Below are 45,209 nucleotides of genomic sequence, written 5' to 3' on the forward strand. Positions count from 1 at the left end.
GTCTCTGGATCAGCGCATCGCGGTACTGGAGGCCTTCGCTGCACGGCTCAAACATCACGCCGACGCGCTGGCGCACTGCATCGGTGAAGAGACCGGCAAACCGTTGTGGGAATCAGCGACCGAAGTGACCAGCATGGTCAACAAGATTGCCATCTCGGTGCAGAGCTATCGCGAACGAACCGGCGAAAAGAGCGGGCCACTGGGCGACGCCACTGCGGTACTGCGCCACAAGCCGCACGGCGTGGTCGCCGTGTTCGGCCCGTACAACTTTCCCGGGCATCTGCCCAACGGCCATATCGTCCCGGCCTTGCTGGCGGGCAACGTGGTGCTGTTCAAACCCAGCGAACTGACACCGAAAGTCGCTGAGCTGACCGTCAAGTGCTGGATCGAAGCCGGGCTGCCTGCCGGGGTCCTGAACCTGCTGCAGGGCGGTCGTGAAACCGGTATCGCGCTGGCAGCCAATCCGGGTATCGACGGCCTGTTCTTCACCGGCTCGAGCCGGACCGGCAATGCGCTGCATCAGCAGTTCGCCGGTCGGCCGGACAAGATCCTTGCGCTGGAAATGGGCGGTAACAACCCGTTGATCGTCGATCAGGTTCAGGACATCGATGCAGCGGTGTACACCATCATTCAGTCCGCTTTCATTTCTGCCGGCCAGCGCTGCACCTGTGCGCGTCGTCTGCTGGTGCCCGAAGGCGACTGGGGTGATGCCTTGCTGGCACGACTGGTGGGCGTCAGCGCAACTATCGAAGCCGGCGCGTTCGATCAACAGCCTGCGCCGTTCATGGGCTCGGTGATTTCGCTGGAGGCTGCACGCGCCTTGCTCGACGCGCAGCGCAATCTGCTCGCCAACGGCGCGCTGACCCTGCTGGAAATGCGTCAGCCGCAGCCCGGTTCGGCGCTGCTGACGCCGGGCATTATCGATGTCAGCGCGGTGCCCGATCGACCCGACGAAGAGCTGTTTGGCCCGCTGCTGCAGGTCATCCGCTACTCCGGTTTCGACGCCGCCATCGCCGAAGCCAACGCCACCCGTTATGGCCTGGCGGCAGGTCTGCTCTCTGACTCCGAAGCGCGCTATCAGCAGTTCTGGCTGCACAGCCGTGCCGGGATCGTCAACTGGAACAAGCCGTTGACCGGAGCCGCCAGCAGCGCGCCGTTCGGCGGGGTAGGTGCCTCGGGCAACCACCGCGCCAGCGCCTATTATGCGGCCGATTACTGCGCCTATCCGGTGGCTTCGCTGGAAGCCGGCAGCCTGACGCTGCCTGCGACACTGACCCCCGGTATCAGGCTGAGCTGACAGTGCGCACGATTGCTTATAAAAACAGATCCACGGAGCCTTGCCGATGAAGTCCTGTGAAGTGAATTTTGACGGTCTGGTCGGGCCAACCCACAACTACGGCGGGTTGTCCTACGGTAACGTTGCCTCCCAGAGTAACAGCCAGCAAAGCGCCAACCCGCGTGAGGCGGCGCTGCAAGGCCTGGCGAAAATGAAAGCGCTGATGGACCTGGGTTTTACCCAAGGCGTACTGGCACCGCAGGAACGTCCTGATGTGTCCGGCCTGCGCCGTCTGGGCTTCACCGGCAGCGATGAGCAGGTGATTGAAAAAGCGGCCCGTCAGGACATGCCGTTGCTGGTCGCCAGTTGCTCGGCATCCAGCATGTGGGTGGCCAACGCGGCCACGGTCAGCCCCAGTGCCGACACTGCCGATGGGCGCGTGCATTTCACGGCCGCCAACCTCAACTGCAAATACCACCGCAGCATCGAGCATCCGACCACCACCCGCGTGCTCGGCGCGATGTTCGCGGATGCAAAGCATTTCGCTCATCACCCTGCGTTGCCGGCTGTCGCGCAGTTTGGCGATGAAGGCGCTGCCAACCACACCCGTTTCTGTCGTGATTACGGCGAGGCCGGTGTCGAGTTCTTCGTGTTTGGCCGCAGTGCCTTCGACACGCGCTACCCGGCGCCGCAGAAGTATCCGGCGCGTCAGACCCTTGAGGCGTCACGCGCCGTTGCGCGGCTGCACGGTCTGAGTGAGGCCGGCGTGGTCTATAGTCAGCAGAACCCGGCGGTCATTGATCAGGGTGTGTTCCATAACGATGTGATTGCGGTCGGCAACGGTGAGGTCTTGTTCTATCACCAGGACGCATTTCTCAATACCGAGCCGATGCTCGATGAGCTGCGCGACAAACTCAGTCGTGTCGGCGGGCAGTTGCGGGCGATTTGCGTACCGCGTGCCGAGGTCTCGGTTCAGGATGCCGTGCGCTCCTACCTGTTCAATAGCCAGCTGTTGTCGCGGCACGATGGCTCGATGTTGTTGATCGTGCCGCAGGAGTGCCAGGCTAACGCGAATGTCTGGGCTTATCTGCAACGACTGATCGCCGATGACAGCCCGGTTGCCGAGGTCAAGGTGTTCGACCTCAAGCAAAGCATGCAGAACGGCGGTGGTCCAGCCTGCCTGCGCTTGCGGGTGGCGCTCAACGACACCGAGCTGGCGGCGGTGAATTCGGGGGTGATCATGACGGCGCCGTTGTACGAAACGTTGACGCAGTGGGTCGACAGGCACTACCGGGACCGCATGAGTGAAAGCGATCTGGCCGACCCCCGATTGCTCAACGAATGCCGCACGGCATTGGATGAACTGACGCAAATCCTTAAACTGGGCGCGGTTTATCCGTTTCAACTGAATTGAAGCATCCTGCGCGTCGGGCCACTGTCCGGCGCACTATTTCCTTTATAGAGAGCATTTTTATATGAGCGACGCCCTGCAACTGATCCTTGAAGACGCTGATGGCACCCAGCTGGAAACGTCCTGCACCCGCGTTGCCGTCATCTGGCAGGGCAAGGAATTGTGGATTCAGCAGGATGGCCGCGGCCAGTTGCTGATCGGCGTTGACGTCGAAGAAGATGATGCCGAATACGCCAACCTGCTGCTGCGTCCGCTGGCGACCAACCTGGTCAGCCTGCAACTGGAAATGGAGCCGGCCGACATGGGCGTCGAGGAAGACGGTCACGTTCACGGCCCTGACTGCAACCACTAAGGAAGCGCGGCATGCTCGCCCTCGGCAAACTGCTTGAACTGACCCTGGCTGGACGTGAGCCGGCGGAGAAGACTCAACTGACCGTCGAAGGCGTGCGCATGCGCTGGATGGGCGAGGGCGCACTGGAAGTCCGCCCGCCAGAGGCTCGTGACAATGGCACTGACCTGCTGCTGTCTGCCGGTATCCACGGCAACGAGACTGCACCCATCGAGCTGCTGGATGAATTGATCCGCAGTATTGCGCGCGGCGACCTGAAACCGCGCGCACGTATTCTGTTCTTGTTCGGCAATCCCGACGCCATGCGACGCGGGGCGCGTTTTGTCGAGCAGGATGTCAATCGGCTGTTCAACGGCCGTCATCTGCAAAGCGGTGGCGCCGAGGCGTTGCGGGCCTGCGAGCTGGAACGACTGGCTGCCAGCTTTTTCAGCCTGCCGGAGCGTTATCGGCTGCATTACGATCTGCACACCGCCATCCGTGGTTCGGCCATCGAGCAGTTCGCGCTGTACCCGTGGAGGGAAGGACGTCAGCATTCCCGGCTCGAGCTTGCCAGGCTACGAGCGGCGGGCATGAGTGCGGTGTTGCTGCAGAACAAGCCGTCCATTGTGTTCAGCGCCTACACCCACGATCAATTGGGGGCCGAGGCTTTCACTCTGGAACTGGGCAAGGCGCGGCCGTTCGGGCAGAACCAGCAGGTCAATCTTGGGCCGCTGCGCTTGTGTCTTGAGCAGCTCATCGAGGGCACCGAACCCGAGCGTGATGACGATCTTGAAGGGTTGCAACTGTTCAACGTGGCGCGGGAAGTGATCAAGCGCACCGATGCGTTCACCTTCAACCTGGCCGATGACGTCGAGAACTTCTCCCCGCTGGAAAAGGGCTACGTGCTGGCCGAAGACGCGGGTGGTTCACGCTGGGTAGTGGAGGAAGAGGGCGCGAGGATCATCTTCCCCAACCCCAAGGTCAAAAACGGCCTGCGGGCGGGGATTCTGATCGTACCCACTGATGCGGACAGCCTCGGCTGATCGCTCGGCACCCTCAGGACCTGACGCAGAGCGTCCAGAACGATAGGTGTCCGGGAGAACACCTACCGATGCTGCGTCTCAGCAGGCCGCTTTCTGCTGTGCATCCAGACGGCGCAGGCTGCGTACCTTGTTCAGGGTGTCGGCGCAGGTCTTGGCTGCTTCTTCGCCCTTATGCACGAAGTGATCGAAGAAGAACTTCTGATGCTCTTCGCCGGCATGGAAGTGATGCGGTGTCAGGACCACGGAGAACACCGGTACTTCGGTTTCCAGCTGGACCTGCATCAGCGCGCTGACCACTGACTGCGCGACGAATTCGTGACGATAGATGCCGCCGTCCACTACCAGTGCGGCGCCGACGATGCCGGCGTAGCGGCCGGTATTGGCCAGCAGTTTTGCATGCAGCGGGATTTCAAAGGCGCCGCCCACTTCAAAGATGTCGATATCGCTTTCGGCGTAGCCCTGATGGGCCATCTCGGCGATGAAACCTTTACGGCTCTGGTCGACGATATCCTTGTGCCAGCAGGCCTGGATGAACGCGACACGCTCGTTTGCGTGGCTTTTGCTTTTGCTGTCGATTGCAGTTGGTTGCACGTGTTCTGACTCCTGTTTATGGAAAAAACAGGGCGTTTGGATCGAAAGGGATTCAAGCTGCGTAGGAAAGCCTCCTGAACGATGTCGTTCATGGATAGGTTTTACAGACGTTCTTGTTGACGCCAATCCCGCTCTCTCTTCATCCGGACTATGACCGTCGGCCCCGGAATCACACCGGGTCTGCTGACCTTACAGATCGCGGCCAACGCCACGACCCCCAAGCGCTCGCGGGCTAGACGCATTGCGCGTCATTACCGCCGGTGGGGAATTACACCCCGCCCTGAGAACGTTGCCGTCACTTTACGTGGCCGGCGCGAGATTTTTATCATAGTTCGCTGGATCATGCATGGACACTTTCGTACGGTATACCTGCCTTTTTCTTATAAGGGGTCGGAGTATCGAGAGCGGCGGCGCTTGATTATCATGTACCGCGTCGTCAGTAATGCCTTGTTGCAAGCCAAAGGTTGCATGCATTATCGATCTTCAACTTCAGGGAGCTTTTTCGTGACTGTCATCGATCTGCGCAGCGACACAGTGACTCTGCCCACGGCCGGCATGCTTGATGCCATGGCACGTGCGCCCGTTGGCGATGACGTCTACGGCGAGGACCCTACCGTCAACCTGCTCGAAGCAACGCTTGCCGGACGCCTCGGGTTTGATGCCGCGCTGTTCGTGCCGTCGGGCACCATGAGCAATCTGCTGGCACTGATGGCGCACTGTGAACGTGGCGATGAGTACATCGTCGGTCAGCAGGCCCACACCTATAAATACGAAGGTGGCGGTGCGGCAGTGCTGGGCTCCATTCAGCCACAGCCGCTGGAGGTACAGGCCGACGGTTCTCTGGACCTGCAGCAGGTGCTCGACGCCATCAAGCCCGATGACTTTCACTTCGCCCGCACGCGCCTGCTGGCCCTGGAAAACACCATGCAGGGCAAAGTGCTGCCCCTGGACTACCTAGCTGCCGCGCGTACCCTGACCCTGGAAAAGGGGCTCGCTCTCCATCTTGACGGCGCACGGCTGTACAACGCCTCGGTCAGGCTGGGTGTCGATGTCCGCGAGATCACCCGGCACTTCGATTCGGTTTCGGTCTGTCTCTCCAAGGGGCTGGGCGCGCCGATCGGCTCGGTGCTGTGCGGTTCGCAGCCATTGATCGCCAAGGCCCGCCGCTTGCGCAAGATGCTCGGCGGTGGCATGCGTCAGGCTGGAGGGCTGGCGGCGGCAGGGCTCTACGCGCTGGATCATCAGGTCGAGCGGTTGGCGGACGACCATGCCAACGCGGCGTTTCTGGCTGAAGGCCTGAGCGGGCTCGGCTACGCTGTCGAGCCGGTGCAGACCAATATGGTCTATGTGCAGATCGGCGAGCGCGCGGCATCGCTCAAAGCGTTCTGCGCCGAGCATGGCATCGTACTCACGGCCGCGTCGCGGCTGCGCATGGTGACCCACCTGAACGTGTCGCGCGCTCAGATCGAACAGGTCATCGCCGCATTCGCAGCCTTTGAACACCCATGACATGCCGATAATCCAGTTACTTGTTTCTATCGCACAAACACACTGTACCGAGGGCGCAACGCCTATATAATGCGGCCCTTTGCCGTCGCTACGTCATTTGACGTTTTGCACTTGCCTCTGGCCGCAGTCTCCGTGGAAGAACCTATGAAAAGCGCAGAAATCCGTGAAGCCTTCCTTGGCTTCTTCGAAGAGCAAGGCCACACCCGTGTCGCTTCAAGCTCCTTGATTCCGGGCAATGACCCAACCCTGCTGTTCACCAACGCAGGCATGAACCAGTTCAAGGATTGCTTCCTGGGCCAGGAAAAGCGCGCCTACACCCGCGCCGTTACCAGTCAGAAATGCGTGCGTGCCGGTGGCAAGCACAACGACCTGGAAAACGTCGGCTATACCGCTCGTCACCATACTTTTTTCGAAATGCTGGGCAACTTCAGCTTCGGTGACTATTTCAAGCGTGATGCCATCACCTACGCCTGGACCTTCCTGACCTCCGAAAAATGGCTCAACCTGCCCAAGGAAAAACTCTGGGTCACGGTATACGCCACTGACGACGAAGCCTACGACATCTGGACCAAGGAGATCGGCGTACCTGCCGAGCGCATGGTCCGTATTGGCGACAACAAAGGCGCACCGTACGCCTCCGATAACTTCTGGACCATGGGCGACACCGGCCCGTGCGGTCCTTGCAGCGAGATTTTCTTCGATCACGGCCCGGAAATCTGGGGCGGCCCGCCAGGCTCGCCGGAAGAAGACGGCGACCGTTACATCGAGATCTGGAACAACGTATTCATGCAGTTCAACCGGACTGCAGATGGCGTGCTGCACCCGCTGCCAGCGCCATCGGTCGATACCGGCATGGGCCTGGAGCGCGTCAGTGCGGTCCTGCAGCACGTGCATTCCAACTATGAAATCGACCTGTTCCAGAGCCTGCTGGCTGCGTCGGCCAAGGCCATCGGTTGCAGCAATGACAACCAGGCTTCGCTGAAAGTCGTGGCTGACCACATTCGCTCGTGCGGCTTCCTGATCGCCGACGGCGTGCTGCCCTCCAACGAAGGGCGTGGTTATGTGCTGCGCCGCATCATTCGTCGCGCCTGCCGTCACGGCAACAAGCTGGGTGCCAAGGGCAGCTTCTTCTACCAGATCGTTGCCGCGCTGGTTGCCGAGATGGGGTCTGCGTTCCCTGAGCTGGTGCAGCAGCAGTCGCACATCGAACGCGTACTGAAAGGCGAAGAAGAGCAGTTCGCCAAGACCCTCGAGCAAGGTCTGAAAATTCTCGAGCAGGATCTGGCCGACCTCAAAGGCACCGTGGTTCCGGGCGAAGTGGTGTTCAAGCTGTACGACACCTACGGTTTCCCGATGGACCTGACCGGCGACATCGCCCGCGAGCGCAACCTGACCCTGGACGAAGCAGGCTTCGAGCGTGAAATGGACGCCCAGCGCGTGCGCGCCCGTTCGGCCAGTTCGTTCGGCATGGATTACAACAGCCTGGTCAAGGTCGATGTGGCCACGCAGTTCACCGGTTACTCGGCGACCACTGGCAGCGCCAGCGTCGTGGCCCTCTATAAGGAAGGCCAGTCGGTTTCTCACCTGAATGAAGGCGAAGAGGGCGTGGTGATTCTCGACATCACCCCGTTCTACGCCGAGTCGGGCGGTCAGATCGGTGACAGCGGTTTCCTGCTGGCCGGTGACGCGCGCTTTGACGTCAGTGATACCACCAAGACCGGTGGTGCGTTCCTGCACCACGGCGTTGTGGCGTCCGGCAGCCTGAGCGTTGGCGCGCAGGTTGAAACACAAGTGGCTGATGAAGTTCGCGATGCAACCAAATTGAACCATTCGGCCACTCACTTGCTGCACGCCGCATTGCGTCAGGTGCTGGGTGAGCACGTTCAGCAGAAAGGCTCGCTGGTCGACAGTCAGCGTCTGCGCTTCGACTTCAGCCATTTCGAAGCGATCAAGCCCGAGCAACTGCGCGCGCTGGAAGATATCGTCAACGCCGAGATTCGCAAGAATACCGAGGTAATGACCGAAGAAACCGATATCGACACGGCGAAGAAGAAGGGTGCCATGGCGCTGTTCGGCGAGAAGTACGGCGACAGCGTTCGCGTACTGAGCATGGGCGGCGAGTTTTCCGTCGAGCTGTGTGGTGGCATTCACGCCAGCCGCACCGGTGACATCGCGCTGTTCAAGATCGTCAGTGAGGGCGGTGTTGCAGCAGGCGTGCGTCGTATCGAGGCCGTCACCGGCGCTGCGGCCCTGGCCTGGCTGAATTCGGCCGAAGATCAACTCAAGGAAGCCGCGACGCTGGTCAAAGGCAATCGCGACAACCTGCTGGACAAGCTGACGGCGGTGATTGAACGCAACCGTCTGCTGGAAAAACAACTGGAACAACTGCAGGCCAAGGCAGCCAGTGCCGCCGGTGACGACCTGTCGTCAGCTGCGCTGGATGTCAAAGGGGTCAAGGTTCTGGCCACGCGCCTGGATGGTCAGGACGGCAAGGCGCTGTTGGCGCTTGTCGATCAGTTGAAGAACAAGCTCGGCCGCGCAGTGATCCTGCTCGGCAGTGTTCATGAGGACAAGGTTGTCTTGGTCGCAGGCGTGACCAAGGACCTGACTGGCCAACTCAAAGCCGGTGATTTGATGAAGCAGGCAGCTGCCGCCGTAGGTGGTAAAGGTGGTGGCCGTCCTGACATGGCTCAAGGCGGTGGTGTCGATGCCGGTGCGCTGGATTCAGCGCTGGCACTGGCCGTTCCTTTTGTAGAGCAGGGTATCTGAGTCGGGTCAGCGGGCCTGCCGCACACCGGCAGGCCGTACTTGAACTCGAATGTTAATGGGTGCTCTTAACGGGATTTGAGGCGGCTTTGAGATGGCTTTAATCGTACAGAAATTTGGCGGCACCTCCGTGGGCTCTGTAGAGCGCATCGAGCAGGTGGCCGACAAGGTCAAGAAATTCCGTGAGGCGGGTGACGACCTGGTGGTCGTACTGTCGGCCATGAGCGGTGAAACCAATCGTCTGATCGAGCTGGCCAGGCAGATCAGTGATCAGCCGGTTCCCCGTGAACTGGATGTCATTGTCTCAACGGGCGAGCAGGTCACCATCGCGCTGCTGGCGATGGCCTTGATGAAACGTGGCGTTCCTGCGGTGTCCTACACCGGCAATCAGGTGCGTATTCTCACCGACAGCGCGCACAACAAGGCGCGCATCCTGCAGATCGACGACCAGAAGATCCGCTCCGACCTGAAAGCGGGTCGCGTGGTGGTGGTCGCCGGCTTCCAGGGTGTCGATGAGCACGGCAACATCACGACCCTCGGGCGTGGTGGCTCGGACACAACCGGTGTTGCCCTGGCGGCGGCGCTGAAAGCGGACGAGTGCCAGATCTACACCGACGTCGATGGCGTCTACACCACTGATCCGCGCGTCGTGTCGCAGGCCCAGCGCCTCGACAAGATCACCTTCGAAGAGATGCTGGAAATGGCCAGCCTCGGTTCCAAGGTGCTGCAGATCCGTGCGGTCGAATTCGCCGGCAAATACAATGTCCCGCTGCGCGTTCTGCACAGCTTCAAAGAGGGGCCGGGCACCCTTATTACAATCGATGAAGAGGAATCCATGGAACAGCCGATCATTTCCGGCATCGCCTTCAACCGCGATGAAGCCAAGCTGACCATCCGTGGCGTGCCAGACACCCCCGGCGTGGCGTTCAAGATTCTCGGCCCGATCAGCGCGGCCAATATCGAAGTGGACATGATCGTGCAGAACGTCTCGCACGATAACACCACCGATTTCACCTTCACGATCCATCGCAACGACTATCAGGCGGCCTTGCAGGTGCTTGAAGCTACCGCACGTGAAATCAGCGCGCGTGAAGTCTCCGGCGATACCAAGATCGCCAAGGTGTCCATCGTCGGCGTCGGCATGCGCTCGCATGCCGGCGTTGCCAGTCGCATGTTCGAAGCGCTGGCCAAGGAGAGCATCAATATCCAGATGATCTCCACATCGGAAATCAAGGTTTCCGTGGTCATCGAAGAGAAATACCTGGAGTTGGCTGTGCGCGCACTGCACACGGCCTTTGAGCTGGATGCTCCGCGGCAGGGTGAATGACCCTGTCATCGAAGGGCGCGGCGTGACCGCGTCTTTCGGGTGCTGCGCAGAAGGGCTTTTGTTTTCTTTGCGTTAGTCGATATACAGGTAGTGGTCATGGCGTTTTGCTAGTGTCACTGCCTATAGGTTGCAGACTGTTGTCCCTGAATAAAGGCGTAAGGAGAAAAGTATGCTGATTCTGACTCGTCGGTGCGCGGAAAGCCTGATCATTGGGGATGGTGAAATCACTGTCACCGTGCTCGGAGTGAAGGGTAATCAGGTGCGTATTGGTGTCAATGCGCCCAAGGAAGTCGCTGTCCACCGTGAAGAGATTTACCTGCGTATCAAGAAAGAGAAGGACGAAGAACCAAGCCATTAATTTTTATTGAATTTTTGGTTTGCAAACGGGGAAAAGGGTGGTTATTATACGCCCCGTGTTGCGGAGAGCTGGCCGAGTGGCCGAAGGCGCTCCCCTGCTAAGGGAGTACACCTCAAAAGGGTGTCGGGGGTTCGAATCCCCCGTTCTCCGCCATTATTTATGTAGTGCGTAAAACTGGGCTTGATCTGTAAGTTGTTGAATTTACTAGAAAAAGTGCTTGACTAAACAGTTTTACGACCTATAATGCGCGGCACCAACACATGCACTCGTAGCTCAGCTGGATAGAGTACTCGGCTACGAACCGAGCGGTCACAGGTTCGAATCCTGTCGAGTGCACCATTTAAAGTTGTTTGAAGTGTTGTAAGCAATTACAAGGTTTCCGATAACTGGCTCCAACCAGAGGTGATCTGGTCTAAAAACACCAATGCACTCGTAGCTCAGCTGGATAGAGTACTCGGCTACGAACCGAGCGGTCACAGGTTCGAATCCTGTCGAGTGCACCATACAAACGAAAAGCCCACATCGAAAGATGTGGGCTTTTTGCTTTCTAGCGTTTTCCTTTAACGCATCCGTGCTCGTCGAACGTCACCTTATTGCTGCGGCCTTTTTTCTGGTTGTACACATAATGCAATTCGCCGTTGCGGTTGGTGATCTTGTCGGGGCGCCCCAGCAGGCTCTCCACATCACGCTGCGTCATGCCGGGAGGAGTGCGCTGGTTGATGATCGCAGCCCGGCGCTGTTCGGCGCTCAAGCGGTTGCCGCAGCCATCATCGCGTGTGCCCACCACGACAACTGTCTGTTCTGCCGGTTTTCCGCGCGCGGTTTGTGCAGTACTGGCGGGCGGCAGCACGTCGATACGGGTTCCCGGTGGTGCATTGAAGGCTCTCTGCAGACGGGTACTGTGCCCATCCGGGCAGCCCAGGGTGGTAAACGTAATCTTTCCGGATGCATCCTCGCAGCGATGAACGTTGCTGGCGGTTGCAGCGGCAGGAAGGCAGAGCAGGGCGCTCCACAGCAGCAGATGATTGGCAGGTCGCATGCTCAAGGTCCTCCGTGACGGGTGTCAGCAAAGGCTAACTGCCGTCTTTGGGCGGGGCGAGCGTGTTTTGTTGGCTGAATGTGACGTCGAACTCTGGCTGGCTTACGGAGTTGTGCAGGTTTGCGCTGCAAACGGTTGTTCTGAGCTGAATTTTCTCGCGTGCGCTTCGCTCAAAGCGGTGTATCATTGCGCCCGTCAGCCCCGCCGGGGCTTGTGGAACACCTCCATGGACATACCCAGTCGTTACTCGATAATGTTTTTCAACAATCATGAATTAACTGATTGATCTCCCGGCGTGCTCCGCTGCTGGGAGTGGAGTTCGCCTATGACCGAAAGAGAAGTAAAAAAAACGCAGGAAAGCTTGCAGGATCGCCTGGCTCAGGTCGTCGATCTGCTGCAGCGCCAGCGTATTGTTGAAGACCTGACCCACCGTCAGGAAGGTCAACATCAGGACCGCGTAGAAAACCTGGTTCACCGGCAGAACCTCGTCGAGTTGCAACGCAAGCTCGAAGACCTTCACTCTGCCGACGTCGCTTATATCCTTGAAGCCTTGCCCCTGGAAGACCGTCTGACCGTCTGGCAGCTGGTCAAGGCCGATCGCGATGGCGATATTCTTCTCGAAGTATCCGATTCCGTTCGTGAAACCCTGATCGCCGACATGGACGATCATGAGTTGCTCGCGGCGGCACGGGACATGGACGCCGACGAACTGGCCGACCTTGCTCCCGAGTTGCCCCGCGACGTCGTTCACGAGCTCATGGAAACACTGGATTCACAGCAGCGTGAGCGCGTGCGGTCGGCCCTGTCTTATGACGAGGATCAGGTCGGTGCGCTGATGGACTTCGAGATGGTGACGATCCGTGAGGATGTCAGCCTTGAAGTCGTGCTGCGCTACCTGCGCAGGCTCAAGGAGCTGCCCGGTCACACCGACAAACTGTTCGTAGTCGATTCCGAGGGCGTGCTCAAGGGCGTGCTGCCGATCAAGCGTCTGCTGGTCAATGATCCGGAGAAGCAGGTTGGCGAAGTCATGGCCAACGATCCGGTCAGCTTTCACCCGGAAGACGATGCCTACGATGCGGCACAGGCGTTCGAGCGTTACGACCTTATCTCCACGCCGGTCGTGGACAAGAACGGCAAGCTCATCGGCCGTCTGACGATCGATGAAATGGTCGACCTGATCCGTGAGGAAAGCGAAAGCGAAGTCCTCAACATGGCGGGTCTGCGTGAAGAAGAAGACATCTTCGCGTCAGTATGGCGTTCTCTACGCAACCGCTGGGCCTGGCTGGCAGTCAACCTGGTAACCGCGTTTCTGGCCTCGCGTGTAATCGGCCTGTTCGAAGGCTCCATCGAGAAGCTGGTGGCGCTCGCTGCGCTGATGCCTATCGTGGCCGGTATCGGTGGCAACTCCGGTAATCAGACCATCACCATGATCGTGCGCGCGATGGCGCTGGACCAGGTCAATACCGGTAATACGGCGCGATTGCTGCGCAAGGAGCTGGCTGTTGGCCTGATCAACGGCCTGATATGGGGGGGGGTGATCGGCGTGGTCGCCTACTTGCTGTATGACAGCTGGTCGCTGGGTGTGGTCATGACCGCAGCCATGACGCTCAACCTGTTGCTGGCAGCGCTGATGGGCGTTTCCATTCCCATGGCGCTTTCCCGTCTGGGAAGAGATCCCGCGATGGGGGCAAGCGTCATGATTACGGCGATGACCGACAGCGGCGGCTTCTTCATCTTTCTCGGACTGGCGACGATCTTTCTGCTCTAAGCCTCGCGACTGCTACAGTCGTTTGAAATAAAGAAACCGCCATGATCAGGCGGTTTTTTTATGCTTCGGCCAAGTCTTCATGTCGCTGCGTAACGCAATAAGCCGACGACTAATAAAGAAAAAGACTACAAAAAGGCTACAACGAAAAAGGCCAGCTTTCGCTGGCCTTTGTCTGTTACGTCAAGTCTCAGGACTCTTCGGAAGCGAGTTCCGTGTCATGAGCAATCAGCGAAACAAGGGCGTTCTGTTGACGATGTGAAAGCTGACGAAAGCGCTGCAGCAGCTCGCGTTCGTGCAAGGACAGCTCAGGACTATCGAGGCGCAGGCTTGGTTCATCACCAAGAGCGCCTTCCTGAATCAGGCTTTGTTCGAGACGAGCGATGATTTCCGAGTTCATGCTGCGGTGATGATTCTTGGCTACCTCTTGCACGCGATTACGCATGCCGTCTGGTAGGCGAACGACGAACTTGTCAGCCGTGCGGCTGGAATAAGTAGCCTGTTTCATAGGGCTCATATATTTAACCGGTTAGTTCAGGGGAAGCGGTTCTAGCAAGTGGCCGCAAGATTGTCACAGTCAGACAATCATTTTGGCCAAATGTTCAACCGGGGTTCCAAGGGGCCGACATCATGCCGTATTACGTCGAATCCTTGGCGTCAATTCTGTGACAAATATTGACTCAGGTAGCGGCGTATTGCCAGCACCAATTATCAGAAATGCGAGCGAATTTGCAAAGTCATCGCATTTGTCCCCGGATAAAAGGGCACGCCACTGGCCTTTTTAGCTGTCATGGCCATTTGACTCTGAGTATGCGTCTAAATTCAGCGTGACCGAGGTTAGCCGACAAAGGGTTGGCTGCGGTGCAGGAAGGTTCTTTCGGAGGAGGGGAGATTCTGGATGCGAACGGTCAGACGACCGGGCAAATTGATGCAGGTAGCTTCGCTGTCAGCGAAGCACCGGGTCGAACTTGAAGCGACGACCGACGAACAACGCAACCACGAAGAGACTGGCGAACACACCGGCGGCGATATTTGCAGCGATACTCATGGCTTGTGCATTAACAGGAAGCAAAAGGTCGGCGACGACAGCCATGATCGCCAGGACCAGAAATGACAACGCGGATTTTGACATGGCTACTCTCTCTTGAAAGGGTCGTTGCGGGCGTTATCAGAAAACCCAGCGCTGTTCGGCGCGTGGAAACTGAAGTGACTCATCATCGTCATTGGCCAGCATCGCTGCGCTTGCAACGCGTTCAGTCATGATTGCCAGCTTTGGCGCCTGACTGATCTGGTGGTGGACAGGAGCAGGCGTGATGGCCTGAGCATCCTTGATACCAGAATCCTGGAAATGAAATGCAACCAGAGCCACCAGAGCTGCCGCGTTCAACGCTGAGAGAGTCTTGTTCATTTTCCAGTACCTGTGCCCGACCGTTTGGGATGAGATGTGTTCCACAGATATCAATAATGCAGTCTGCATGCCAATCAGAAAATGACAAAAATCCCTTATAAATCAATGGCTTATTAAAATAAAAAAAGTGCTCTACAGTGCGTTTTGCAATGATGGCTTTTTGGGGTATTGCAAATTGCATGATCGGTTTATGTGACCGTGTTTCCAGGCGACATCGGCTACAGGGTCGAAGGGCAATGACGACATGACAAAAGCGCCACATGCCGCTAAGATGCACGCCGTCCTCGCTGGCACCGATCGGTGTGTCGGCACGCAGTGTCTCAGTAGCTCAATTGGATAGAGCATCCCCCTCCTAAGGGGAAGGTTGGCAGTTCGAACCTGCCCTGGGACACCATATTTATGGGCTCTTCAGCTGAATCTGAGTTGCCCCATCCAAGCCCATGGGTGCATGGCGGGTGCAGCAGCGGGCCTTTCAGGGCTCCTTTGCTGTTGTCTATGAAGCGATTTTGCCCCAGTCCGCCGGAATTCATTGACCTACCCAGACACTCCGCGAATGAAGTCTTTGCGCGGAATCTCAGGTGCTGCATATAGGTCAGTCAAAATCAGCAATCTGGGTCAAAATCGTATCAGTGCCGACAGCTACTGATTTCATGCCCGAAATACGCCCGAGTTATCCTTGGGGCATTCAAAAATATGCTCGACTGGCTGGTGAGTTTTGAAAGCTTCCTGGGCATGCCGGTGGCGCGGTCCAACGCCTCAGTAAGAGCATCCGATGCGCAGCGCGCATTGCGATTGGTTCTGGAAACGATGTGGGTCGCTTCCGCTCAGTGTTAACGCCCAGAATTGACCGCCAAGAGAAGGTAGCTACATTGCACTGTGCAATGAATCGACTCGCTTTCCGCCTCTCCAGCGCATTGAATCTCGGCCGTCCATAGATGGATTCTGAGTAGCGGATCCACCAGATCGTCCAACGATTCGCGAATATAGCCAAAGGCAACACGCTGTATCGGCTATGAACTCGAACGCTTTGGCTGACAGAAGAGGTGCCGACCTGACGCTGCACAAAAAAAGAAAATCCTTCATTAGAGAATTATGCGGAACCAATCGGCACCTCGATGGGTCTAAGCGCCGCTAGAAGATTTTCAGTGGTTTGCTGACAAATAAAAATCGCATGAGCTTCTGACGTATCTTAGCAATTCGGGTGCCCGAGTTAATAAGAATGAGTAAACTAGCCAGTTTCAGATATTTGATTTCAAGGGATGAATTTTTAGATGAAAGATCTACGCATAGCGAACTGGTTACTCAGCCTCCCAGAAGAGTTCCAACTCAGCGAGAAGGAAGTAGATAACCATTTCGAGAGAGAAGATGGTCGAATCGAAGTTTTTTTAAAATCAATAAAAACGGTTTCACCTAGCACATCCAAAGAAAATGCCGAGAATATTCAAGCAACTCATGCTAGTAGTTTCTTAGAATTGTCTGGCTATAGATGGAATATATCAAAAAAAGCAGTCGCACAGGGGGAGCAATTTATCTCAACTCTAGAGCTTTGCGACCCAGACAAAAAATATTTTGTTGTATCTATAGTTGTAAGCCAGCTAGACGAAGCAATTCAAGTTACAGTCCATGACTATCTGTACGATGATGGTCGCGATGAGGCTAGAGCCATCTGCAATAGAATAGCTAAATCAATTAAGCGGGTTGTCTAGAAAAATATGAGATCGATAAATTTGACTGCAATGCCGTCTGTCTACATATCTTGAACGTAGCGTCATATAAAGTTCGATTATATGTAATAAGCTCTTAAAGCAATAACCGCTTGAAGGCAAGACTGCGCACTGCGCCGAATCCTAAACTTCGGTCTGATTCGAGGAAGTATTTCAAAATAGTGCAATCAATTATCTATTACGTAATCTTTTTTTTGAAATTTCATTATGCTAAAAATTAATGCGATTCACTCTGAAATTCAGCGCGAACAGACTTTAAAAAAGCAACGTAACTCTATAAGTGAAAGCAGTTATGAAAAAAGCGAGTGGTTTCACTATTTTCGAGTTGCTAGTAAGTATTAGCTTGTTTGCAATATTATCAATTACGCTAGTTTCAGCGATTCCAAGGCTAAAGGCTTATCGCGAAAAAAATAACACCAGTGAAGAGGTTGTAAAAGCTCTTTATCTTGCCAAACAAAAAGCGAGAAGCACCGGACTGCCTACGGGTATAGAGTTTTATGTAATAGATCGATGCTACAAAACGGCAGCTGGTAATATAAATTGCTTGCCTAATGACATACCTTGGAAGGTGACGAGTACAACCGGCGAGCTGAATAATGAGCAACAGATAATTTTCTACGAAAATGGTTCTTCAACTGGAGGAGAGATTGTAGTTGGTGACGGCTCGAGTAGAACAAAAATAACCATTAGCTGGTTGACAGGCCAGATAACTTTTACCAAGTCATGAAAAGTCATCAGCGCGGGTTCATGCTGCTAGATGTAATCGCTGCGATATTTATAACTGCACTTAGTGTAACTATAATCGCAGGATCGATGTCTATGCTTTTGAAGCGATTTGCAATCAGTGCCTCAAATACCAAAATAGCATTGGTATCCGTGTCTATTCTAGAAAAGTCGGAAAAATCTAAAAAACTAAGCAGCCGAGGAGAAGAAGGCGGCGTAGCGTGGCACAGTGAAAAAAAATGTGGCAACTTTGGTGGGAAAAACCACATCTGCAAGCTCACACTATTTCTCAAAAGCGGCAGTGTGGAGCACGTCGTAATAACGTACACAGATTAGTAAATCAAAAAAGCAATCCATGGAGGTAATATGAAAGAAAGAACTGCCACTCTAAAAGGTTATTTAAAAAGACCCCACACGAAGAAAGTCGCAATATTGCTAGCCTTATCACTTTCGATCGTGAGTAGCGTTAATATAACTCACGCCTTTGGAAGTAGAGCGCCAGGGAACAATGCTGACATATCTTTAGATTTACCAGAAACAGTGAATAATGTCGAAAAGCCTTCTTGGGTCGATAGCGTTGACCCCAAAACAGGCAATCTTATAATCACACAAAAAGATTTCTCGATACCAGGCCAAGGTATGGAAATCGAAGTGTGGCGTACTTATAATATGTTAAGTAGCTCGGCAGCGCTAGGAGCAACTCAAAATGGCTCCTATCGATGGGCTGATCTGGGCGCTGGTTGGAGCTTGGACGCTGCTCCGAAAATAACTGTAAAAAACCAGTATTCAACAGTCGCGGGTGTCAATGGTGGAGGTTATTACTCCTACTCAAGAAACAATCTTCTTGAATTGTGCTCGGGTGTCGCAACGCACGATGAACTATCGACTAATGTTAAGCATAGATCAGGCAACTCTCTTGTAGTCTTAGAGTTGCCTGAAGGCGGCAGGGAATCTTTCTACAGCTTCGGTAACCATAAAGCACTTACTAAGAGCAACTGGAAGCTTGAATGCATCAGCGACGAAGTAAAAGTTACTTCTCCTAAAGGCGTGGTTTATGCCTACGGAAATATAGCGTCACGGAAGATTGGTGTAACCTATAATAATTATCCTGATAGTTATAATGAAGTAACTGAAGAGGCGCCTCCAACTCAAAGCGAGACTTATATGCTCGCCACATCAGCTACTGACTTATATGGAAATTTACTAACATTCAGTTATCAAACATTTGGAACTCCCATAGCATTATGGCCTATGCCAGGAAATTCGACAGGGCCAGGTGTAATATTTGGACCAACTGTAGGACAGTACGATGAAGGTTTTTACGACCTAGAAAAAAGTGTCACTCTACTACAGCGTATCAGTTCGAATGATGGTCGGTTTGTGGAGTTTTCAAGGGATCCTTCCACAGGCAAGCTTTTGAAAGCAACCGCTAACAGCGGACGCAGTATAGATTATGCCTATCTGCCTCACGACATATCAAACACCAGGAACCTCTCGAAGGTAGCGTATAACACGGGTGAGACTTGGGAATATAGATATGCACCTGGGCAGTATCTCGATGCCGAAAATCTTATTCCTCTCACAGATGAAAATATAACAGCACGAAAACTTGTAGGTCTTACGTATCCAACTGGGGGAACCGTAAACTACACTTTCACTTACCAAGCCGACAGCGCTAGAGTAAATTTAGATAAATTATCATGGCCTCTTTTTGAGTCGTCAGAAAAAGTGGCTTCACGAACTCTTTCTACCGGAGAAAGCTGGCGCTATTCTTATACTAGGGGGACAGGCACTAACTATGACATCACATCCATCGAAGGACCAGAAGGCACAACAACTTATAAATACATAGGGAATTCTTATAATCTTACAACAGAACTCCCCGGGGGCTACAATGAAACTGTATGGATGAAAGGGCTCCTTATGGAAAAAACAGATCCCTTGGGAAACAATGAAATCTATAGTTGGACACCAAGGGTTCTAACTGCCGGTAGAGACTTTGCAGTCGGGCTCGGCTACGCGATGGACTCACAAGTCTGGGCGGCTGATTTAGCCGAAAAAAGAATAGTTTTTAATGGTTTAACACATCTGACAACTTATACTGGCTATGACCAATTTGGCAATGCAGCTAAAAAGGTCGAGCAGGGTCCGACTGGCTTAACGCGAGAAACGAACTATTCATTCTTGAACGACCAGCAAACATGGGTACTGGGTAAAGAAATCCAGCAGCAAACCGGCGAGCATCAAGTACTAACAGAATATGATGGAAAAGGAGCAATTTCGAGTTTAAACACCGATGGTGTTATTATAAAGTTTACTTATGACGCTGGAGGAAACCTTGCCACTAAAACAACGCCAAGAGAGTTTATATATTCCTACAGTGACTATAAACTGGGGATTGCTCGCAGTGAGACTCAACCTGAGGGAGTTCAGATTTCTCGCGCAGTAGATGATGCAGGAAATATAACATCAGAAACTAATGGGAATGGCGAAACCACGGTCTATACATATGATCTTATGGGACGGATCACTTCAGAAACTAAACCTATAGGTAACGTAAGAACTGTCGCATATTCTCCTAACGGTCGGATTGCTCAGCGAGGGGACTTAGTAGAGGCAGTTGACTACAGTCCGTTCGGCCAGACAGCTGCTATTACGCTTGGCGGTATACAAACTTCTTACCGATATGATGGGTATGGACGAAAAGTATTTGAATCTGATCCGGGAAGTGAGTCCGGCACTACCTACGCATATGATGCAGCAGGACGCCTTGCTCAAAAAAGCTTTGCAGATTCCAGTACAGAGTTGTATGGATACGCTGGGAATGTAAAAAATATTACCGACGGGCGCGGAAATGTAACCGCTTACGAATATTACTCATATGGCGACCCTTCGGAGCAGTACCTTACAAGAGTTGTACCTCCCCTTGCGGCCTCAATCACAACGATTACCCGTAATGCCATGGATTTAGTCACTGCGATAAACCAAGGTGACTTTACTCGTCGCTATTCATACACTCCAAATTTTTACCTAGCTTCAACGGAAGGGCCCGAAACCGGGTTGATCAGCTACATAAGGGACCTTGAAGGCAATTTGACATCAAAGAAATTTGGTAATATTACCAGTACTTTTACTTACGATGGCTTGAGTCGTGTAACGTCCGTCGCTTACTCTAGCGGTGAAGAAGCCGTAAGCTATGTTTATGATAAGACAAGCCGGCTTATTTCTGCGATTAAAAAAGATGGCGATCGTTACATGAGCTACGACTTAAACGGAAACTTAAATAGCGAAACGCTCGTAACAAGCGGCTTAACGATGAGGGCTGATTATACATATAACAACAACGACCAATTGACAAGTATAAAATATCCTATCACCGGAACTATAGTTAACTACAGTCTTGACTCGTTAGGTCGCCCAGTATCGATCACCGGCTTCTTAAATTCCGTGAGCTACTGGCCATCGGGCCTTCCAAAAGACATAATTTATGCTAATGGAGTGCAGTCAAGTTATAGTCAAAACTCACGACTTTGGCCTAGTTCATTTAAAGTTGAGAACCCCTCAAAAGCTGAAGTCATGCTTGACTCAACCTACACCTACGACGTCACGGGGAACCTGATCAATATAAGTGATGCAATAGACGAAACATTAAATCGTGTCATGACTTATGATAGTATTAATCGGCTGGTTGAGATAGGCGGCTACGCCCAGGGTGGCTCTATACAATACGACGGTACAGGCAATATCCTAAGCCAGACATATGGTAGCCAGACACTTAGCTATACTTATGATATTAAAAATAGACTTTCTCGTTTGAGCGGATCAAGCACTCTGCTACTCAAATACGACTCGATGGGCAACTTGGTGTCAGATGGGAATAACACTTATAATTATAATGCAACACCAAACTTAGCATGTATTAATTGCGATTCCGCTCTGGCCGTCAAATACAGGTATGATGGCCTCAACTACAGACGACTTAGCGTTCGCTCGGGCGAACAGACCTATGAGATGTATGATTCTTTAGGTCGCTTGTTAGTGTCTTCAATTAAGGGTAAGCCGGCGGTAACTACCGAATACGTCTATTTAGGCGACAAGCGTATTGCTCAAAAGGTGAATAACTAATGAAGTGTTCACTTAGGAGTATGACTATGAATAATCTGAAAAGAGCTTTCATAATCAGCGTATCTTTGTTGTGTAATATTGTGACGATTGCTAGCGCGGAAACGGTTACGTACTTCCACAACGACATATCTGGTTCGCCCATCGTCGCAAGCGACGCAAGCGGAACGTTAAGGTGGCGAGAAAGCTACCAACCTTATGGTGAGAAGCTACTTGGGGGAGATCCGGACTATCCTTCGGAAACGAGTAATACAGGTACGGCCCAGATTAATAAAATAGGGTTTCATGGCAAGCCATTCGATGACTCAACCGGCCTATCTTATATTGGTGCTAGATACTATAACCCTATTGTGGGTCGGTTTGTATCGGTAGATCCCGAAGACGTTGTCATCGAAAATATTCACAGTTTCAACCGCTATGCATACGCAAATAACAACCCTTACAAGTACGTGGACCCAGATGGCCATAGCCCGCTTGATGTAGCGTTCTTAATCTTCGATCTTGGCAAACTGGCAATGGCCGTTGCGTCAGGTAGCGGCATAGCCGCGGCGGGAGCGGATGTTGCTATCAGTGCTGTTGGTGTGATCAGTCCGGTACCATTTGCGGGACAAGCTCTGAAAGCAGCTAGAGGCGTGGAACGAGGTGCTGAAGCCGCCTCTGGCGCTAGTAAAGCCGCCAAGACCTTAGAGGCTAACAAAATTGCGGGGCACGAAGCTGAGGCGGCTACACGGACTAAGTTGGCCGCGCAAGGGCAAGAGGTTACCGAGCAGGTGACATTTCTCGTCAATGGGGGTAAAAACCGCACAAGAATCGATTTTGTTGCTAGAAAAGACGGAAAAGTCAGCGTCGTCGAAACTAAGTCTGGCTCAGCCGTACTGAGCAAAGGTCAGAAAGCATTTCAGCAGGCAGTAGAAAATGGTCAGACGGTGGTGCCTGTCGGTAAAAATGCTGAGGCGGCTGGGTTTCAGGTAGGAGTACCTGTCAAAATTGAATCATTTTCTGTTGATCGCATTGTCACTGGCCGAGGAACCCAATGAAAACAGTATCAAGAAAAAGCGTGGAACAAAAACTCTCTGAAACGCTAAAAACAATGGATTTCGCCTTTTCAGGCGGTACAGCAGTCTATGAAATTGATGAAGAATTCTTAGGTTGGATAGGCTTTAACATTGGTAATCACCCAGATTTCATTCGCTTGAACGTGAGCGTCGGAATTCACTGTATACCAGTGATGGAAGCCTTCGCCCGTGGCCTAGGAATCAAATACCGAAAAGGAAAATCTGCAACTTATAGAGAAAACTTAAGCTCGATTACTACAGGTCAGCATGACTATATCGTCTCTAACGAGAACAACCTAACAGATGAAGTAGATAGGCTGGCGCGAGTGCTAGTTCTTGACGCCAAACCATTTGTAGAGCGCCTAGCCAACTTTCAGGCTCTGGAAAATAAAGTATTTCCCTTGATTGGTCAGCATGGTGGCAACCCTGAACTCTATGCCTTGATTTTATTAAAGTCAGGCAAGCTGACTCAGTTCGAAGAGTTCGCCAAAAACTGGCTTAGCGAATGCAAGGGCGATCAGGCACATGAGTGGAAAAAATTTATCAGCACAGTTAAAAGTGTCTGATTAAATAAAATGAGCCCTGAAAGTCAGGGCTCATTCAAGGAGTTATGATGTATAAGTCGAAAGGCTTTAGTTTGATAGAGACACTTTCCTTCATTACGTTGGCTGTGATTTTCTTGCTACTCATGTTTACTTTTGTCGTATTTTGCAAAAGTGTGTCAAGCAATATAGAAGTTTACTCCCGGTACTTGCAAGCAATGAGAATTACTGATGAGCTTTTTAGAAAAAGCTTAAGCCGAGCTATTCCTTTTAGTTCTGCTTGTTTTAATCATAGTTATTTTGTTGGGGGACATAGCAGGATTGCTTTCGTCGGCCCTATAGATATTGCTGGTCATCGGAACACTTATTGCCAAATCTGGGTTTTTGACGAAAACAAGAAGCGAATTTTAGTTTCATTGCTAAACCCTAAAAATGGACAGGAAGTGTCTCCTAATCAAGAAGTTCTTTCTAGCGTTAAAAGCTTGAGTATTCGTTATTGCACCATTTCAGACTCCGCTCAGATCAAACAGTGCAGCGATTCTTGGAATAAAATCGGGAAACTTCCACGCGTTATTATGATAAAGCTGGATGTTCAAGGCTCGTTAAGGTTTCCAGATATAGAAATTGAAGTAGAGAGCAGTAATGCATTCAACAACTAAAGGGTCAGCCCTCATTCTCTGTTTACTTGTTGTAGCTATATGCAGTTCTATCATGCTTTGGGCCATATCCATTGTGATTGTCGAGTCTAGACAAGCACAGCTAGCCATTGATCGCAGCACTGCTTATGCTGCGGCTCGCGGCGGAGTCATCTTTACCCTTAATCTTTTGAGTTCAGAAGCTAAGGCAAGAGGAAGTTATTTTCCTCTGTCTTTGAGCGTAGGCGAGGCTCAACTTAAAGTCATTGCACGTAGCGAAAGAGGTAAGCTTGATGTAAATTACGGAAACTTATCTTATATAAATAGGCTGTTAGTGAGGTCTAATGTTAATAACAATCGCGCCACGGAAATAGTTGAGTTGCTCAAGAAGCGTCGAGCACAGTCAAATATTTTTTTATCCACAGCAGAATTTCAGCTTTATGCAGATCTAGATGGTAGGGTTTTTAAAAAAATTTCACCATACATAACTGTATGGGCTGGGCCGGGAACTATTGACTTCGGAGCGTCGGCGCCAGAATTGCTATCAGCGCTCGGTTTCCGAGCAGTAAAAAGCTTTCCTAAACTAGGCTCGATATTTACATTGGAGGTTTATGTTAATCTGAAGAATGGCTTCAATTATCAATTAACTCAAACTATACGTCTTCAGAACCTTGATCACATAGGGCGAGCTAACGTGATACGTTCCGAGGACTCATGGTTTTACCACACACCTTAATGAGCAAAACTTTTTAAATTTAGATATTCTCAAGATTTCTCAGCTCTAGGAGCTAGCTTCCAAGAGCTGTTAGCGTTTGTAAGATTTCAACGTCAGCAATACGTGGTTCAACATAGCACCATCTTCTTTTGCTTTTTTAATGAGTTATATTATTGGGTTTCAATAACTTGCGGTGCTGCTGTTGGGAGTTTAGGTGAATTAATAACGTCACATAAAACCGAGTTGTGACAATGTTTGTCGCATGGTTTGCGTTATCAGCATATGGTGTGGGTCGCTATTTTAAGTAGATGGTTTTGCTCATTTGCGCTAGATAGATAGTCCTCTATGGTTTAAAATCTTGCTTTGGCCAATTTTTATGAGGTTGCTGCCATTGTTTTTCTCGAAATCTAACATAAATTCATCCTTTTATTGAATTATCTCTATAGTTGATTGGTTTAAAGTTGTGAGTTAATGCCTTCGGATTATAGATCGAACGCAGCGGCTGCGTAGATAACTAAACAACACCGACCTACTAGTTTGCTGATTCGGCGGGGATAGGCACTGATGCTTATCTGGCAGCTATTAAAGCTATCGACGAATTCTTGAATGTCTGATCGGTAGCTATGGTGCAAGAACAAAGGATTATAATAAGGCACTAATGCTGCTAAGCAGAAAGGGCAAGAACGTTGCTTGCTACCACTTGAGTAATTGCTTGGACTTGACCACCTATTTGCATTCGCCTTGACCATTCGTTTGCGCCGGACGTGACTAGTATACTGTCGCTAATATAGCATTGGCCCAGCTGCCGAAATTTTGTTGACCCGAATTTCTACTTCGTAAATTGTTAGTAGGTCTGAATTCAGGCTGAATGCTTATTCGGCAGCGCCAAGTCGGTAGTATGATCAACTCTGCCTCAGCAATAAAAGTTCCTGAACTCTCAGTTTCAACCTTGCGATGTCGGCTCGGGTCTTATTTCCCTCAAGCATTGAGGTGCAAATCGGCACGGGGAGGGATACTTGCGTATCCTTTAGTAGCGCACTTGGGGTGCGCTATTGGTATCTGTTAAAAAATCCATAGGAATCGATATTATAAGTGGCTAATTCGATCGATTCTAAGCTAGTGACCACAGATAATGGTTCGAACCCCGCCTGTGACACCACACAAACAAGCATCACTGACTCTCCTCCGCCGCCGCATCCTTCCCAGCCCCCTCATTAATCAACACCATGCTTTGCGGCGCAGACAGCGCAACACCCAATTCCCTCAGACGTCCCAGAACGGTAAACAACAGATCACTCCGTGCGCCACCCACCGAGCGTGGGCTGTTCACGTAGCCGCTGGCGCTGATGATCAAACCGGTATTGGTCAGGTCCTTGAAGGTGACTGAAGGCGCTGGCGCATCGAGTATGGCTTCATGCTCGGTGAAGGCCTGCAACAGCAGTTCGCGTATTTGCAGGACGTCTGTTTCCAGGGGCAGCGTAAGGGTGATTCCGACCACGCCCAGCGCATTGCCCATGGTGACGTTACGCACGTTCTGCGTGATGAACTGCGAGTTCGGCACGATCACTGTCGAGCGGTCGCCCATCTGGATTTCGGTCGCGCGGACGTTGATCCGGCGAATATCGCCTTCGACCCCCGCCAGGCTCACCCAGTCGCCGACTTTGACCGGACGCTCGGTCAGCAGAATCAGGCCGGAGATGAAGTTCTGCACAATGGCTTGCAGGCCGAAACCTATCCCCACCGACAGCGCACTGACCACCCAGGTCAGATTGGTGAGGCTGATGTTGAGTGTGGACATCACCACGGCCACCACCAGCACAAAGCCGATGTATCCGATCAGGGTCACCAGCGAAGCCTGCATGCCCGCGTCCATGTTGGTTTCGGGCAGCAGGCGTTCTCCAAACCATTCCTTGAGTACACGCACACTCAGCAGGCCGACGACCAGGCAGACCAATGCCACCAGAATGTCGCTGGGGACAATGTTCAGGTTGCCCATGGATTTGGACGTGACATCCAGCTGAGTAAAGCTGGCGAGCAGGTCGCCCGGGCTCGATCCTGAGGGCAGGAACGCCAGCAGGACAGCGGTTAGCAGCAGTAAGGTGCGGCCTATTCCGGCCAGTACGGTACTTGCCTGCGCCTGATGGCGAGTGGACAAGCCCAGCGCTGAGCCCAGCGCCAGGCCGCCAGGTTGTTTGGGCGACAGGAGGGTTTCGCAGATGTCACCGAAGCAGGCGATCAGCAGATACGCAGTGGACGCCACTACGCTGACCCAGAGCAGTTTCACTGCCAGAAAGTAAGCCAGCGTCAGGTAGCCGCTCAACAACGCCAGCAAACTCAGGCCGACCCACACCGCAACGATAAACGGAATCAGCCCGGCGAAGCCCGCTGGGCGCTCCAGTTCAAAGCGGCGGCGGGTACGGCGGTAGCGCAACAGGGCGTAGAAGAACACCAGCGAAACCGCCAGTGCCGTCAGGCCATTGACCGCAACGGTCAGTGCTAGGCTGCTGGCAATCACACTGTTGATTCGCTCCTGCGTGCCGATGACCATCAGTGCCAGCGCCAGGGCAGGGGGGAAGCGGCCCAGTGCGGTGGCGATCTGGTCAGGAATTTGCGGCAGGCGCCACGAGGCATGTGCCAGCATCAACAGCGCGCGGCCCAGACCGACGATGAAGGCGCAGAAGGTAATCAGCGTCTGCACCTGATCGAGCAGATTGACTACGTCATTGCTGAGCACCGCGTTGTGGACGATTCCCCAGCGCAGCAAGGAAGTGGCAATGGTGATGGTGAGAATGGTCGACAGCCCGACAGCCAGGGCCAGCGCACTGCGGCGCAGGCGGCCTTCGGGCAGCCAGCGAATCATCGCCCAGATCAGCAGGCGCTCCAGCAGCCGCCGGACAACCACCCAGATGAACAACGCGCCCAGCACCACGCTGATGAATTGCACACGGTTGTCCGGTGCCATCGCGTTGTTGAGCACCTGGCGCACATCCACCAGAAGCCTGTTCAGGCGTCCCAGGTCGTCATCGGTCGGGCGAATCAGCGTGGACCAGAATGCCGAACTGAGCGGGCTCGCCGTGCGCGTGCTGATCTGTGAATCGAAGAGGCTGCGGCGCAGGTTGAATATCTGCGTAGCCAGATCCCGGGCTGACTGGCTTAGCTCATTGGTCTGCCGTTCATCATTGACCAGCGCGTTTTTCTGCGCCGTCAACGTCTTGCGCTGACTGGTCAGGCTTTGCGCTTCGTCTGGTTGCACCGGCCCGAGAATGTTGAGCTGATCATTCAGGTGTTCGATGTCGACAGCTTGCTGCGCAACCAGATTGTCGGCTTGTTTCTGAACCTGCAAAGCCGCCTGGCGCAGGCTTGAAAGCAGGTCGTCGTTGGCGCTGACCGTCACTTTCTGACGGATCTGATCGAGCTGTTGGTTCAGATCATCCAGGCTTGGGACAACCACGGCAGGCGCTGCGCTGCTGGCACTATCGGCCTGGGGCGCGGGGGCATTCTGGGCCAGGGCCGGCAAGGTCACGCACAGCAAGAGCAAGGCGAGCAACCCGGTACGAAAACGGTTCAGCGAAGCGTGCTGCATTCTTTTTCCTTCTTTCTCTGCGCGATGCGGCCTGGCAAGGCCTGTGGTTCGAGCCTGGGTCTTGTACGTTTTTGAGCAGCATTCACTGGCCGCCCGAGATCGGCGCACAGGATATCAAGGCGCTCACGTTTGAGCGCTGTCAATGCGGGCCAACCCATGCCTGAAGGCTGCATTTTCAGCAGAATCCTGCCCGGTTGCCAGGCTTGCTGATCAGCCGAGCCAAATACTTTTACCTAACAAATGTTAGGTAGGCGTTGACTTGGCGAGGGAGTACCGCTACGTTATGGCTACCTAACGATAGTTAGGTAGGTTTTCTACCCTACCTCACAGGCCCGACCATGACCTCTAAATTGCGACTTTTCACCTCTCCTTCGGCTTTTCCGAATCCTCAACGCCTGCGTTTGTTCATCCACGAAAAAGGCATTGCCGATCAGTTCGAAGAAACCATTTATGACATGACGCCCGGTGGAGAGCAGCGTGGCTGGCGTCACCTGAACATGAACCCGTGGGGTGAAACACCGACCCTGGAACTGGCAGACGGCAGCTTCATTTCCGAGACAGCCGCTATCGCTCGCTATCTGGATCAGGCTTATCCAGGCCGCAAGATCATGGGCGAGGGCGCTCTGGAGCAGGGCCTCGACAACATGTGGGATAACCGCATCTGGGTGCATATCCTCTATCGGATCGTTACGGCCTTTCACGTGCTGCACACCGGCCTCGGTTTCAAGCTTGAACTGACCAAGAACGAAGCATGGGGCGAGCACTGCCGCAAAGAGGCGCTGAGCCATGCGGCATTGGTCAATCGTCATTTGTCCGATGGTCGCGAGTGGCTGCTGGGCGGCGATGCGCCAACGTTCGCGGACATCACGCTTGCAACTGCCATTGCCTTCTCCAAGTTCCCGGTCAACGCCACGCCACTGGATGAGCGTTTCGAGTTCCTGGACCTGTACTGGCAGCGCTGGCAGAAGCGTCCGGCTTTCCAGGCGGCTTATGCTGATCGCAGCAGCGGTATTCCTGAGCTGGACTCGCCGGCCGAATGATTGAGCTGTTGTACGCGCACCTTATCGCCGGGAACGTCAAGCAGGATGTTCCCGGCGATAGCCGTTGCAGCTTGGGAGAAACCGACGATGGCCGTTCAGCAGCCATGCGCTACACCGTCTTTCTACCTAACAAAAGGCAGGTTTTTGAATTAGCATGTGTCGGTTTCCAGAAACGCGTCCGAAGTACAAGGCACTACGATGACCATCAACGCCCGTGAGGCGATTCTGCTTGCTGCCAGAAACATCGCCCAGTCCCAGGGCTACAACGGCCTGAACTTTCGCGACCTGGCCGCACAGGTCGGAATCAAGCCGGCCAGTATTTACTACCACTTCCCCAGCAAGGCTGACCTGGGTGTCGCTGTTGCCAGGCGATACTGGCAGGACGGTGCCGCTGCACTCGAGACGATCTCCGCAGAAACCCCCGATCCCGGCGAAGCGTTACAGCGTTTCCCGGAAATTTTCCGGCGTTCGCTGGAGGTTGAAAACCGCCTTTGCCTGGGCACTTTCGTCGGCGCTGAAACCGACAACCTGCCGCCGCAGATGACTGAGGAAATGCAGCTGTTTGCCCAGGTCAACATTGCCTGGCTGAGCAAGCTTCTGGTGGCCGCGAACATTTGCACGCCCTCGGACAGCGAGGTGCGGGCGCAGGCCATTTTTTCTGCTGTGGCGGGCGCTCAACTGGTTGCCAGAAGCAGGTCGGACATTTCCCTTTTTGACACGTTGATCGACACCTATCGTGCCTGTGGGCCGCTGCCGAACCAAGTGAGTGTGGAACGGCGCTGACACTCGAATTCGAGAAGCTGCCAACCCTACCCACGCCATTCACTCCGGCAAGCGAAACTGCTTGCGCAAGCTCTTATCGAACGCCCCGGCAGGTGCGAAGCGCCGTAGCAGGCTGATTTGTCGGGCGGTCTTGCCGGCGGTGTATCGATGCCGGGGACGAACATCGCTCGCCGCTTTCAGCACCACCGCTGCCACAACCTCGGGCAGGTCGGCTGTCGGCATGACATCGGCGAGCAGTGCACGGACACCGGCTCGTGCCTGATCGTACGCCTGCAACTGCGAGTCAGGCTCGATGCCATTTTGATCGAAGACGGTGCGTACGTAGGCCGGCTCAATGACCGAGACCCTGACGTTGAAGGCACGAATTTCATGATCGAGCGATTCTGAATAGCCTTCAAGGGCATGCTTGACCGCCGAATAATGAGCCGAGTAGGGCGCCGGTATCAGTCCCAGGACCGACCCGATATTGATAATGCGCCCCTGACCTCGTTGGCGCATTGATGGCAGTACTGCGTTGGTCATGCGCATGACGCCAAACAGATTGACGTCGAACAGTGCCTGCACTTGCGGGATCGAGAACTCCTCGGCGCCGCCCAGCATACCGATGCCGGCATTGTTGACCAGCAGGTCGATACGCCCGGTCTGCGCGAGGACGGTGGCGACGAGCGCGCGGACAGAATCGTCATCCGTGACATCGCAGCTCAGCATGGAGACCTGTGCTGAACTGTTACCGGCTTTGCGGCTGGTGCCAAACACGGTGTACCCCGAGCGCGCCAAGGCCTCGGCGGTGGCGCGACCGATGCCCGATGAGGCACCCGTGACGATGGCGGTTCTTTCGGAAGAGGTGTCCATTTGATACTCCAATGCTCGACAGGCGCGGGCCTTGATGGTGGCTGGGCGGGGCGTTGAATAAGCGCTTACTTGATCTTCACGACGACCTTGCCCTTGGCGCGGCCCTGACCCAGGTATTCAAGCCCTTCGCGGGCCTGTTCAAACGCAAAGACGCTGTCAATCACCGGTTTTATCTGGCCACTTTCGAGCAACCTGGCAATGTCGCCAAGTTGAGCGCCATCCGCGCGGACAAACAGAAACGAGTACGACACACTTTTCTTCTTGGCCAGGCGCGTGATCCTGCGGCTCATCAACCCGAATACGAAGGTGAAGAAGGCATTCATCCGCCGAGCCTTGGCGAATGCCTTATCCAGCGGGCCGACCAGGGATACGATCCTGCCACCGGGCTTGAGGATGTCGACAGCTCTTTCAAGGTCGTCTCCCCGGGTGGTGCCAAGCACCAGGTCAACGTCGTGTAGCACCTGTTCGAATGCCTGCTCTTTGTAATTCACCACTTCATCTGCGCCCAGGCTACGAACCAGCGCCATATTTCCTGTGCTGGTGGTCGTGGCCACTGTGGCGCCCAGGTGTTTGGCCAGCTGGATGGCGAAGGTGCCGATACCTCCAGCCCCGGCCGGTATGAACACCTTCTGGCCCGCTTGAAGAGGGGCGCGATCTTTGAACGCCTGCCACGACGTAAGCCCGACCATCGGGATGGAGGCTGCCTGAACAAAGTTCAGGTTGGCGGGCTTCAATGCGGCAGCGTGTTCCGGTACGGCGGCGAACTCGGCGATGGCGCCCCTACCCAGTTCGAACAGGCTGGCGAAAACCGCGTCGCCTGCCTTGAATCGAGTGACTGCGCTGCCCACTTGAATGACCACGCCCGCCAGATCGCTGCCCATGGTGGCCGGTAGTTGCAACTTCACCACCGACTTGAAGACACCCGTAGTGATGATGTTGTCGATCGGGTTCAACCCGGCCGCGTGAACTTCCACCAACAGTTCGTCAGGTTTGATGGCAGGTATGGGGACGTGGGTAATCGCAAGCTCAGGCGACTTGCCGTAATTCTCAAATGTCAGTGCTTTCATGACGCTCTGATTCCAGTGTCGTCGAACAAGGATGTGCATCTGCCGCGGCTTGATCCGCTTCAGGCTTGCGGGCGATAGCGCTCGGCCGCCTGAGCCTGTCGAATGTCCGACATCAGCCCTAGTCGCGCCTCATCCAGCGAGTCCCAACGCCCCGCCACATGCAGCGGTGGAATGGTCACCTGTTCGCGGCGGTCGAAACCCACCAGTGCTGCATCAACCAGCTCTTCGACGTCCATCACCTCTGCAATAGTGTTCAGATCGATCCCCGCACGCTCCCAGATTTCTGTGCGCGTGGCTGCCGGAAGCACCGCCTGGACGTATACGCCCTTGGGCGCCAATTCCACGTTCATTCCTTGGGAAAGGAACAGTACGTAGGCCTTGGTCGCACCGTAGACCGACATGCCGAACTCTGGCGCAAAACCCACCACCGATCCGAGGTTGACGATCGAGCCCGAGCCGGACTGCGCGAAACGCGGGGCCACGGCGGCCGCAAGGCGTGTCAGGGCGACGATATTGAGTGCGACAAGCTTGTCGATGGACTCGGCGTTCTGTTGAACGAACCCTCCGGATTGGGCAATGCCCGCGTTGTTGATCAGCACATCGATGCTGGCGTCCTCACGCAGACGGGTTTCCAGAGCTGTGAGATCGGCAGATTGAGTCAAATCCGCCTGGATGACTTCAACGGCAACGCCGTTTTCTTCACGAAGGCGTGTTGCCAGGGCATCAAGACGTGCCTTGTCACGAGCGACCATCACGAGATTGTGACCGCGACGGGCAAAGCGTTCGGCATATACCGCGCCGATGCCGCTGGAAGCACCGGTAATGAGAACAGTGGATGGCGTTGTCATGGAGGAGGTACTCGTAATGTGCGTTGAGGAAGTCGCACTTATGATTACGATCCAAATCTAAAATGTCAACGTATTGATGTTGATCGACATCAAAAATGCTCGATGCCAATCTTGCCCGGTTTTCGGAAGGGGACGTGGGGAACATCGTCGCAAGACGTGCGGGCAAATGGCATGCACACCGTCGAAACCGCTTCTGTGCAAGCGCAGTCACGACGGAGTTTGTTTATCAATCGGGTGGCGGCAGTGCGCCTGTTTTCAGCCTGACGGCATAAGCACGGCGCATGTCATCAATTGCAGTACAGACTCGGCAGAGGGAATAGGGGGGGTATTCGTCTTTCTGTCGATGGTCAGGGAAGCGTAGCCGTGCGCGGTGCTCCAGGCGAGGAAGGTGCGCTGTTCAAGCAGTTCCGGCTCGGGCTCGCTACCGTATTTCGCTATCCAGGCATTGCGTATCGACTGGCGGAGCACTTGCAGCGCACGTTCACCCGATTTTAGAAGCCTGGGCAACGTGCGGTTTACACCCGCGCCAAACATCAACCGGAAGTGCTCGGGGTAACTTCTGGCGAAACTTACATAACCAATGCCGCAACCCAGGAGGGTGTCATCAAGTTCCTGTTGCACGCCAATGATGACGTCGGCCATGCGCTCATACCCATCGGCCACCACCTCTGCCAGCAGATTTTCCAGAGAGCCGAAATGGTGGGCGGGGGCGGCATGAGAGACATTCGCCCGTCTGGCGCACTCGCGCAGTGACATCCCGCGGACTCCCGCTTCCCCCACAATATCCCAGGCGGCCTGACGCAGGACGGCGGGCAGATTGCCGTGGTGGTAGGTCCGTGGGGCGTCTGAAGTCGACATGTAAGGCTCCCTATCATGAAACAAAAGTTATATTCCCATCGGTTCAGCCTATCTTGTCAGTGACAAGATAGGCTGTTCTAATGGCGCCAGATCATCTGACGGGCGTGGGGAATACCGATGAGCGACATCATCAACAGGCTTCGACTATTGACGCTGCGCGGCACGTTCACGCTGATCAGCCGTATTCTACCGGGCATCACCGGAAGATATCTCGCTCGACGTTTTGTGACTCCGCAGGCGTCCGGACGTGCCAAGGCTGCTGAAATTCTGAGTACAGCGACGGATGTGCAAACCGGTAGCCTTGAACTGGACGGCATCAGAATTGCCACTTATGTCTGGGGCGATCCCTCCAGCCAGCCGTATGTGTTGCTGGCCCACGGCTGGTCAAGTTACGCGATGCGTTTTATCGGATGGGTGCCGTTACTGCGCTCGATGGGCTACGCGGTGGTGGGGTTCGATCAGCCCGCGCACGGGTTGAGCGCAGGCAGCATCAGTCATATGACCCAGTTCGTGGCTGTGCAGCAGCACGTGGGGCGCCATTTCGGAAAGCCTGCGGCGGTGATAGCGCATTCACTGGGTGCTTCATCGATTGTTTTCGCTCAGGAGCAGTCGTGGTGCCCTGATCGTTTTATCCTGATTGCGCCGTTTCTGGCACCTACGGACAGCGTACTTCAACTGTTCGATTCAGTCGGTGTTGCCCACACAGTATTCAAACCTTTCGAGGGCGTCCTGCATTCGCTGACCGGTCGCCGCTTTGCAGACTACGACGCCAGTTCGCGACTGCCGCTGCTTGATCGTCCCGCCCTGGTCATTCATGACCGCCGTGACCGTGAAACACCGTGGGAAAAGGGCGCTCGTTTTGCAGAACTATGGCCGGGGGCGCGTCTGTTTACCACTGAAGGGCTTGGCCACAATCGGCTGATTGATCATCCTTTGGTGATTACGGAAGCGATGAAATTTCTGAAACCGGATCATCGTTAACGGCATCCGCAACGGATGGCCTTTCCAACGCTTCCACTCTAAAGCGTCTACACGCAGCTTCATGAAATCCGTATGTGCCAGCTGGATCTGGCTCGTTTAATTGCAAGATGAATAACGGAAGCCAGATGCGTTTCCGCTCATCACGAGCTGAGCTTCTTTTAAAAGTCCTGATGTAGCCGGACAGGCGAGTCAGTGTCTTCAGAAGTTGGAGGCCGCTATGGGTTTTAATAATTTTTCCGATGAATTGGCGGTGCTTGAAATCGTCCGCAGCGCGAACTTCGTTCGCCCTGGAAAGTTGACGTCCGGTCAAATTTATCTCGCGCTGATACGTCTTCAATCAGAAGTGCCGGCGGCCGGGGATTTCATGGCCATGATTGATGAGCTGGTCAAAGAGGGGCTGCTGGTTTCAGCCGCTGTGCTGGAGCACGATATCTCGTTTCCCTATGTCCAGCACATTGTTCTTGGTGTTACCGAAACAGGTGCGGCCGTACTGGAAGACCGGAGTTTTCAGGCTGACCTTTTTTACATGTGATCGACGGTGCCGTTCCAGCTACAGCGTCAGGAAAGAACCGACAGTCGCAACCGTCAGTCCCGGACTGACGAACCTCACTTGCCCTGCAGCTTATGCCGCGCATAGAGCACTGCCGTTCCGCCCGAGGCCGGACGGGCCTGTAGCTCGAACGTTTGTGGATAGCCTTTGATCAAATCGCTCAGTTTCTTGTAGCCATGGGTACGAGGATCGAACTCAGGCCGCAGTTTGGTGATGTTCGTGCCAATGGCGCCCAAGGGTGCCCAGCCGTCTTCATCAGCAATATCGTCCATTATCTTTGCAATGAAGCCCACAGGGGCTTTGGGTTTCTTGCTCGGCTCGGTTACCACTGATTTGACGTTGTTCGGTGTTGCAGCTGCATCCGGCGTAGAGTCTCCGGTGGCCGGTGTGGTGATCTCTTCACGAAGCAATTCGATGTAGATGAACTTGTCGCAGGCCGCCACGAAGGGTTTGGGTGTCTTTTCTTCGCCAAAGCCATAAACGGTCAGACCTTCCTCACGCAAGCGCGAGGCCAGGCGTGTGAAGTCACTGTCGCTGGACACCAGGCAGAACCCGTCGAAACGACGCGTGTAGAGCAAGTCCATAGCGTCGATTATCAATGAGCTGTCAGTGGCATTCTTGCCTTTGGTGTAGGCGAACTGCTGGATGGGCTGGATGGAGTAGTCGAGCAGAACTTTCTTCCAGCCGCCGAGTTGCGGGCCGGTCCAGTCACCATAGATGCGTTTGACGCTGGCCACGCCATATTTGGCGATCTCTTCGAAAAGGCCTTCTACGATCGCTGCTGGCGCATTGTCGGCATCGATCAGCACCGCCAGGTGCTTTTGAGAACTGTTGGGGTTTTGGACGGCCATGGATCACCCTCATAAGAAAGCACAACCATACCGCCAAAACGAGAGATTGGCGCTATTCCCCGACATCTATGCAAGGCAGGCCGCTGGCGAAGAGTTCCCGGCAGCGGCCTTGGCACCTCAGATTCGGAAACTGCCCACCAGTTGCGTCAGCCGGGTGGACTGCTGTTCAAGGTCAGTGCACGCACGCAGGGTCGCGTTCAGGTTCTCTACGCCTTGCTGGTTCAGCGTATTGATCTCGGTGATGTCCACGTTAATCGCTTCAACGACGGCTGTCTGCTCTTCGGTGGCAGTCGCCACCGACTGGTTCATGCCGTCGATTTCGCCGATACGCTCGGTGACGTTCTCCAGACTTGTCACGGCCTTGTTGGCAATCTCGACCGTTTCAACGCTTTCGCGCTGGCTGTCGTTCATGATCGACACTGCTTCACGAGCACCGGATTGCAGTTGCTCGATCATCTCTTGCACCTGACTCGCTGATTCCTGGGTTCGGTGCGCCAGGCTGCGGACTTCATCGGCGACCACGGCAAAACCTCTGCCAGCTTCACCCGCACGCGCGGCCTCGATGGCCGCATTGAGGGCCAATAGATTGGTCTGTTGCGAGATGCCGGTAATCACGTCCAGGATCTGGCCGATGTTGGCTGTTTTGGTATTCAGCGTTTCGATCTGCTCGCTTGCGCTGCTGATGCGCTTGGAAAGACGGCTCATGGCCGAGATGTTCTGCCCGACCACATCCTGCCCGTCCGACGCCAGTGTCCGTGCATCGCTGGAGTGACCCGATGCGCGCGCGGCATTCTGGGCGATCTCCTGCGTTGCTGCGCCCAGTTCATTGATGGCTGCGGCGACGCTGTTGGTGCGGTGGGACTGTTGATCGGAGTTGAGCATCGACGAGTTGGACGCATTCAGTACCCGCTGGGCAACTTCATTGAGCTGCACGGTGGAGGAGGCGACTTCACGCATCGAGTCATGGATTCGTTCTACAAAGAGGTTGAAACCATTGCCCAGATGCCCGAACTCGTCCTGGCTCTCGATGATCAGACGCTTGGTCAGATCACCTTCGCCGGCAGCGATATCGTGCATGGCGCGACCCATCAGGTTCAGTGGGCGCAGCAGGACACTCAGGAGCATGCCCAGCAGCAGGATGATCAGCACCACCGCAATCACAGTAGCCACGATGGCTGAGTTTCTGAACTCGCCCAGTGCCGCGTAGGCGATGTCTTTATCCATCGCTACACCGACGTACCAGTTGACCGAGGGCAGGCCGTCCACGTGAGCGAAGGTCAGGATCTGAGTCTTGCCGGCATGCTCGCTTTCACTCAGGTCTTGCGACAGCCTGGGCGTGTTCGCCGGGTAGACTTCGGCCAGCGTCTTCATCACCAGTGAGGTGTCCGGATGAACCAGGATGCGGCCATTCGCGTCGACCAGAAACGCGTATCCGTCGCCATGCAGCCGCAGCGAACTGATCATCTTCACCAGGATTTCCAGGCTCAGGTCGCCGCCAATCACACCGGCCACGCCAGACTCACCCTTGATCGGTGTGGCAAGGGTCACGATCAAACCCTTGGTCACGGCGTCCAGATACGGCTCGGTGAGGATGGTTTTGCCGGCGCGAACGGCATCGACATACCACGGCCGGGTTCTGGGGTCGTAATCGGCCGGCATGTCATCAGGCGGCTGGGTGACGAAGGAGCCATCACTTCTGCCCTGGTAAATGCTCATGAAGGTGGCGATCAGCGTGGGTCGGCCGAGCACCCGATTCTGCTCTTCCGGGGACTGAGGCGAAGAGGCGTTTTCCGCCAGGTTCTCTACCAGAAGAATTCGCCCTGAAAGCCAGTTACGGATATTGCCGGCGGTGCTTTCGCCCGTCTGGTTAAGGTTCTCCTTGAGCTGAACGCGCAACGCATTGCGCTGCAGATAATCGTTATAGAAGGTGAACAGGGTGAAGGCGGCGATCACCACAAGGGATGCCGCCAAGAGGATTTTATGACTGAATTTTAACGATTTTCTCATGCCGGTATGAGCCTTTAGGTATTACTCGGAAATGATGTACTGCGCACGCAACGGCGTGTTATCGGCTGGCAGGCTGATTAATGAATGCCGACCGTCATATAAATAGACGGTGCACAAAACGACAGGATTCATTTCGGAAAGCGACGCAGCGTTTTTCATGATGTTTTGATAACGTCACGAAAACAAAAATGAAGTGCATGGAACGCATTCAGCGCGTGGTTTCAATGTATACCTTTCTGCAACGTCTCACGCTTCCTGAGCTCTGCGGTTTTTATGGGGATAAAAGACATGGACCGTTCACCAGGCGGCACAGGTACATCGGCAAGAGTGGTGTTCAATTGGCGTGAATCAAGCGAGGTTTCAAGTGATCGCCAGGCGTAAATTCAGCGACGCAATGCAAGGAAAAAACCTTCGCTTTCTGAAAGAGGAACAGCCTGAGTCCACACGGCAAACGCGTGCCGGTTTTCTTCTTCTGGAGCACTTTTCGCTGCCTGCTTTCACCCAGGTGCTGGACGCCATTGTCACGGCCAATCTGCTGCGACGAGATCTGTTTTCGACCATCACGCTGGGTCTTGGCGAAGGCGAGGTGGTCAGCGATCTTGGGCTGGTGATTCGCCCGGACGATCTGTTTGGGCGTGACAGCCTTGCAGGACTGGACCTGCTGGTCATCTGCGGAGGCTATCGCACCGAGTTGAAGGCAAGCGATCACCTGATCCGCTTGTTGCGCGACGCTGCCTCTCAGGGGGTAACCCTGGCAGGATTATGGAATGGTGCCTGGTTCCTGGGGCGGGCCGGCTTGCTGGATGGCTACCGATGCGCGATTCACCCGGAGCATCGACCCGCTCTCGCGGAAATTGCCAGCGTGGGCCAAGTCACCAGTGAAGCGCATGTCGCAGACCGGGACCGACTGACCGCATCAAGTCCGACAGGCGCCTATCATATGGCCTTGGAGTGGATCAAAGGTCTGCATGGCAAGGCGCTGGTAGAGGGTATTGAAGACATTCTTTCATTCGAAGAGTCCAGATACCGGCGTATCAAAACCTCGCCGTTACTGTCTGTGAGCGCCCCTTTGCGCGAAGTGATCCGGCTCATGGAGTCGAATCTGGAGGAGCCTCTGGAAATGGAGGAGCTGGCCGTTTATGGGGGGCGTTCGCGACGTCAGCTTGAGCGATTGTTCAAAGAGCAATTAGGCACTACACCGCAGCGCTATTATCTGGAACTTCGCATCACCGAAGCTCGGCGGTTGCTACAGCACACCGAGTTGTCTCAAACCGAAGTGCTGGTGGCGTGCGGATTTGTATCGCCGAGCCATTTCAGCAAGTGTTACAGCTCCTACTTCGGCTACCGCCCCTCTGCGGAGAAAAGGCGTGTCAAATAAACAAGTGAGCGAGCAGCACAATCGTGTCGATCATCAAGTTTTGTGGCATGAACGTGCTTACTCAATGCTTGTCTGTTTTTCCGACGCCTCATGCTCTGCATACCACTGTGCATAAGGCGTGTTTTTCACCTTGCGCCGATTGAAATCCTCGGCGCCATCGGTCCACCACACTTCACCACGCTCGCCCAGTGCAACTTTGGCCTTGTCGACACTGGCACGAGCCGCCTTCAGGGCTGCGGGGTCTTCGGATGCCTTGGCGGCTTTGACTGCACGACGCGCAGCCATCAGCTCATCCACCAGATGCTGGCGGACGTCGTCGCTCAAAGAGGGATTGGAGCATCGCCAGAGTTGCCCCTTGACCACAAAATACCGACCATCTGGCGTGGTCGGATTCACCCTACGAATATCCGCGGGCGACCGCGTCAGCGCCGATCAGGCCTGTCACCCGTCCGGCCAGTGCGTCCAGCCCGAACGGCTTGGTCAGCACTTGCGTGCAGGGTCGCAGGTGGCAATCGTCGAGCACCGACGTCTTGGCGTAACCGGTGATGAACAGGGTCGGCAGGCCTGGTCGACAGTCACCGGCCGCATCGGCCATTTCCCGGCCATTCATGCCGCCTGGCAAGCCTATGTCACTGATCAGCAGGTCGATGCGTGTGTCCGACTGCAGGATCTGCAAACCTGACTGTGCGTCTGCCGCTTCCAGGCAGTTGTAGCCCAGACCGCTGATGACTTCGGCGACGAGCATCCTCACCGAGGGTTCGTCGTCCACGATCAGAACGGTTTCGCCGGTGTGATGCGGCGGTTCTTCGATGACTTCCGGCTCGACGGGGCGGGGAGCGTTTTCAGCGGTGTGGCGGGGCAGGTGCATGACCACGCTGGTGCCCTGGCCTTCGATCGACTCGACGCGAATCTGCCCGCCGGACTGGCGCACAAAGCCATACACCATCGACAGCCCGAGACCGGTGCCGGCACCTATGGCCTTGGTGGTGAAGAACGGTTCAAAGGCTTTGGCGGCGATGTCCGGGCTCATGCCGATGCCCGTGTCGGTCACGCGGATGCTCAGGTGCTCGCCGGCGGGAATACCGTGGTCCGGGTCGGTGCACTCTTCAAGGGACGCATTGGCGGTCTCGATGATAATGCGCCCGCCGTTGGGCATCGCGTCACGGGCGTTCAGGCACAGGTTCAGCAGCGAGCTTTCCAGCTGGGCGTGATCGATCAACGCAGGCCACAGGTCATTCTGCGCAACCACCTTTATGTCTATCTCCGGGCCGACGGTACGGGCGATCAGCTCTTCCATGTCATGAATCAAGCCGTTGACGTCGGTGACTCTCGGCGACAGTGTCTGGCGTCGAGAGAACGCCAGCAGGCGGTGAGTCAGCGACGCCGCGCGGCGTACCGCGCCCTGGGCGACCGACACGTAACGGTCTACGTCACCGACGCGGCCCTGGGCCAAGCGTTTGGTGATCAGTTCCAGGCTGCCGGAAATGCCGGCCAGCAAATTGTTGAAGTCATGGGCAATGCCCCCCGTCAGTTGCCCGACGGCATCCATCTTCTGCGAGTGGCGCAGGGCATCTTCGATTTGCTCGCGTTCGAAAACCGCCTGTTCGATGCGCTGTTCAAGTGTCTGGTTGAGCTCTCTGACCGCCTCTTCGGCTTTTTTTCTGGCGGTGACATCGATGGATGAGCCGATCAGGCCGATCACCTCGCCGTTTTCATCGAGCAGGGGCGCTTTGGTCGAGAGCCATATCGCTGCAGAGCCATCAGCCAGGTTGACCTGTTCTTCGATCTGTTCGCTGACGTTGTTCTGCATGATCCGGCGGTCGGTTTCCATGAGGATTCGCGCCTGTTGCTGGTCATCCAGGAAATCGAGGTCCGTCTTGCCAATGAAAAACTCGGGCGGCTTGCCGATCAGGTCAGCGGTGCCACGATTGGCAACGAGCATGCGGCCCTCAAGATCCTTGGCGTAGACAACGCCGGGAACGGCAGCGGTGAATATTCTCAACAACTCGTTGAGCCGGTCGCGCTCGTCTTCGGCAGTGCGACGGCTGTCTATATCGAGCAACACGCCCGGACTGCGAACAGGTTTGCCGCGACTGTCGCGCTCGATTCTTCCGCTGGCTTCGATCCAGCGATAAATGCCGTCTTCATGCAGAACCCGGTATTCGCATCGATAGGTTTCGCTGCTCTGCAGCGCTTCCTCGATCGACTTGTCGACTCTGGCCGAATCGTCAGGATGAATAGAGGCAATCACCAGTTCCAGTGGCAAGCCTTTGGCGCACAGCTTCGGGCACAAGCCGAAGGTCCGGGCAAAACGCTCATCGCCGGTCAAATGATCGGCAATGATGTCCCACACCCAAGTGCCGACAACTGCCCCCGAATCGAGGGTAAGTTGCAGCCGCTCGGCCGCTTCCTGCGCCGCGGGAAGGGGTGGCTGGGGGGCGAATGGCCTGCCGCCATAAACATCATTGCTCATCACTATCGACCCACTTGAACGCCTGGTTCACAAAGACTCAGTCATAGGGCAGCGCAGCGGCCTGAAAGTTGTACAAAATTTATTCTATTTTGTGCCTGATGCCCGACAAAGCGATGAGTGACACTCGATCATTTCATGATCATGCAGGGAGTGATATTAAATTAATATCATCTGAGGTGCGCGCTATTTTCAGCGGAGCAGGCAGGGCGGCGCTTTCAGGTCATGCCGGGGCTGGCGAATCACCTGAAAGCGCTGGTTTCATTCAAATATTTAACGTCTTGCCAACCTCTCAATGCTGTCCGACAGGCGCAGGCAGGTTGGCAGCCTGCACCGGCGACCAGCGGGTCAGCGCATAAAACACTGCGCCGCCCAGGATGCATCCGGTAAACCAGGCGAAGTTGGCAATCGGCTTGAACCACTCGACAAAGGTGAAGCACAGACCGACCAGTGCGGTGAGCAGCAAGGCCTTGACCGCGATCCAGTTCACGCCATTGGTGTACCAGTAGCGCCCGCTCGGCGTGTCATTGAACAGGGCGTCGACATCGATTTGCTGCTTCTTGATCAGGTAGTAATCCACCAGCAGGATGCCGAACAGCGGGCCGATGCAGGCCGCCAGCACGTCCAGGGTGTAGTGAATCACTTCAGGGTTGTTGAACAGGTTCCAGGGTGTGATGAAGATCGACGCCACCGCAGCGATCATGCCGCCTGCACGCCAGCTGATGCGGCTGGGCGCCACGTTGGCGAAGTCGAAGGCGGGGGAAACGAAGTTGGCGACGATGTTGATGCCGACCGTAGCGGTCACGAAAGTAAAGGCACCGAGCAGCACGGCGGTGGTGTTGTCGATGCGCGCGACGGTCGCGATCGGGTCGTGGATCATCTCGCCGAAAATCGGCAATGTGCCTGAAACAATCACCACCGTTACCAGTGAGAACGCCAGAAAATTCACCGGCAAACCCCAGAAATTGCCGCGGCGCACGTCGGCCATGCTGCGGCAATAGCGGCTGAAATCACCGAAGTTTAGCGTCGGCCCGGAGAAATACGAGACTACCAGCGCAATGGCCATGACCACCTGGCCGAACGCCGCCCAGCCGGACAACTCCTTTTCAGCCAGGGTAAAACTGATGTTGTCCCAGCCAGCGCGCCAGACAATCCAGCCTGCCAGGGCGAACATCACCGCGTACACGGCCGGGCCGGCCCAGTCGATGAAGCGCCTGATCGATTCCATACCTGTCCAGAACACCGCGGCTTGCACCACCCACAACGCGAGAAAGCCGAACCAGCCGAGCCAGGACAGACCGAGAAACGTCACGCTTTGATACGCGGCCAGTTCCGGGAAGAAACGCAGCACCACGATCACCAGTGCGCTGGACGCCAGGTAAGTTTGAATGCCGTACCACGCCACGGCGATGAGCCCGCGAATGATGGCGGGAATGTTGGCACCGAACACGCCGAAAGCCAGGCGGCAGATGACCGGGTAGGGCACGGCGGCTTGCTGACTGGGTTTGGCGACCAGATTGGCAATCACCTGAATGATGCAGATCCCCACCAGCAGGGCGATCAGCACCTGCCAGCTGGCCAGGCCCAGGGCGAACAGACTGGCGGCGAAAACGTAGCCGCCGACGCTGTGCACGTCGCTCATCCAGAACGCCAGAATGTTGTACCAAGTCCACTTCTGCGGCACCGGCCCCAGATCGTGGTTGTGCAGGCGCGGGCTGTACCCGGCTGGGCGTTGATCTGTCATTGCGTGACTCCCTCGGTGTGTCGTAACGGGATCGGAGTACGATCGATGATTTTTTTGTATACGATCGTGTACGCAAAACATGTGCCATGCGATTTCTCGTTGATAGGGAATGGCTGCGAGTCTTGTTTTAGGGCGTTTCCACTCAGGCGGGCGGGTAAATCGGGAAAGTCCGAGCAGGTGCTTGAAGTGCACGTAAACAGGGCGCTTTTGCTCATTTACGGTGCGACTCATGCGTTTTCAGTTGAGTGGCTAGCTGGCGTTTTATTCAAATCGCGCTACTCATCATGTTCCGCATCAGGCACTATTCTTGTATACGATCTGTAATGCCAATGTGATGTGAAGCCATGATCCGACCTGACAGTGCCCCGTTGTTTCTCACGCCTGCCGCTGATGAAAAGGGCCGTGACGAACAGATTTACCAGCATGTCCTGGAAGCCATCGTCGAACACCGGCTCGCTCCGGGAACGCGCTTGCCCGAGGACGCCCTGGCCGAAGTGTTCGAGATCAGCCGCACCGGCATTCGCAAGGTTTTGCAGCGCCTGGCGCTGGAACGACTGGTGACCTTGCGCCCCAAGCGTGGCGCTGAGGTCGCGCAACCGTCGGCTCAGGAGGCACAGGATGTATTGGGTGCCAGGCAACTGATCGAGCCCGCGCTGATGGCCGATATCGCCACCCGAGTCGGTGGTCAGCGTCTGCAAGCCCTGCGTGCGCTCTGCGCTCAGGAGCATGAGGCGCAACATGCGGGGCGCCACAGCGAAGCGATTCAACTGTCGGCGCGCTTTCATGTGCAGTTGAGCGCGCTGGCGGGCAATCAGGTGTTGACCGAACAGGTCGCGCAGCTCACCACGCGGTCGTCGTTGATTGTGGCGGTGTACGGCTCGCGACGCAGTGTCGGCTGTGATTGTGGCCAGCATGTCGACTTGCTGGCCTTGCTCGAAAGCGGGCAAGGCGAACAGGCACGCGAGTGGATGGCCGAGCATTTGCGCCGCATTCGCGCCAGCCTGAATGTAGATACGCCGCTCAGCGAGACAGTAGATTTTCATAGCATTTTCAAACGGCGCTGAAGGAGTTCCGGTGCGTATTCAAGTGATCAACCCCAATACCAGCGAAGCCATGACCCACAAGATCGGCCTGGCCGCGCAAGCCATAGCGCGCCCCGGCACGCAGATCATCGCCTGCAGTCCGGCGGATGGCCCGGTGTCCATCGAAGGCCATTTCGATGAGGCGATAGCGACGCTGGGCGTGCTGGAAGAAGTGCGCAAGGGACGCGAGCAACAGGTCGACGCGCACATCATCGCCTGTTTCGGCGACCCCGGCCTGCTGGCGGCACGCGAGTACGCCAGCGCCCCGGTGATCGGCATCGCCGAAGCGGCCTTTCATATGGCCAGCCTGATTTCCACCCGTTTCGCCGTGGTCACCACGCTGACCCGCACGCGGATCATTGCCGAGCATCTGTTGCAGCGTTATGGCTTCAGTGAGTTGTGCACATCGGTGCGTTGTATCGATCTGCCGGTGCTGGCGCTGGAGGAAAGCGGGCCGGAGCTCATCGAATGCATGGCCGAACAGGCCCGTCGCGCCCGTGACGAAGAAGGGGCCGGAGCGATTGTGTTGGGTTGCGGCGGGATGGCGGATCTGGGCAGGCAACTGAGCGAGGCGATCGGCCTGCCGGTCATCGACGGCGTGGCTGCGGCGGTGAAACTGGCCGAATCGCTGGTGGACCTGGGCCTGACCACCAGCAAACACGGCGACCTGGCCGACCCCATCGGCAAACCGTTCAAAGGCCGGTTTGCTTATCTGAGCCGGTGATGGCGTTTGCCCGCAGGGCGCAGGAGCGAACGTGTTCGCGAAAGGGGCGGCATG

Annotated in this window: 38 protein-coding genes, 4 tRNA genes, 1 pseudogene and 1 riboswitch (1 of these 44 cut by a window edge); of the genes and pseudogenes, 27 read left to right on the forward strand and 16 right to left on the reverse strand. The window is 55.1% G+C overall.

Features of this window, described 5'->3' with window-relative positions; genetic code table 11:
- The 4 genes from astD to astE all read left to right on the forward strand — a co-directional run.
- On the forward strand, positions 1 to 1,297 hold the 3' portion of the coding sequence (gene astD, locus GE543_RS12070; RefSeq protein WP_178118597.1) for a succinylglutamate-semialdehyde dehydrogenase. 173 nt of this gene lie to the left of the window's left edge; 1,297 of the gene's 1,470 nt are visible here — the last part of the coding sequence; its start codon lies off the left edge, out of view; its stop codon occupies positions 1,295 to 1,297.
- A 46-nt stretch (positions 1,298 to 1,343) separates the two neighbouring features.
- On the forward strand, positions 1,344 to 2,690 hold the full coding sequence (gene astB / locus GE543_RS12075; protein WP_153221516.1) for an N-succinylarginine dihydrolase: 1,347 nt from the start codon (positions 1,344 to 1,346) through the stop codon (positions 2,688 to 2,690).
- A 61-nt stretch (positions 2,691 to 2,751) separates the two neighbouring features.
- Positions 2,752 to 3,039: a hypothetical protein gene (locus tag GE543_RS12080; RefSeq protein WP_032699247.1), complete on the forward strand. Its 288-nt coding sequence runs from the start codon at positions 2,752 to 2,754 to the stop codon at positions 3,037 to 3,039.
- 11 nt (positions 3,040 to 3,050) lie between these two features.
- Positions 3,051 to 4,058 (forward strand): succinylglutamate desuccinylase, encoded by a 1,008-nt coding sequence (gene astE / locus GE543_RS12085; RefSeq protein WP_153221517.1) that lies wholly within the window; start codon positions 3,051 to 3,053, stop codon positions 4,056 to 4,058.
- Positions 4,059 to 4,136: 78 nt separating this feature from the next.
- Here the strand turns inward: astE and GE543_RS12090 are convergent, their stop codons facing one another.
- Complete coding sequence (locus GE543_RS12090) at positions 4,137 to 4,649, reverse strand: 6,7-dimethyl-8-ribityllumazine synthase (protein ID WP_003412637.1); 513 nt, start codon at positions 4,647 to 4,649, stop codon at positions 4,137 to 4,139.
- Positions 4,650 to 4,775: 126 nt separating this feature from the next.
- A riboswitch (FMN riboswitch) is annotated at positions 4,776 to 4,941 on the reverse strand.
- A gap of 212 nt (positions 4,942 to 5,153) precedes the next feature.
- Here GE543_RS12090 and ltaE point away from each other — a divergent pair.
- From ltaE to GE543_RS12125, 7 genes are all read left to right on the forward strand, one after another.
- Positions 5,154 to 6,158, forward strand: a complete 1,005-nt coding sequence (gene ltaE, locus GE543_RS12095) for a low-specificity L-threonine aldolase (protein WP_371927155.1) — start codon at positions 5,154 to 5,156, stop codon at positions 6,156 to 6,158.
- A gap of 144 nt (positions 6,159 to 6,302) precedes the next feature.
- The gene (gene alaS, locus GE543_RS12100) at positions 6,303 to 8,927 is read left to right on the forward strand and encodes an alanine--tRNA ligase (RefSeq protein WP_004412798.1); all 2,625 of its coding nucleotides are present in this window, start codon (positions 6,303 to 6,305) and stop codon (positions 8,925 to 8,927) included.
- A 91-nt stretch (positions 8,928 to 9,018) separates the two neighbouring features.
- Complete coding sequence (locus GE543_RS12105; protein ID WP_003369901.1) at positions 9,019 to 10,251, forward strand: aspartate kinase; 1,233 nt, start codon at positions 9,019 to 9,021, stop codon at positions 10,249 to 10,251.
- A gap of 169 nt (positions 10,252 to 10,420) precedes the next feature.
- Positions 10,421 to 10,609, forward strand: a complete 189-nt coding sequence (gene csrA / locus GE543_RS12110) for a carbon storage regulator CsrA (RefSeq protein WP_002554426.1) — start codon at positions 10,421 to 10,423, stop codon at positions 10,607 to 10,609.
- 62 nt (positions 10,610 to 10,671) lie between these two features.
- Positions 10,672 to 10,762, forward strand: a tRNA-Ser gene (locus GE543_RS12115).
- Positions 10,763 to 10,871: 109 nt separating this feature from the next.
- A tRNA-Arg gene (locus GE543_RS12120) sits at positions 10,872 to 10,948 on the forward strand.
- Between the two features lie 87 nt (positions 10,949 to 11,035).
- Positions 11,036 to 11,112: transfer RNA gene (locus GE543_RS12125), tRNA-Arg, on the forward strand.
- 44 nt (positions 11,113 to 11,156) lie between these two features.
- Here the strand turns inward: GE543_RS12125 and bamE are convergent.
- A complete protein-coding gene (bamE, locus tag GE543_RS12130) occupies positions 11,157 to 11,648 on the reverse strand; it encodes an outer membrane protein assembly factor BamE (RefSeq protein ID WP_153221518.1) in 492 nt (163 codons plus the stop codon).
- A 325-nt stretch (positions 11,649 to 11,973) separates the two neighbouring features.
- Between bamE and mgtE the strand changes: the two genes are divergently transcribed.
- Positions 11,974 to 13,416, forward strand: coding sequence for a magnesium transporter (gene mgtE / locus GE543_RS12135; protein ID WP_003412626.1), 1,443 nt, complete (start codon positions 11,974 to 11,976; stop codon positions 13,414 to 13,416).
- Positions 13,417 to 13,603: 187 nt separating this feature from the next.
- On the opposite strand, the gene GE543_RS12140 is transcribed toward mgtE, so the two are convergent.
- The 3 genes from GE543_RS12140 to GE543_RS12150 all read right to left on the reverse strand — a co-directional run bounded on the left by GE543_RS12140 (position 13,604) and on the right by GE543_RS12150 (position 14,821).
- Entirely contained in the window at positions 13,604 to 13,930 is a 327-nt protein-coding gene (locus GE543_RS12140) for an Arc family DNA-binding protein (protein ID WP_002554423.1), read from the reverse strand.
- A gap of 429 nt (positions 13,931 to 14,359) precedes the next feature.
- Positions 14,360 to 14,545: a PA3371 family protein gene (locus GE543_RS12145; RefSeq protein ID WP_003369912.1), complete on the reverse strand. Its 186-nt coding sequence runs from the start codon at positions 14,543 to 14,545 to the stop codon at positions 14,360 to 14,362.
- 36 nt (positions 14,546 to 14,581) lie between these two features.
- Positions 14,582 to 14,821, reverse strand: coding sequence for a hypothetical protein (locus GE543_RS12150; protein ID WP_010434882.1), 240 nt, complete (start codon positions 14,819 to 14,821; stop codon positions 14,582 to 14,584).
- A 317-nt stretch (positions 14,822 to 15,138) separates the two neighbouring features.
- Between GE543_RS12150 and GE543_RS12155 the strand changes: the two genes are divergently transcribed.
- The 8 genes from GE543_RS12155 to GE543_RS12190 all read left to right on the forward strand — a co-directional run bounded on the left by GE543_RS12155 (position 15,139) and on the right by GE543_RS12190 (position 24,358).
- Positions 15,139 to 15,215, forward strand: a tRNA-Arg gene (locus GE543_RS12155).
- Positions 15,216 to 16,092: 877 nt separating this feature from the next.
- Entirely contained in the window at positions 16,093 to 16,527 is a 435-nt protein-coding gene (locus tag GE543_RS12160; RefSeq protein ID WP_122255142.1) for a hypothetical protein, read from the forward strand.
- A 310-nt stretch (positions 16,528 to 16,837) separates the two neighbouring features.
- Positions 16,838 to 17,272 carry a type II secretion system protein gene (locus tag GE543_RS12165; RefSeq protein ID WP_153221519.1) on the forward strand — a complete coding sequence of 145 codons (435 nt, stop codon included), beginning with the start codon at positions 16,838 to 16,840 and terminating at the stop codon, positions 17,270 to 17,272.
- A gap of 362 nt (positions 17,273 to 17,634) precedes the next feature.
- Positions 17,635 to 21,393, forward strand: coding sequence for a DUF6531 domain-containing protein (locus GE543_RS12170; RefSeq protein WP_153221520.1), 3,759 nt, complete (start codon positions 17,635 to 17,637; stop codon positions 21,391 to 21,393).
- Positions 21,394 to 21,419: 26 nt separating this feature from the next.
- Positions 21,420 to 22,427: an RHS repeat domain-containing protein gene (locus tag GE543_RS12175; protein ID WP_122255145.1), complete on the forward strand. Its 1,008-nt coding sequence runs from the start codon at positions 21,420 to 21,422 to the stop codon at positions 22,425 to 22,427.
- Positions 22,424 to 23,011: a hypothetical protein gene (locus GE543_RS12180; RefSeq protein ID WP_153221521.1), complete on the forward strand. Its 588-nt coding sequence runs from the start codon at positions 22,424 to 22,426 to the stop codon at positions 23,009 to 23,011. The genes GE543_RS12175 and GE543_RS12180 overlap by 4 nt, the downstream gene beginning before the upstream one ends.
- A gap of 47 nt (positions 23,012 to 23,058) precedes the next feature.
- Positions 23,059 to 23,646 (forward strand): hypothetical protein, encoded by a 588-nt coding sequence (locus GE543_RS12185; protein WP_122255147.1) that lies wholly within the window; start codon positions 23,059 to 23,061, stop codon positions 23,644 to 23,646.
- Between the two features lie 52 nt (positions 23,647 to 23,698).
- The gene (locus GE543_RS12190) at positions 23,699 to 24,358 is read left to right on the forward strand and encodes a general secretion pathway protein GspK (RefSeq protein ID WP_147462645.1); all 660 of its coding nucleotides are present in this window, start codon (positions 23,699 to 23,701) and stop codon (positions 24,356 to 24,358) included.
- A gap of 1,150 nt (positions 24,359 to 25,508) precedes the next feature.
- Here the strand turns inward: GE543_RS12190 and GE543_RS12195 are convergent.
- Positions 25,509 to 27,920, reverse strand: a complete 2,412-nt coding sequence (locus tag GE543_RS12195; protein WP_153221522.1) for a DUF3772 domain-containing protein — start codon at positions 27,918 to 27,920, stop codon at positions 25,509 to 25,511.
- A 338-nt stretch (positions 27,921 to 28,258) separates the two neighbouring features.
- Between GE543_RS12195 and GE543_RS12200 the strand changes: the two genes are divergently transcribed.
- Together GE543_RS12200 and GE543_RS12205 are read left to right on the forward strand one after the other, a co-directional pair.
- Positions 28,259 to 28,960, forward strand: coding sequence for a glutathione S-transferase family protein (locus tag GE543_RS12200; protein WP_004404359.1), 702 nt, complete (start codon positions 28,259 to 28,261; stop codon positions 28,958 to 28,960).
- Positions 28,961 to 29,158: 198 nt separating this feature from the next.
- Positions 29,159 to 29,743 carry a TetR/AcrR family transcriptional regulator gene (locus GE543_RS12205; RefSeq protein WP_153221523.1) on the forward strand — a complete coding sequence of 195 codons (585 nt, stop codon included), beginning with the start codon at positions 29,159 to 29,161 and terminating at the stop codon, positions 29,741 to 29,743.
- Positions 29,744 to 29,782: 39 nt separating this feature from the next.
- Here GE543_RS12205 and GE543_RS12210 read toward each other — a convergent pair whose 3' ends face one another.
- The 4 genes from GE543_RS12210 to GE543_RS12225 all read right to left on the reverse strand — a co-directional run bounded on the left by GE543_RS12210 (position 29,783) and on the right by GE543_RS12225 (position 33,368).
- Positions 29,783 to 30,595: an oxidoreductase gene (locus tag GE543_RS12210; RefSeq protein ID WP_153221524.1), complete on the reverse strand. Its 813-nt coding sequence runs from the start codon at positions 30,593 to 30,595 to the stop codon at positions 29,783 to 29,785.
- Positions 30,596 to 30,660: 65 nt separating this feature from the next.
- Positions 30,661 to 31,662: an NADP-dependent oxidoreductase gene (locus tag GE543_RS12215; RefSeq protein WP_153221525.1), complete on the reverse strand. Its 1,002-nt coding sequence runs from the start codon at positions 31,660 to 31,662 to the stop codon at positions 30,661 to 30,663.
- Positions 31,663 to 31,721: 59 nt separating this feature from the next.
- Complete coding sequence (locus GE543_RS12220) at positions 31,722 to 32,510, reverse strand: SDR family oxidoreductase (protein WP_032661249.1); 789 nt, start codon at positions 32,508 to 32,510, stop codon at positions 31,722 to 31,724.
- Between the two features lie 255 nt (positions 32,511 to 32,765).
- Entirely contained in the window at positions 32,766 to 33,368 is a 603-nt protein-coding gene (locus tag GE543_RS12225) for a TetR/AcrR family transcriptional regulator (protein WP_153221526.1), read from the reverse strand.
- 117 nt (positions 33,369 to 33,485) lie between these two features.
- Between GE543_RS12225 and GE543_RS12230 the strand changes: the two genes are divergently transcribed.
- Complete coding sequence (locus GE543_RS12230; protein ID WP_153221527.1) at positions 33,486 to 34,349, forward strand: alpha/beta hydrolase; 864 nt, start codon at positions 33,486 to 33,488, stop codon at positions 34,347 to 34,349.
- A 217-nt stretch (positions 34,350 to 34,566) separates the two neighbouring features.
- Entirely contained in the window at positions 34,567 to 34,881 is a 315-nt protein-coding gene (locus GE543_RS12235; RefSeq protein ID WP_046270705.1) for a hypothetical protein, read from the forward strand.
- Between the two features lie 74 nt (positions 34,882 to 34,955).
- Here the strand turns inward: GE543_RS12235 and GE543_RS12240 are convergent, their stop codons facing one another.
- The 3 genes and pseudogenes from GE543_RS12240 to GE543_RS27860 form a co-directional block, all read right to left on the reverse strand.
- Positions 34,956 to 35,750, reverse strand: coding sequence for an NYN domain-containing protein (locus GE543_RS12240; RefSeq protein ID WP_153221528.1), 795 nt, complete (start codon positions 35,748 to 35,750; stop codon positions 34,956 to 34,958).
- Positions 35,751 to 35,867: 117 nt separating this feature from the next.
- Positions 35,868 to 36,707, reverse strand: a complete 840-nt coding sequence (locus GE543_RS27855; RefSeq protein ID WP_371927157.1) for a methyl-accepting chemotaxis protein — start codon at positions 36,705 to 36,707, stop codon at positions 35,868 to 35,870.
- Positions 36,708 to 36,722: 15 nt separating this feature from the next.
- Positions 36,723 to 37,757: pseudogene (locus GE543_RS27860) on the reverse strand (cache domain-containing protein); the annotation flags it as partial.
- 394 nt (positions 37,758 to 38,151) lie between these two features.
- Between GE543_RS27860 and GE543_RS12255 the strand changes: the two are divergent.
- Complete coding sequence (locus tag GE543_RS12255; protein WP_153221548.1) at positions 38,152 to 39,135, forward strand: GlxA family transcriptional regulator; 984 nt, start codon at positions 38,152 to 38,154, stop codon at positions 39,133 to 39,135.
- Positions 39,136 to 39,192: 57 nt separating this feature from the next.
- On the opposite strand, the gene GE543_RS12260 is transcribed toward GE543_RS12255, so the two are convergent.
- The 3 genes from GE543_RS12260 to GE543_RS12270 all read right to left on the reverse strand — a co-directional run bounded on the left by GE543_RS12260 (position 39,193) and on the right by GE543_RS12270 (position 43,349).
- Entirely contained in the window at positions 39,193 to 39,531 is a 339-nt protein-coding gene (locus GE543_RS12260; protein WP_249725236.1) for a hypothetical protein, read from the reverse strand.
- Between the two features lies 1 nt (position 39,532).
- A complete protein-coding gene (locus GE543_RS12265; protein ID WP_153221531.1) occupies positions 39,533 to 41,608 on the reverse strand; it encodes a PAS domain-containing sensor histidine kinase in 2,076 nt (691 codons plus the stop codon).
- A gap of 289 nt (positions 41,609 to 41,897) precedes the next feature.
- Positions 41,898 to 43,349: an NCS1 family nucleobase:cation symporter-1 gene (locus GE543_RS12270; RefSeq protein ID WP_003417967.1), complete on the reverse strand. Its 1,452-nt coding sequence runs from the start codon at positions 43,347 to 43,349 to the stop codon at positions 41,898 to 41,900.
- Between the two features lie 344 nt (positions 43,350 to 43,693).
- Between GE543_RS12270 and GE543_RS12275 the strand changes: the two genes are divergently transcribed.
- Positions 43,694 to 44,413, forward strand: a complete 720-nt coding sequence (locus GE543_RS12275) for a GntR family transcriptional regulator (protein ID WP_046237466.1) — start codon at positions 43,694 to 43,696, stop codon at positions 44,411 to 44,413.
- Positions 44,414 to 44,423: 10 nt separating this feature from the next.
- A complete protein-coding gene (locus GE543_RS12280; protein ID WP_371927156.1) occupies positions 44,424 to 45,155 on the forward strand; it encodes an aspartate/glutamate racemase family protein in 732 nt (243 codons plus the stop codon).
- Positions 45,156 to 45,209: the final 54 nt, after the last annotated feature.

This window comes from Pseudomonas sp. SZ57 (assembly GCF_009495975.1).
GTDB classification, from domain to species: Bacteria; Pseudomonadota; Gammaproteobacteria; order Pseudomonadales; family Pseudomonadaceae; genus Aquipseudomonas; species Aquipseudomonas syringae.

Coding starts and splice junctions, on each gene's coding strand:
- GE543_RS12150 (WP_010434882.1), bottom strand. CDS start 14,821: ATGAACAAGACTCTCTCAGCGTTGAACGCGGCAGCTCTGGTGGCTCTG.
- GE543_RS12255 (WP_153221548.1), top strand. CDS start 38,152: ATGCAAGGAAAAAACCTTCGCTTTCTGAAAGAGGAACAGCCTGAGTCC.
- GE543_RS12170 (WP_153221520.1), top strand. CDS start 17,635: ATGAAAGAAAGAACTGCCACTCTAAAAGGTTATTTAAAAAGACCCCAC.
- csrA (WP_002554426.1), top strand. CDS start 10,421: ATGCTGATTCTGACTCGTCGGTGCGCGGAAAGCCTGATCATTGGGGAT.
- GE543_RS12175 (WP_122255145.1), top strand. CDS start 21,420: ATGAATAATCTGAAAAGAGCTTTCATAATCAGCGTATCTTTGTTGTGT.
- alaS (WP_004412798.1), top strand. CDS start 6,303: ATGAAAAGCGCAGAAATCCGTGAAGCCTTCCTTGGCTTCTTCGAAGAG.
- GE543_RS12080 (WP_032699247.1), top strand. CDS start 2,752: ATGAGCGACGCCCTGCAACTGATCCTTGAAGACGCTGATGGCACCCAG.
- GE543_RS12140 (WP_002554423.1), bottom strand. CDS start 13,930: ATGAGCCCTATGAAACAGGCTACTTATTCCAGCCGCACGGCTGACAAG.
- GE543_RS12240 (WP_153221528.1), bottom strand. CDS start 35,750: ATGGCCGTCCAAAACCCCAACAGTTCTCAAAAGCACCTGGCGGTGCTG.
- GE543_RS12200 (WP_004404359.1), top strand. CDS start 28,259: ATGACCTCTAAATTGCGACTTTTCACCTCTCCTTCGGCTTTTCCGAAT.
- GE543_RS27855 (WP_371927157.1), bottom strand. CDS start 36,707: ATGCGTGAAGTCGCCTCCTCCACCGTGCAGCTCAATGAAGTTGCCCAG.
- astB (WP_153221516.1), top strand. CDS start 1,344: ATGAAGTCCTGTGAAGTGAATTTTGACGGTCTGGTCGGGCCAACCCAC.
- GE543_RS12165 (WP_153221519.1), top strand. CDS start 16,838: ATGAAAAAAGCGAGTGGTTTCACTATTTTCGAGTTGCTAGTAAGTATT.
- GE543_RS12220 (WP_032661249.1), bottom strand. CDS start 32,510: ATGACAACGCCATCCACTGTTCTCATTACCGGTGCTTCCAGCGGCATC.
- GE543_RS12210 (WP_153221524.1), bottom strand. CDS start 30,595: ATGGACACCTCTTCCGAAAGAACCGCCATCGTCACGGGTGCCTCATCG.
- astE (WP_153221517.1), top strand. CDS start 3,051: ATGCTCGCCCTCGGCAAACTGCTTGAACTGACCCTGGCTGGACGTGAG.
- GE543_RS12105 (WP_003369901.1), top strand. CDS start 9,019: ATGGCTTTAATCGTACAGAAATTTGGCGGCACCTCCGTGGGCTCTGTA.
- GE543_RS12215 (WP_153221525.1), bottom strand. CDS start 31,662: ATGAAAGCACTGACATTTGAGAATTACGGCAAGTCGCCTGAGCTTGCG.
- bamE (WP_153221518.1), bottom strand. CDS start 11,648: ATGCGACCTGCCAATCATCTGCTGCTGTGGAGCGCCCTGCTCTGCCTT.
- GE543_RS12225 (WP_153221526.1), bottom strand. CDS start 33,368: ATGTCGACTTCAGACGCCCCACGGACCTACCACCACGGCAATCTGCCC.
- GE543_RS12180 (WP_153221521.1), top strand. CDS start 22,424: ATGAAAACAGTATCAAGAAAAAGCGTGGAACAAAAACTCTCTGAAACG.
- mgtE (WP_003412626.1), top strand. CDS start 11,974: ATGACCGAAAGAGAAGTAAAAAAAACGCAGGAAAGCTTGCAGGATCGC.
- GE543_RS12205 (WP_153221523.1), top strand. CDS start 29,159: ATGACCATCAACGCCCGTGAGGCGATTCTGCTTGCTGCCAGAAACATC.
- GE543_RS12185 (WP_122255147.1), top strand. CDS start 23,059: ATGTATAAGTCGAAAGGCTTTAGTTTGATAGAGACACTTTCCTTCATT.
- GE543_RS12270 (WP_003417967.1), bottom strand. CDS start 43,349: ATGACAGATCAACGCCCAGCCGGGTACAGCCCGCGCCTGCACAACCAC.
- GE543_RS12265 (WP_153221531.1), bottom strand. CDS start 41,608: ATGAGCAATGATGTTTATGGCGGCAGGCCATTCGCCCCCCAGCCACCC.
- GE543_RS12235 (WP_046270705.1), top strand. CDS start 34,567: ATGGGTTTTAATAATTTTTCCGATGAATTGGCGGTGCTTGAAATCGTC.
- GE543_RS12190 (WP_147462645.1), top strand. CDS start 23,699: ATGCTTTGGGCCATATCCATTGTGATTGTCGAGTCTAGACAAGCACAG.
- GE543_RS12160 (WP_122255142.1), top strand. CDS start 16,093: ATGAAAGATCTACGCATAGCGAACTGGTTACTCAGCCTCCCAGAAGAG.
- GE543_RS12195 (WP_153221522.1), bottom strand. CDS start 27,920: ATGCAGCACGCTTCGCTGAACCGTTTTCGTACCGGGTTGCTCGCCTTG.
- GE543_RS12145 (WP_003369912.1), bottom strand. CDS start 14,545: ATGTCAAAATCCGCGTTGTCATTTCTGGTCCTGGCGATCATGGCTGTC.
- GE543_RS12230 (WP_153221527.1), top strand. CDS start 33,486: ATGAGCGACATCATCAACAGGCTTCGACTATTGACGCTGCGCGGCACG.
- GE543_RS12275 (WP_046237466.1), top strand. CDS start 43,694: ATGATCCGACCTGACAGTGCCCCGTTGTTTCTCACGCCTGCCGCTGAT.